Origin of the sequence: Bacillus sp. NPDC094064 (genome assembly GCF_050279585.1) — a bacterium.
Lineage (GTDB): Bacteria > Bacillota > Bacilli > Bacillales > Bacillaceae_G > Bacillus_A.
Genome location: NZ_JBNNUI010000007.1, coordinates 173,827 through 231,497 on the forward strand (window position 1 = coordinate 173,827; position 57,671 = coordinate 231,497).

Consider the following 57,671-nt stretch of genomic DNA (forward strand, 5'->3'; position numbering starts at 1 on the left):
TGCATGCCTAGAGCGAGTGATATTGATAGGGATATATATTTAATGAGATTTCTTTGATGCATTTGGAAAACTTATAGAAAGGGTTTGAAAGAATGGGACTATTTCAAAGTAATTTACAAACAGCAACGCAAATTGCTACGAAAATGGGATCAGCCTCTGATAGGATTCAAAGTGCAACCAGTCGTTCTATAACAAAGGCGACGCGTACAACATTATCTGTTAACTTCAAAGCACAAGAAGCGAATCAACAAATGTTAGACTTGACGAAACAATTTTCCGCTGCCTTTCAACAAGCGGTTGATAATATTCATTCGGTATCTAATGAATTTGAGAGAATGGATAACGAACTTCACAATACTTTTCGCTAATGTGACAACCTACGTAAAGTAAAATAGTAGGAGGAAAAAGATGAGTCAAGATATTGAAAAACAAATTAATCAAGTAAATCAAAAGTTACGAAGTGTATTTGAAGAACAAGACCGAAATCAATCTGCGATTCAAGCTCAAGAACAAGCGGAAGCAGATTTTTATGAATGTAGAAGTCGAAATCGTCGTTTGTTTGATCGAATTTTAGGAACTTGGCATGGTGATAGAGAAATGTCCCAGTTTTTTATGAATACGTATCAAGATGCACAACATATTGAACGAAAAGTCACATTTGAATTGGAAAACAAAAAAGAAACGTTGCTTAAAGAAAGACGAGACCTTAATGATTTAGAAAACGCCCTTTCCTATCAACAACAACAATTAGCAAGGGAGGTCAATGCATGAGTTTAAATATGTATTTGGGAGAGGTACGAAGCCAAACTCAAAGTATGAATGCTGTATGTACGGCCACCATTCAAGGTATGGAACAAGCAATTCAGTCGATTGATGCTTTTGCAACTGATACTGTGTTACAGGGGCAAACATATAGCAGTGCAAAAGCATTTTTTGTACAAACCTTTCGACCTTTGGCACAAGGAATCATTTATTTGTGTGAAGAATTAATCCGTCAGAATGATACTTTTCCAAGTCAATTTCAATCACAAGTCGCTTCCACAGATGTAATTGAACAAGAGATATTAGAACAAATTCGGGAAATTGACCGAATGAAAACAAGTATGGAAGCTGTCAATCAAGCTATGCCAATGCCGGGTATGGATGCCATGGTAAATCTTTTTATTGTTATGAGGCAAAAACTGCAAGAAAAGCTGGATCATTTGTATCAATTCAATCAGACCTCTAGTAATAATTATAGTACAGCACTTCAATTAGCAACTAGTATTGCTGCAGGTCTTGCGGAAGTTCAGAGTGGGAAAGGGTTTAGTCCCGTAAGTGGTACGTTTAGTACACAAGGTTTGAATATGAATTGGATAGCGCCTATTCAGAAAATTACGGAAAAGAAAATTACAGAAAAGAAAACTCTTGAAGCAGATAAGAAAAAGTCACGAGACGAAGATGCTAAGTTCATGGAGGGATCAGTAAAGGGTAAAGAAGGAAAGCGAATTGGATTTGAGGCTGAAGGGTCTATAATGGGAAAAAAGAGCAGCTTCTCTAATGGTGATAAGCTTACTAAGGAACGATATATTGATGAGCTTTCAACAAAGGCTATAGCTGGGCAATTGGATGTGAATATACCCTATGATTGGAAGAGTTTAAAAGAAGATGTATTTGCTAGTAAAGTTATTGGCTTAAAAGGGGAAGCAGGTATTTTAGATAACTCATATAAATTTAAATCCACAATTCCTTTCATGACACCTTTAGGTATTATACAATTAAAAGATAGAGAGGTTACAGTTACTCAAAAAATTTTTTCAGGAGAAGTTGTAGCAGGTATTGACGATTACTCCTTAAAAGCAGCATCGGAAGCTTCTACACTTAAGTATGAAGTAGAAGTAAGTATGCTACATTTTCCAGATTGGTTGCCAATTATTGGAGATACAGATCTAAAAATTAAAGGTGATTTGGGATTGGGCGCAATAGGTTTGAAAGGTAGCGTTGGAAAAGAAACTGGTATAACAGTTCCTGTTTTAGAGGGGTTTACTGTGGGGAGTAGTTTTAAATTTGAAAAATCTGAGGAGAAAAAATGATATGAAAACACCATCGTATAAACCATTATATATTTTAGTTTATGTCGTAATATCCGTATCTATTATAGGGTTAATGATTACTCCATCCAACAATTGGTGGGAAAAGTTGTTAGGAACTATCGTTCTCATTCTTTTGGGAGCAGGTTTAATATGTTTTTTAAAATTTGGACGGTGGGCGCAAGAGAAATTTTATGATAAATTTACAAAAAAACGGGATTAATATAAGACTGGAGTAATTAAGATATGCGTACAATAAATAGAATTCTGACTTTTACTGTATGTATTATGTTTATGTTGTTAATTGGGGCTTCTTCTACTATACGGTTAGAAGATAAAATTTTACTTATAGGTTTGCTGCTAATTTGCAATGTTATTGCATACTTTACAGTAGAGTACATCTATAAACGTATAGACAATAAGAAAAAATAGTAGATTTATAATTCTCGAAATTTATTCAATATTTAGGAGGCAAAAGTATCAATGAAACTATTACCAATTGGAACAGTAGTTAAGCTAGAAGATATGGAACAAAGCGTTATGATTATTGGAAGAATGGCTATTTCAGAAGATAAACGTGAATTTGATTATGTAGGTGTTCTTTACCCTATTGGATTTATAGGTAATGAGAATGTGTTGTGTTTTAACTACGATAAAATCACAGAAGAAATGCATAAAGGATACATGACAGATGAAGAATTAGTTTTACGTGAAAAGTTATTAGAAATGTAAATAAAGCTTTTGTTTATAAATATCCTTTTAGTAAGAATACTTTAAACGTCTTGGTAGAAATCTTTAAAAGATGACATGCTATAATTTAGCATGTCTTTTTTATGAAAAAAATTCTTTTCTATCTAAATATCTGCCTTTCTGCCAATTTTATATGCTGCTCTAGATGCTTCGAATAACTTTTGATTACGTTGGTGTTTAACTTGTTTTATGATAATTGTGGCATACTGATTTAAGGTGGTTTTGGTGCGAAGTTCTTGCAAGTAATCTACTAAACTTGGACATACCGGCAAAATCTCCGGCTTTTTGAAATTTTTGATAAGCCTAGATCTTATTAATGGGTTGATCTTCTTTTCGAGAAGGGAATAATATTTTACAGAAGGTGTGAAATGGGATGTTGATTTAGATGATAATGGAGAAGATGATATATATTAAGGATATGGTGAAAATGGGTTCAAAAAAGCTTGGTCAACAGTAGCGGGGTGGTTTAATTAACATGAAAAAAAATACAGATTTTAATAAAAAAGTTTTTGAATATTATATGGCTCTTTATGCTGTAAATGATATAAGATCGACTATAATTACTCTTGTGATTGGGATAGCAGATATATTTGTGCTTTTACCTGCTTTTGCGAATCCTGTTCAACCGATATATATGTACATAATAGTTCCACCAGTTGCTTTTTTAAATGTATGGGCAATATGGATTGTTATAAATCCTAGGAAGCGGCAATTACAATATACTCTATTTCGTGGGGTATTTGGCATCGTATGTTCAGTAGGATTATTAGTTATAACCCAAAAGTTTGCATATGGAATGTTAGGATTACAAACTCCCATCTATTTTGTTTTTTCAGTTGGTTTGTATATTTTTGCTTTGAATTATTATTATAAAAATCATATAAAAAAACTTCAGGAACCAATCAAAAAATCAAAATCATCGAAAAAAAACTCTGGTTTCGGAGTAGTGGCTTTTATAGGGTTGGGTCAACTCGTTGCTAATATCAGTCTTGGTTTTGCAACACAAAAGATGGTAGCAATTGTATTAATGTGTGTATACTCCATGCTTTCGTTTATTTTGTTTCATTTCATTATGGAACTCCATAGGTATTATTATTTAAGGAAGCATATAGAAGATGGGGGTAGAACACATGAAACCTTTTAAAGAGGTTTATTGAATGTTAAGTATTGTGATTTATGGAAGGAAACAAAAACTTATGGTTAAAGAACCTGTGATGTATGACTATATTGGCTGTTTTTATCCAGAAGGAGGAAAGCTGATATGCAAGCATTTAAAGTTGGAAAATTAGTCACATTCGTTGCAATTATAATACTTCTTGTAGTTGCTATTTTATCTCCTTACAACTTATTTAAAAAGATTTATTTTATTATTGGTGTTCTTATTATTGGCGCAGTTTCACTTGGTGCAAATAAATTCTTTGAACTGATACACAGTAAATTTAATAAGAAATGATATTACTTATGTGATAAGGAAATTCCCCTCTAAATCATTAAGGATTTAGAGGGGAATTTCTACAATATGATTTTACCGGATTACGTGGAACTAAATTAGTCCATCACCATATTGGTGGTGGTCAAGCTGTTGGTGTTCCGCTGCCACTACATCCTGGTTTTGGAGGGATTCATAACGCAGAAAAAGCGATTGGAGCATAGGGGAAAAGATGCAGGATATGTAGAAATGCTTCAGGAATTTATTGAACATCATACATTAGGTGGTAAATAAAAAATGAAAAATGAAATGAAAAATTGTTTTGATAAAATAATTAGAGAGTGGCAAGATTGTAATAATTCATTGCCAAAATCTTTATGGATAGAAGAAGCAGAGGCTTTTATCTATGAAGGAGAACCAGATACAGAGGGGTACGTATTCTGGAAACCTTTAGAGAAAAATATAATTCATGATTTTTCTGATATAGAAAAAGATTTGGGGATACAATTACATAATTCAATTAAAGAATATTATAACTCTTATTGGTTTTTAGACTTAGGAGGCAATTATTTAGGTTATGATTTTGAATTAAATCCTGTTATACCAGGAATTGAACTGCATGACTTTTATGTATCTTTACAAGGATACCAAGGCGCACATGATAATCAACTGAATAATATTCCTATTGGTATGGAATTTAATGGTCTCTTGGTAGTTGTAGATAATGAAAATGGACAAGTGAAATTAGAAGATTATGAAAGCAAAAGCTTCGAAGTTATTTTTGATAGTTTAGCAGAATTAATTTTAAATCTTTCATAAGATATATTAAAAAATAAAAAGTAAAAGTTGACTCTTATGAGTCCGCTTTTACTTTTTTAAATATATAGTGTGAATTTACTGTTATATTTTTCAATAAAGTTATTTTTAAAAATTAGATAAGGAATGTATCAAGGGTATTATCCTTTTCTTCTTTATTGATACCAATGTATTTAAGTGTAATGTGTGGTGTATGATGATTAAGGATTTCTTGCAACATCGCCATATCTTTGTTTATAGAACCAATATCCGAAGGTTTTTAAATTATATATTAAGGAATTATGCGTTCTTAGATAAAGTAAATCGAGTTCAGATAAACGAAGAACATAGAATACGTAATTTTAACTAGATTTATTATTAACTAAACTATCCCCACCACCAAGCTCCGCCTCAATCTGCGAAGTCTTCGATGACTCATCCATACGCCAATACGTAATAAAGCTGATCGCGATACATCCAGCTACGTAGAAGTAGAATAGTGATTCCATTCCGATACTCTTTAGCCATAATGCGATGAACTCAGCTGTTCCGCCGAATATCGCAACTGTTAGTGCATATGGTAAACCTACGCCAAGTGCGCGAATTTCAGTTGGGAAGAGTTCTGCTTTTACAATTGCGTTAATGGAAGTGTAGCCAGTAACGATAATGAGACCGACCATCATGAGTAAAAATGCTACGATTGGTGCTGTCGTTTTTTCCATGAAGAAGAAGATCGGCGCTGTTAGTAATGTTCCGAGAATACCGAATGCCATTAATAGTGGGCGGCGTCCAATTTTATCGGATAATAGCCCCGCAATCGGTTGAAGTACGACGAATATAAGTAGTGCGACAAAGTTAATCCAGCTTACAACTTCTTTCGGAAGACCGACTGTGTTTACCATGAATTTTTGTAAATATGTTGTGTACGTATAGAAAGCGACAGTGCCTCCTAAAGTTAGGCAGACTACTGTTAATACCGCTTTCGGATGTTTCATAAGAGCGCTAATGGTTCCTGCGCTTTCGCGTTTTTGTGATTTTATGTTTGAGAATTGCTCCGACTCGTCCATCGTGCGGCGAAGCCATAATACAGCTACTGCACCCATCGCTCCAATAATGAACGGAATACGCCATCCCCAAGCTTTCATATCTGGTTCGCTTAGTAATTGCTGAAGAACAATTTGAACGCCTAACGCAACCATTTGTCCAGCAACGAGCGTTACATATTGGAAACTTGAATAAAAGCCGCGGCGTCCACTACTAGCCATTTCAGATAAATACGTTGCGGAAGTCCCATACTCTCCGCCGAGTGATAATCCTTGTAGTAAACGGGCAAGAACTAAAATAATTGGTGCCATAATCCCAATGCTTTCGTAACTAGGTGTACAGGCGATAATTAAAGAACCACCCGCCATAACCGTAATCGAAAGCGTTAATGCTGCCCGGCGTCCGTGCCGATCCGCATAGCGTCCCATTAATAAACTGCCGATAGGGCGCATTAAAAACCCAACTGCGAAAATAGCTGCTGTGTTCAGTAACTGACTCGTTGGATCTCCTTTAGGAAAGAACTCTGCTGAAAAATAAACAGCGAAAGCAGAGTAAACGTACCAGTCGTACCATTCAATTAAATTGCCGACAGAACCTTTGAAAATATTGCCGGCGACTCGGTTAGATTTTGCTTGAGCCATAATCATTCCTCCTATTGCTTATAAATAAAAGTTATATATGAAAGCGTGTTCATTGTAGTTGAATTGTACTGTTCTTTAAATGAAATCTCAATATTATGACAATTTTATTCTTTTTGTACTTTATGTACATGGATATTTTTAATAGTTGCTTCATTTTCAGTTTTGTCATAATAATAGAAAAAAGGAGATTGATAGTTTTGAATATTTTATCAAAGGATATGAAGTATGAAGAAATCACGCAAAGTGTCATTGCAAACGAAAATAGTAAGCTTAATTATTACGTTAATTTTATTTGTAGTTCTCCTATTAGCAGGAATATTTGTTTACATTCAGTCCGTTGATACGAAGCGTCAAGTGGAGCAGCTAGCACTGCAAACAGCTAAATCTCTTTCTTTTATGCCGGCTATAAAAGATGCTTTTCAATATAACGAGCATAAAAGTACCATTCAATCCATTGCGGAACAAGTTCGTGAGCAAGCTGGTGCGGATTATGTAATTGTGGAAGATCGCTATGGGGTTATGTATTCGCATTCTAATTCGGAGTTAATTGGTACAAAGAGTAACAATCCATATAACTATGAAGCACTCACTTTTGGTGGTTATTATACGCTCGAAGGAAATGGTGCAAGTGGTCCGGCTTTAATGGCGAAAGCACCGATTATTGTTCAGAACGGAGAATACGATCAAGTTGTAGGCGTTGTGACGGTAGAGTTTTTAATAGAAGGTATTGAATCTAACATACTGAGCAGAACGAAAGAAATTATCCTCTTTTCCTTAGCGGTGTTATTAGCCGGAATTGTTGGCGGCATTCTTTTAGCGCGTAGTATTCGTAAAGATACACTCGGTTTAGAACCGAATGAAATTGCAGCGTTATACCGGGAGCGAAGCGCGATACTACTCTCTATAAAAGAAGGGATTATCGCCATTGATCAAAACGGTTTTATTACGATGATGAACACATCAGCAGAAGAAATGCTTCATGTAAATAATGATTATATGCAGCAGCACATTTCAAAAGTTTTACCGGAATTTCATATGGAGAGAGTGCTAGAGAACGATCAAGAAATCGCATTTCAAGATAAAGTGTTTATTTTAAACATGACACCGATACTCGAAAACAACAGTACGGTAGGAGTTGTATGTAGTTTTAGAGATAAAACAGAACTGCAAAACCTTGTGAACACAATATCTGAGGTAAGAAAGTATTCAGAGGACTTGCGCGCTCAAACGCATGAATTTACAAATAAGCTGTTCGTTTTATCAGGTTTATTGCAGTTAGGGCATTACAAAGAAGCGATTGAATTTATCCAGCAAGAATCTAATATTCATCAAAGCCAAAACCATATTTTATTCCATCAAATTCATGATGCGAAAGTACAAGCTATTTTATTAGGAAAGCTCGCAACAGCGTCTGAGAAGAAAATTGATTTTCATATTGAAGGAGATAGTGCGCTTCATCCGTTACCAGATCATATAAAAGTTTCGCATCTTATTACGATACTTGGAAACATAATCGATAATGCGTTTGATGCGGTGAGTACACAAGAGGAGAAGAGAGTTTCTTTCTTTGTTACGGATATTGGGCACGATATTGTGTTTGAAGTGATAGATAGTGGAGCAGGAATACCAGCAGAAAAAATCGCGACCATTTTTCAAAAAGGATTTTCAACGAAAGGGAATGATCGTGGTTACGGACTAGCAAACGTGAAAGAAATGGTAGATCTACTAAAAGGAACAATTGAAATTCAAAACGAGAAAAATGGGGGAGCTATTTTTACAATTTACCTTCCGAAAACATTGAGAGAAAGTACATAACAAACAGGGGGATGGGCATATGTTGAAGGTTGCAATTGCAGAAGATGATTTCCGCGTCGCGCAAATTCAAGAGGAGTTTTTATCGAAAATAAAAGATGTAAAAGTGATTGGAAAAGCATTGAACGCAAAAGAAACGATGGAACTACTACAAAGGGAAGAAATCGATTTGCTTCTATTAGATAATTATTTACCAGATGGAATTGGTACAGACTTATTGCCGAAAATCCATGCTGACTTTCCAAACGTTGATGTCATTATGGTTACTGCGGCGAATGAAAATCATATGTTAGAAAAAGCAATTCGAAACGGCGTAAGTAACTACCTTATAAAACCGGTCACATTAGAAAAATTTGTTCGCACAATTGAAGACTATAAAAGAAAGAAGCAATTATTACATAGTAACAATGAAGTAAATCAAACACTCATCGATAACTTCTTCGGTACGTCGCAAATACAAGATATGAAAAACTTACCGACAGGTGTGGATCCGTTAACACTGCAAAAAGTGAAAGGCATTATAAAAGGATTCGAAGAGGGCATTACAATAGAAGAAATGGGAGAACAAATGGGGGCCTCCAGAACAACCGCAAGAAGATACTTAGAATACTTAGTAGCGACAAACGAATGCACAGTAGAGTACACATACGGCATTATCGGACGACCAGAACGAAAATATCGAATAGGACGAGGACTATGAAAAAACGATTATTACTATGTATATGGATCATGACAGGAGTAATAGCTGGTTGTTCCTCGGAAAAACCTCAAACGAATACAGTAAACATAGACAAAGTAGAAATCATTGCGCCAAACGTTCCAGGAGCAGGATGGGACTTAACAGCAAGGGCAATACAAAAAACACTAACAGAAGAAAAAATCTTCACAAAACCAATCACAGTCACAAACAAAGTAGGTGGCAGCGGTGACGTCGGATGGAAATATACGAAACAAAAAGGCGGTCACGTACTGGCGATTAACTCAAGCTTACTCATAACGAACAACCTACTAGGCCATAGTAAACTAACATATAAAGACTTCACGCCGCTCGCAACACTCGCGTCGGACTGGGAAGTCGTTGTCGTATCAAAAGACTCAAACATAGACAACGCAAACGAACTAATGGAACAACTAAAACAAGACAAGAAAAACTTCAAAATCGGCGTTGCCCCAGGCCTAGGAAACGACGATCACCTATCCTTCGTACAAGTAAGCAAAGCATTCGGCATAAACCCTGCCGAACTACAATTCTTCGTCTACGAAAACAAAGAAAAAATCATAAACGCCCTAACGAACAAACAAATAGACGCCGCAACCATGACCCTATCAGAAGCCGAAAAACAATACAAAGCCGGCAAAATAAAAATACCAGCCGTATCCGCACCAAAACGACTAGACCGACTACCAGAAATCCCAACTTGGAAAGAAAAAGGCATCGACGTCATATTCCAACACTGGAAAGGGATCATGGGCCCAAAAGATATGACGGAGGAAGAGGTTGCTTATTGGGATGGTGTTATTAAGAAGATGGTGGAGAGTGAGAGTTGGAAGGGGATTTTGAGGGAGAGTGGTTGGGAGGATTTTTATAAGGATAGTGGGGAGAGTAGGGGGTTTTTGGAGGAGAGTAGTGGGTGGTATGGGGGAATGGTGAAATTTAGTGATTAATTAAAAGAAGATGGAGTACTAGGTGACAAGAATGAGTTATTTAGTGATGAAGAGCATCAAAATATTAACGGATATTGCTGAAAAGGGTTTATATTTTAAATAGATTGCCAGGTATGAAAGATGGTACTTGGCAATCTATTTATGGCAAAATGTTATAACTAAGATATGGAAGAAATCTTGCAATAATCCAAGCTCTATCAATCTATAATATTTTAAAGCTTTTTATGCAAATCCCTTAGATAACATTATGTAAAAAGGATGGTGAAATTAAAATCTTTATTAAATGATTTATAGCCGTTCAAATAAATACTAAATTTAAAAATCACTTAAATAAAATCGATATTTTTAAGCATAGAAACAATAACATCTCCACGAAGCCATAGTTGTTGTTGATACATGCTGATACCGTTAATGACAAGTGGTTTCTTTGATGCGTCACTGCCTGTTCCACGAATGAAAAATGAATTCTCTGTTGATTTAGGAAAATTAATCAATGTTTTTACAGTATTGGAACGTTTGTTGATAATAGGTTCATTGTTTTTATCTAAATCAATTATTTCTTCTAGTTTGTCATTATTAATTAAATAACGAACTTGTTCCCAGACAGGTTTGAGAGCATTTTCAATAATTGTATCATCTATAGAAAGTCGCTTAAATCCAAGGAACTTATTATCTAGTAATGGAGATTTTGCAGAAGGTTCCTCGAAAATAATAAATAAAAATTGTGTTTCATGAAAGTAGTTATAGACAAAGGATTCATCAAATTGTATTTTTTGATCAGTCCATTCTTCGAAATTTATTTGACAAAATTTAACATCTTCTGTATGGCAACCTTTAGTAGTTTGTACGATGGATTTTGGAACAATTCCAATCTTATTAAATAACTCAATTTTACTTAGTTTTTTCGCTGTACCACCGAACATTTTTACAATGATTTGTTCAGAGATAGAGTTTGGTGCGGAGCCTTTTTTAGTTGGTAGAATGTTGAATTGTTTCATGAGCTCTCTAACCGTTTTATTTTTATATTTTTGAGTAAGATTATGTAATTTATTATCAAGTTCTTTAAAGTTTAAATATGTATCATCCAGCTTTTCAAATTTATCTCCAAAATGTTTTTGTACTAGAGTTGATACGGTAGTCCGTTTTAGACGGAAACGAGGAGGATTAGGCCACTTAGGTGCTGTATCTATCAGCATTAAACTTTTTCGTAATTCAGAAGAAATTCGAGGATATTCAGCTTTTGGGTCCTCGTATGTATCTTTTAAATGCTGAATAAAATCACGCACAATGAGCCAATCGTTTTTTAGAATTTCTTTATCTTCATCTGAAAATGTGTGGAAATGGTAACCTTCAATGAAAAATTTAGCATATTCAGCAGCTGTTACAGTTTCTGGAGAGTCGTAGTGATAATATACTAATAATAGATGCTCTAATTTATGCCAGAAGCTAGAGGTTTCAAATTCTTCATCAGTGATTGATTCAGGTGAAACAGCTGTAATTGACATAGGCTCCTTTGCTTCATAAATAGTGTTAGACATTTTTTTGGTTCTACTATTCTTCTTAGGTCTACGAATACCAGTTGTTTTTAATTCTGTTTCAATGCCGTCCACAATTAAATCAGGTTTTTTATCTGTATCAGGTGGATAACCTAAAATAGATTGTTCTACAACGTCACCAGCTATGCCGGTAATTTTAGGTGAATTCATAGTCTTTGCAAAGACATTGTTAACATCACTGTCCCCGAGTGTATTACCTATAGCTTTTTGAAAAATTTTATCTAATTCTTTTCGTGTGAATTTATGTAAGGCCATGAGAGAATACTCCTTTTTTTATTCTATGTATATATAATACAGTATTTCATCTTATTGGTAATTGGATGTTATGAAGAACTTTAAATTTATTCCTTCTAAAGGAATAGGATAGTTTATTTACTATTCTTTTTAAAAGAGATATTATGTATTTAGATGAAAAAGAGGAAATAATATACAGAACAATGGTTGTGAAAAAGTTAATATAAAAAATTAGACACTAAATTGGCTGTTCAATATTATTTGATAGAATTTCATTGAATGATTTTGATATGATTTTATTCCGATATATGGTTTTGAGTGGGCTATAAAATATGAAAATAAATTTTATACGTCTAAAAATAGGAGGAATAAGGTGTACCCTAGGGAAAAAGTACATAGGGGAATTATTAATTTAATAGTGAGTTAGCTCTATATTGTAAAGACTAGTTATTATAGGAAAAGGAGATGGAAGGTTGAAAAAATTAGAGTTACTTAATCAGTATACCCGTGAAGATATATATAATGTTTTTGATGGTGTTACACCATTTACACCTGGTGCTGGTACATGGGGGATTCATGGTATTGTAAAAATTCCAGATCGTCCACGTGAGTATGTTTTCTTCGTAACTTTTGGCCAGGATAAATTAGGTCAAGAATTCAAAGAAAGTATTACAGAAAAGGGAGTCCTTACATGGCAATCGCAAAAGAAACAAGGGTTAAAACATCCCCAAATCTTAGATTTTATTAGCCATGATCATCAAAAACATAATATTTACTTGTTTTTACGAACTCGAAAAATCAATCCAAAAACAAATAAAACAGAACCATTTACTTATATGGGGAGACTTGCTTATCTAGCTCATGATTTAGAAAAAGAACATCCAGTTTTTTTTAAGTGGCAGCTGTTAGACTTTGAATTTGCCACTAATGAAGATTGCACTGCATTAGATTTAACTTTAGTAAAAGAATTATCTACGTCTTATGATGTAAAAGAAAATAGTTTACTTGAAACAAGTGAACCGGAAAAAAGGGGGCGCCAAGAACGGGGAAATAATTTTAGCGCCAAAAAGAATGATTTTGAAGTTAGTAATAAAAAAAATAAAAAAATTGGTTTGCTAGGAGAATTACTTGTTTTCGATTACATACATACACAATTTATCAATGCTGGACGTCATGATTTAGCAGAAAAGATTATACATACATCAGTTGTAGAAGGTGATGGTGCAGGGTATGATATCCGATCCTTTAAAGAAGATGGGTCACCGCTTTATCTTGAAGTTAAAACTACAAAGGGTGGTATCAATTCGGATTTTTTCATTTCTCCAAATGAACTTGCTTTTTCGGAAGAACATTCTAATTCTTATCAATTAATTAGGGTATATGAATACAATAGTGCAACTAACAGCGGTAAATTTTATAAAATAGAGGGTAATTTAAATACGAAGCTTAATTTGAAGCCAGTACAGTATTCAGCGAGGTTTTAAAAGGTTCAGTATCTTGAACTTTATATTGTTTGGTGTTATATACAAATGGTGAATTTGATTGAGAAGATGATTTATACCCCTTGTTTTTAATTATCTATCTTCTTTAGACATACTATTTATAAATTAGTAACAAATAGATAAAAGGCAGATATCTTTAGGGGAAAGTGATATGTGCCTTTTTAATATGGATGGTGGATCCTTTAACAAGAAAGTTGACGCCGTATTATTTTTTATCAGTAATAATATCAGCTATGTACGAATTATTTAACCAATAACATTGCTTTGTAATTTGCTGGCCATCAGGTAAAGTTACTTTATCGGCACCGTTGCGAGCCTTTGGTCTAATATGAGCAACACCGTTAAAATTTATTTTTGGTAGATTATTTGCTTCGACGACTTTATCACCACGTTTTTTATATTCAATTTGAATACCTTCATTTATAACTTTATTAACTTCTTCCCATAGTTCACGTATTTCTTTTTCTATTGTAGGGGCAGGTATGTTCCAAAGTTTAATACCTTTAAAATAGAGTTTACGTTTTGGGTTTTCTTTTTTTGTTTGATTAAATTCAAAAATTACGAATAAAAATTTGGTTTGATAGAAGCGTTCTCGAATTTCGCTTTCTTCCCATGATTCATTTGTCCATTGATGAAAATCAATTGTTTCAAATGACATGCTTTGTTCTGGCTTTCCGTTTGGTTCTAAACGGATTGTTTTGAACTCTATATTGGCTTTTGCAAATTCTTCAATTTTATCGAGTCGAGTTCCTTTAATACCAAGTAAAGAGCTTACTAGTAACGGAACAAAGTTCTTGGTTGTAGGTTTGTACTCGATAGATAATTCTTGAGCGATTTCTTGATCAGTTAAGCCTATGTAATTTTCAAATTTTGAATAAAGGATTTCTTCTAAAGATTTTCCTTTTAGTTCATTTGTTGTTGTAAAACTTACTAGTTCTTCGTTTAGGTGATACCTGCGAACTAGTGCTGTCATATAAGAAGGCTTTAACGAAAAAGCTCTTTGCATTGCTGGAATTTCAGAATGCGGTTGTGAGCGAAGTGAATTTTTATTGGAACCTTTTGTACAAGCTCCTAAATAGTTTGTATCACCTTCGGATAATTCATGTGCTTTGCCGGCACGAATTTTATTTACGATGGTTTCCCAGTCTTGTTTAATTATTTCTAAATCAGCTTCAGGATAGGTGAACAGAAGACTTTTTGTAATATGAAAATCTTTACGGTCTACGCCAGGTACCCATTCATAGAACATTAGTAGTAGCTTTTCGTTTTTTTTCCAAAAGCTTGATGTCTCAAAGTGTGTATGAACTTCTTCCATATAGTTGATAATATTTAAGACTAGCCGTTCTTTGGCTGATAATGAACCGTTTTTATTTTGTTTAAATGCAGTTACTTTGAGTTCAATACCAAGGTGTTTAAAGTCAGCTTCTGCGTTTGAATTTACTTCATATCCAAAGAAGCTTTCCTCAATTACTTGCCCTAGCCCACCTTTTGATTTGGCATTTGCGAGTCGGTCAGTTGTATCGATTTCACCAAATGTTTTTCCTTCAGCTTCATGTGCTTTTTTCATTAGTTCTTCTATTGTAGTGTAGTCCATAATAATCTCCTTTCTGTATCCAGTGCTGCGGTGTATGATTTTAAACAATACATATTAAAGTTATGCTATAATAAAAAGCTGTTTCAAATTTATATAAGTAAAATTTATAAGAGGGAAAAGACAGTTTATATTATTAGATAACAGTTATATTGAATTTATTCAAGATGAGTTATGTCCTTTATAATATTGATAAAGTGCGAACAGTTTTCTTAATTGGTACAAGCCAAACAAGGAAATACAAAAAAGTACGGTTCTTGAAATGTTATAGTTGATCTTTTCCTCACTTTTTATTATAATGAAGCATAGATAAATAAAATACCGAAAGGATGTTCGTGTATTTATGGTAAAAGTAGTAGAACTTTTCGCGGGAGTAGGAGGTTTTAGATTAGGACTAGAAGCAAACGAAAACTTTGAAGTTCTTTGGGGAAACCAGTGGGAACCCTCAACTAAAGCACAACATGCATTTAATTGTTATGCAACTCGCTTTGAAAATAAAGGAATACATGTAAATAGAGATATAGCTGAAGCTTGGCCGGAAATACCTGAGCATGATTTATTAGTAGGAGGCTTTCCTTGCCAAGACTATTCTGTAGCACGTACTTTATCAAATGAAAAAGGAATACAAGGGAAAAAAGGTGTTCTTTTTTGGGAGATAATGAACATAGTTAATTCTCGCAAGCCAAGATTTGTTTTGTTAGAGAATGTAGATAGATTATTGAAGTCACCAGCAAAACAAAGAGGTCGTGATTTTTCAATTATGCTGGCTAGCTTTAGAGATGCAGGTTATGTAGTGGAATGGAGAGTCATTAACGCTGCGGATTATGGGAATTCACAAAGAAGACGAAGAGTATTTATTTTTGCGTACTTAAAAGAATCTCATTTCACATCTGTTCAAAGTAAAATGAAGCCGTTAGAGATATTGTGTGAAAATGGATTTTTCGCTCCGATTTTTAAAGTGCATGAAGCGCCTGAGGAAAACAAAAAAAGAGGGCAATTTGAGTTGCCGGTCGATATTATTGAGGTTTCTGATACATTTAAAGCTGAATACTATAATTCTGGCGTGATGATGGATGGACAAGTTTATACTGAAGAAGTAGTTCCGGTAACTGAAAATCCAGAGACTTTAGGTGAAGTTGTTCAAAAAGTATATGATAAATTTGGTCCTGCAGATGAATCATATTATTTGAAAATGGATAAGGTTAACAAAAAGGGCAGAACGGAATTTGAGGAACTTAAGTATCTTAAAGGTCCTAAAAAAGAAGAAAGAGTATCAAAGGCGACAGGTCATAAATATTTCTACTCTGAGGGAGGAATGGCTTTTCCTGATGATTTAGATAAGCCTGGACGCACAATGTTAACAAGTGAAGGAACATGTAATAGAAGTTCCCATGTAATAGAGGATCCTCATACAAAAAGGCTAAGATATTTAACACCAGCTGAATGTGAGTTATTAAATGGTTTCCCGATGGATTGGACAAATACAGGAATGCCACAAAGAAACAGATACTTTTGTATGGGAAATGCTTTAGTGGTTGATTTGGTTAAGCAAATGGGTCAAAGGATTTTAGAGATTAACGAAGAAGAAGAGAAGATGGATAGTATTGTACAGTTGAGTTTGTTTTAGGAAATAAACTCAACTGCACATGTTTGTGAGAAAATAAAAATGTGTTGGTGTAACCTGGGTTCTATAGTTATAGACTCAGGTTATTTTGTATGTGATTTTTGAAATTGAGAATAGAGTAGTTGATTAAGTATGATTAGTTTTATTAAAATTGTACAAGAAAGTCTGTTGAATTGTATTGCATTAAGTAATGTATAATAATAGTATACATTACTTAATGCGATAGTTATGCTGATACTCAAGGGATTGGGTGCATGCAGGCTATATTTTTTGCTTATTTACTATCGTTCGCACCATCTTCTCTTTGGTGATTAGTAATAATAAATATATTATAGAACAGTAGAAATATTGTTTTATTTGTATTTTATAATATACCCTTAAATTTATATATAATAACAAGAGGGATACGTACCTGATAGTAGGTTTTCTTTTATCACTTTAACAAGAAAAAATAATATTCTTCCACTATGCTTATAGGAAGTTTGGATCCGCTTACAATTTACCATTTTTTTGATATAATAATAGATGTTGAATAATAGGGAAAATGATTAAAGTAGGTGAAGTATTGGCTGGATTATTTATTTCTACCTTTGTAAGAAAAAAGAAAGGTAGCAAAGCGGAAGGGATTGTTTGGGAGTCAATTAAGGAAAACTTTAAGGAGAGAGAATGTTTAGGTTATTGGAACTATCCTATTTTCTCAGCTGATTATTCCGGAAGAAAAGAACCGGACATCTTGCTTCTAGATAAAGAATTAGGGCTTACTATTATTGAAGTAAAAGGAATTACGATTGACCAAATCGTTGCGATACAAGGACATAAATGGGTTTATCAAAATTTTTATACGGAAGAAGGAAATCCATATCAACAGGCTGAGAATCAAATGCATAGTTTGATGGATTGGATTAAAGAGAAAGAAGATTTAGCAAATAGGCTTTCAAGACGAGTTTTGGTAGCCCTTCCATATATAACAAAAGCAGAGTGGGAAGAGAGCGGATTTGATCGCTTGCCAAGTAATCCGCCCATTTTATTCAAGGAGGATCTTTCTAATAAGGAAGCGTTTCTTGGACGCGTAACATCTGTCTCCTTAAGTAGAATTGATATTCCATTAAAGGAAGATGAGTGGGAAAGTTTAACGGAATTAATCCATGGCGGGAGGTTACCTGAGACCTCTGGAGTAGAAGAAGGTCCGAAATATTCGCTGCTTTACATAGCTTCAACGGAAACAAAGCTGCTTCAAGATAAGCGATTATTTGAACCACTATTGGAAAAAGGAGTTAAAGTCATCGTTCTTTCTCATTTTAAAAAGAAACCAGGATGGTTCCCAATCGATTTTTATCAAAAGTTTGAAGAAGCCTATTTGTTTCAATATGTCTCTTCTAAACAGCCATATGAATTGGAAGAGCCAATTTCAGTTATCGATGGAGCTGGAGTGGATAAGACATTCGAGAAGTATTGGCTGGACAAATTTCCGAGCTTTAACAAAGGTCAGTACAAGGTTGAGCACTCTCCAGTAGGAGGAAACTTGACGATTACGGCAGGGGCTGGCACCGGGAAAACTACGGTCATGATACAGCGGATTATGTTTTTGCTCGCGATGGTTCCAGAGCTTTCTCTAAAGGATATTGTGATGATTACCTTTACGAGAGAATCAGCTCAAGAGATGAAGCATCGTTTGAAGAAGGAATTGGTGCTTAGGCAACAGGTAACGAGACAGCCAAGGTACTTAAAGTATGCAGAGGAACTTAGGGAAATGAACATCAGCACTATACATTCCTTTGCGAAATCTTTAATTAAGGATCTTGGTTTCATCCTTGGTTTTGGCCGCAATGTACAGCTTAAAGGGTACAAGGTCAAACGTAAAGAAATCATCAGTACGATTTTAAATGAGTATGTGGCTGGCAGATCTAGTAATGAGCTGGGGCTTGATGGGTTCCGACACTATGAACTTGTAAAGATTGTGGAGTCTTTCTGGGATGAAATGGAAAGTAAAGGGTTAAGCAAGAAACAAATCGCTGACTTAGAGTGGAGAGAAGATTACTCCTCAGAAGAAGCATTCGAGAAGTTAAATGACCTATTCACATATGTATTCCCGCGATGTGAAGAAGAGTTTAATCAAGTGAAACGGTGGGAGAATGCTATCACAATAGGAGATCTTGTACGGAAAATTAGTGAAATTAGTTCGGAAAAACCCGAAATATTAAAAGAACTACCGTATCAGTTTGCATACTTGTTCGTCGATGAATTTCAGGACAGTGACGATGTCCAAATCAAGCTTGTCGCCCAAATTAATAAAATGATTCGAGCAAGATTATTTGTCGTAGGTGACATCAAGCAATCAATCTACCGTTTCAGAGGGGCGGATTATACGTCCTTTACTCAATTGATGGAAAACGTTGACGAAGCATTCATTGAAGAACCGCTTCAAATTAATTACCGTACTTCCAAGACACTGTTGGAAAAGTTGGATTGTTATTTTATGACTTGGGGTAAGCGCGGCGAGTTAACGTATGAACAACAAGATCGATTGATTGGAAATGAAGGTTCGACTTTTGGGATGAATGAATTCCGAGTGAAAAAGTACAATAAATGGACTGATGAACTAAAAGGGAAAGTACTAAATGAAGTGGAGAACGCGCAAGAGCTCGTAAAAAACCAGACGCATGAATCAAAGAAAAAGAAGATTGCCTTGCTTGTTCGGACGAATAATCAAGCGAAGCGTGCTTATGAATGGCTCGATGAGCATGGAATTACTGTGGAGATGAATGTTGGTGGAACTTTCTATAATAGCGAGGCGGTAAAGGATTTTTATCGTTTATTAGGAGCCCTGCTCTATTCAAATGATGCGAAAAGCGTGCTAAATGCATTGGCGACTCCATTTTTCAAAACGGAAGTGTTGTTAGAGAACTTAGTGAAATTCAAGGGTGATAATAATCGGATTTTTGCATATTTACGGCAGAACCATGGGCTAAATAAAGATTTTGACATTGCTGTGCAGGAATTAAGAATTAAGCCTGTATTTGCGGTGATTAGGAAGTTCATGACCCAGGACGTTTTTCAAACCCTCTATTCTAAAAAACTCACTTTAATCGATGGTGAGCCATCAGATAAGGAAAAAGTAAAGGCTAAATTTGAGGTTCACAAATATCAAACTAATCTAAATCATTTGATGAACTTACTTCATCAGCAATTTGACAGTACGAATGCGACACTATATGCCCTTCACTCGTGGCTTGGAATCAACATCAAAACCAATCGTGAAGAAGATGAACCAAGAGTGGCAGCAGTTGATACAGAGGATGTAGTTGAAATCGTGACCGTTCACAAATCAAAAGGCTTGGAATACCATACTGTTATTATGCCTTTCACAGATCAACCCTTCCATTTTGAATGGGATGAGATTTTATTTGATAATAAAAAGAAAAATGTCGGCTGGTTTATAAAGAAACTGAAACTTAAAAACAGTTATTATGATGCTTTGAGTGATTCAGAAACAAAGGAAATTGTTAAAGAAGAAACAAGATTGCTGTATGTTGCGATGACAAGATCTCGAGAGAGACTCATTATTTTTCAACCAATTAAACGAATGGATGATACCTGGTCTATGCAATTGGACATGGGTAATTAGGAGGAGAGTGCAGCTCGTATGAAGTGTAAAGTGGTAACCTATACCAATCCTAAGACTCTTGACCGATTAGACGGCCTCAAGCCTTATACAGATGTTCTTCATGTATGTGCGACCAAAAACATGAGGGAAGGGGTCTATGAACGATATCAAAAACAGCAGAATCACCCATTTATCAGCGCTCCGATTGTAAGTTCGATTCAATTGATAGAAAGCTTGCTGGGGAATTGGTCCAGCTCAGAAACGAAATTAAAACAATATTTGCACCTATCAGAGATTATCCAAAACGAGATGATGTTAGAAGAGAACTTCCTTTCGTCGTTTCGCCGTAATCAGATAGATGTGCTTGAAACCATTCGAATGATGGAATTAGCAGGAGTAACCCCTGCTGATTTAGATGATGACGAACTCGTTCTTTCCACGAAGGAGAAAATATTTGTTAATATTTGGGAGAAATTCGAAGTGAATCCATCCATCAAGGAAGTAAGAAATCTTCTTACTTTTGGTTTCAAGAAAATATTGGTTAATCGTTGGAATAATATAATCGAAGATATGATTGAACATTCTTATGATAAGAAAGAGATCGACTTTCATAAGATTAACCATTCGGTCGGTTTTGATACGATTGTTCTTCACGGTTTCTACTTTATGACGCCTGAACAGCAGCGAGTATTTTTATTGTTAAAAGAAGCTGGAGTGAACATCGTCTTTTTGAATCTTTACGACGAGCGGTATCCAGAGACGTTTTTGTTTATTGAGAAATTCATAAATGAAAGACATGGTTGGTTAGATAGGAATCAGTGGGAGATTGAGAAGCACTTGAGACAAGAGCGGACCTTAGCCGATAAGTTTCTGGCTGATTTTGAAGGAGAACGAATCGAAGGTTATAAGAAACCAGCGTATTTAAGGGTCAAGGATTTTCAGGATTTTTATACCTTTCTTCAAGATTATGAAACTAATCTTGAAAAAGATAGAAACGAAAAGACAGTATATAAGACGTATCTTGCCCCAAATGCTACTTCCTTGAACAATCGATTACAGGAATATTACCCAGAACTATTCAAGGCTAAAAGGCATTTTCTTGGGTTTCCGATTGGGCAATTTCTTTACCAGCTTCATCAAATGTGGAGTGAGGAAGAGGAGACCCTGATTTTGACGGAGAATGGTCTATTTGAATGCTTTGCCTCGGGGTGGCTGTATGATAAGGGAACGAAGAAAAATGCGAGAGAGTGTACAAAGATTCTTCAAGACGTGCTTCCCTTTTTTCAGGGGTGCGTGACAAAAGAATCATGGGATGAAAGGATAAAGGATTTGTTCCCTATCCTCGAAAATGTTCTCCCGGTATTTAAACAAGAAGAGGATGATCCTTTTCAAAGAATGGTTTCGAGTCCATTTGCGATGTTTTCGCATTTTGCGACAGCAAAAGAGGACGTTCTTCAATTGGTACATTTTATGAATATGATTTTTAAAATTGCTGTTGACTTGTTCGGTGATGGAAAAGAACGGATTTCACTTGCTAACCATTTTTCTAAGCTTCGTCAACTGGTCGATGCATCTAATCCGTACCTTGAGCAGGAAATTTTAAAGGAAGAAAGGGACTTGATTGACCAGCTTAAGAAAACCTTACAGACAACTCCTGATATTGGTGCCTTTCATGTGGGGGATATTAGTACTGCTATTAGTCTATACTTATCGGGGCATTTACAAAAGGATTATCATGAGGAAGAGCTAATTCGGCCGTTTATTGAAATTGATGGGGAAGCTTTCAAGGAAAACGGTATCACTCATGTGACAGGACTTGATGAAAATAGTCTTCCTTATTCTGAGTTTAAGCTTCCATGGCCACTGAGTGATTATGTCTTCCATGATCTGGCCAAAAGGAATATCCCATTGTCTTTTCAAGTTTTACGAAATGACTATGTGAAGGAGATTACGAGATACTTGGTCTATAATCTACTTCAATTTTCTGAGAGGCTTGAATTATCGTGGATGGTTCAATTTGAGGATAAAAAGAACCTTGATAAAGCTGTTTATTTAAGTCAACTAAACTTGAATCCAAATAGCGAAGGTCAGGATAAGCAGGAAGAATGGATGGATGTAAAGCTTAAGAGAGAAATCACGAAGCAGGAACTTGATTCCTTCTTAGCCTATCCGATTGATGCTTTAGCGGAATTCAAATTCTGTCCACGAAGATTTTATTATAGTTATCTATCAGGAAATTCGGAGACATTCCATAGCGAATTTGTTCATGAATTTCTATTTGGTAACCTTTTAAAGGCAGTTGGTGCTTTATTGCCGAATTTAGGTGATGAGAAGATTAAGGAGGAAGTGTTTAAACTTTTCCCTTATTGGAACGAATTTAAATTGAACTTGATTACGGATGAAAACCTAAAGTATCGAAATTGGGCGAAAAAGCACTATGGGGGATATACGCCATATGGACAAGAAGAGGAGTTTAGTGATTTGCGCAAGTTGTTTCTCTTTCCCGCTCTTCAAAACAGCAAGGCGGATGAGGAAAGCAAGGCTGTTGCGGCTGCGATAAGACAGCTCTATAAACAGCCTGATACCATTCTTCCAACTTTGAGAGAGGAATTTGAAAAACAGATGCAAGAACACCCAGTCCAGATGGAAGCGACTCCAAGTGACAAATGCCGTTATTGTCCACATAATCTAATTTGCCCTGAAGCATTTCATCCCGTTGATGACGCAGAAAGGAAGCGGATGAAATGACAACCATATGGGAGAGAATGGCCAAAGAGTGGCGTATCAGTAAGCCGAAAATCGATAAAGCACAGCTTGAAGGGGACATCCGTGGAAATCTGGATGATGTGATGAAAATAATAGAGAAAAGCAATTCTGTCCCATCGTTATTGGATGCAATTAATGCCGATGATGATGATTGGTAAAAATGGAGGGAAATCATGACTTTAACTGCAATTGAACATCAGTTGACGGATAAACAGAAGGAAGTCGTTAATTATGATGGGGAAGAATTATTAATAAAAGGTATTGCTGGCAGTGGTAAAACGACGGTGCTGCTTAATAAAGCAAAAAAAATGATTCGAAAAGATCCTTCCATTCGAATTGGACTTTTTACCTATAATAAAACGCTTAGTCAATACGCCAAGATAATTGCTGAACAAATTGGCCCGCATAATCTATTTGTTTATACTTTTCATGGTTGGGCAGCCGGCGCCTTGCGAGATGTGACGAAAAAAAGAAGACTGTTTGTAACAAATATGAAAGACCAAAAGGATTTTCTGCAAAATGCCATTGCAATTGTTAGACAGGATTCCACACATCGTTTTGTCACAGAAGAAAAATTTAGGGAATTTTTAGCTGAGGAAATCTCATGGATTAAAGGAAAAGGAATTAAGAATCTCACTGAATATCGAGATGTGTCGCGGACTGGAAGAGGAAGTTCGGTTAGGGTGACGAAGCCAGATCGTAAGATTATTTATCGTGTTTTTGAAGAGTATGAGAATGTGAAGCGAAATTCTATGAAAATAGATTATGATGATTTTGCATTGACGCTTCTCGAAAATAAAGAAAAGATAAGGGATGCCTATAAATTTGATCAAGTCATGATTGATGAAGGACAGGACTTGCAGCAGATTCAGCTGATGCTACTACGGTTTATTGCCAAAAAAGGATTTGCAGTCGCAGCGGATAAAGGACAAAAAATTTATAAGACGTCATTTACCTGGAAAGAAATAGGTATTAATATTCTAGGGGGAAGAACAAAAATTTTACAAAATTCTTTCCGGTCAACGAAACAGATTATTCAAATGGCATATAGTCTGCAACTACATGATTCTATTATTAAAGACGAGGAATATGTAATGCCTATCCTACCAGAGTACACTGGTCCTGTACCAGATGTATATGAATGTCATACAAGAGAAAAACAAGATACGGCAATCGTTAGCACGATAAAGATGTTACTACAGGAGAATCCAGATAAAACGGTAGGGGTTCTCTCAAGGGAATGGAAAAGTGTTAACCGGATTTACTATGCGTTACAAGCCGAATCAATTCCTCATGAGTACATTAAAAAGGATCAAGGTAATGCTCATACCGCTGGGGTCAAACTCACAACCTTTCATTCTGCAAAAGGATTAGAATTTGATTATGTTATTATTTTAGATTTAGTGGATGATACCGGTGATCAAGAACTTCAAGATGAGGAATACATGGAAATTGAACGTCGTCTTCTTTACGTATCCATCACTCGTGCCAAGACGTATTTACAGCTCTATTATTATAATCAGCCTTCTTCATTGCTGAAGGAGATTGATTCCAAGTTTTATAATAAGAATGTAATGTAATTTTATATTCCTAAGTAATGAGAAAGCAACCAACAAACTGGTTGCTTTCTTTGTGATAATATTTATTTTTTAGTGACATGAAAGCATCGTTTTTATTAGTTTAATATAGATTGTGGTAATATAAAGAATTTAGTTTTGGTGCGAAAATGTTGAAAAAATGAAAATGGAGAATTTATTTAAGAGGAAATACTATTAAACAGGTATCATATTGTTAGTTGTACGTTGGTACCTACTTTACAACTGAAGCTTTCGTGATTTAGTGGAAAATATGGATAAATTAGGGTTATTCTTGGCTCATGCAACTATTATGCCATGGGGGCATTTGTTCTATTCTTTGTAGTTCGATGTAAAATATATTTAGTATTTTGGTTGTTTTAAAATAGAAATGTTACAGGGGGAACCTAGATTTGAAAACCACTAGTCATTTTAGTAGTCTTGCACCAAACCTTCAAGCGCTCTTAAAAAACTCGATGGATTTTGTATAGTTAGAAACAAACCCAGTTTTTAAAAAGCTAGCTTCACAGGGGAATAGAGGAATTGTATATGAAATCGTTGGATTTGATTTAGTCGTGAAATGGATTCAAGGCGAGAAAGCAGCAAGAGATTCGGATATACAAGCTCTTTTAGACTTAAATGGAATTGATTTTTTTCCTGCGCTTTATGCTTATGAAGAAGGTGCCTTTTTAATTATGGAAAAGGTAGGCGGGAAGGATATTTCTCAATTGATTTAGCAAGGTTTAATAACTAATGGTGAATTGATAATGGTAAAAGATCAATACAGAGATGCAGTGTCTATGGGCATTCAAAAGAAGAGATATGATTGGGATTTTAAATTGGAGCACCTATTCTGGAATCAAGAAGCAAAAAATTAAGAATTATTGATTTAGGGATGTGGGATGTATTTAATTTATCTTCAGAGTCAAAACGTTATATTGCTGATAGCCTTAGCAATTTTGATAGACAAATCATCTGGCTAAAATAAAGGCCACAATTCGAAAGGGAATACGTATCACATTACATCTAGTAAAGCGTATGTAAATGTGCGTTAGTATATCGTAAGTTAAGTCATCTCTGTAGTTGGAGGCGGCCTTTTTTATTTAACCATATCCGTAACAAACGTACATTTGAATTTAAGGATATGGTTGACGTAGAGTAAATGTATACTAAAATCTTTAATGCCAGCTTAACGGTTACTTAATGGTACTTTGATAAACTTAGTCTTGTAATTATTACATAACGATAAAGGAGCAAAAATATGACACGTGCCCTATACGAAATATCTATGCCAGGTTACGGAGAATTGAAGTGGTACCCTATCGAGGTGAAGCGAGGGAAGCAGACATTTCAATTTGAGGTGTATCGCTCAGATAACGAAATATTCATATTCTATATCGATGAACTAGGACGGAAACGCACCATAACAAGTACGGAGGAGTTAGCTACGATGTTGTTGGTTGACGAGGATAAGAAACGCTTTAGAAAATTCGTAGGAGATTCCGAATGGGTATTGTTAGACGGAGTGTGTGCCGACAGAGGAATGACAAAAGAGGAGATAGCTGCGTATTTATATCTGAAGGCGCACGTGTTGGGTGAGGAATGAATACGAAAAAAACCGCCTGTGAAAGGCGGGTGATTTTTTCCAAAGGATTTTTTAGGGAATATTTTTTCTCCATTTTTCCATATCTATATATTTATATGGATAATCATCATATAATAATAAAGAAAATTTGAAGGTTATGTAATGAGTAATGTAATTGTATTACTGTGGTATAGATAGTAATGTAATGCGTAGAAATTTGGATACTCTACGTAAGAACACCTGATTTTGTAGAAAATTGTGCAATTAGTGAAAGAGTGTTTCTATGATATGCAACAAATGTCCAGGTTTCTTTTCTAACTGGACGTAAGTAAAATAAACAGAAAGAACTGCTACTAATAATGATAAAACTGTAAGCCATGCGGATTTTTTTGTATTGAAAAGTTAGCTGTAATATCAAGTGTTTCAAATGATATAATTTATGCATTTATATTTCACAGGAGATGAGTGAGGAAGAAAAAATGAACTTACAACAAGCGAAAGAGCAGGTTGAAAAATTAAATGATTTTATTGAATTGGTTTCAAACTATAAAGTAATTTCTTTGGAAACAGCGGCAATATATGAGTATGCTTTAGATAATAATGTTTCGAAAGTAGCTGTTAAATTAAATGAAAAAGGTTATATGGTGGAAGGGGCTAGAGGTCCGAGAAAAATAAGCAGCAATGATGTATCAGACATATTACAAGGAGATGAATTAGACGATTTGCATGTGATTATAAAAATCATGTTTAAGAAAAATAAGCGAAAGGTGAAAAATTTCACGTGAAAATTGCTAAGGGACTAAATTAAAGACATAATCAATGGTTATACATAATGAGGAATCAAGTGATGGTCTCTATCTTATTTAAAGATTATAAAGATGAAAAAGAGAGTAAGTAAATGTACTTACTCTCTTTTTTATTAATGAGTTTTTGACTTATCGATAACTACTCGTTTTACGTAACCGTTACCTAAATTGATTACCTTTGAGTTATTCCCAAGATTAACCGCTTGTTTAGCTTTTAATCGACTTTTTACTGTATCATTAAGGAACGGATTGGCTAAATTTTCTCGCGACATAGTTTTTATTCCTACACTAATCTTTTTCATTTAACCAATCCTCCTTTTTATATAAATCATGTGTGGTTAGAAATCAATTTTGCTATTATATTATATGCATCAGCTTGTGAAGTGATGCTTGTGTGTTTAAAAGCGTGAATTTGCTGAGTATTTCCAGATGTCTTTAATAATTTCTCGCCTTTAGTAGACCATTCCTGCCCATTAAAGGATAAAATTATACTATCTTTAGTTTTTTCTTTCTCTAATGACCAAACTTCTGTTCGTGATTCGTTATCAATAGTGTATTCCCAATCTAAATTTTTGTCAATTTTTGATAAAGCATTTATTGTTATGAGAAGGTTTTGTGGTCGCTTGTCTGGATCCGGCTCCATCATATCATTAATAACTTTGATAAGCGACTTTGGTATATGTGGTAAGTAAAATTTTCGATTTGGAAAAGTTCCTTTTTTTACAGCGTCATCAAATGCATCCATAGAGTGATATTGAGTTAGTTGTTGACGGAACACATAATTACCATTGCACATTCTATATAAAGTAATGCCTGATTGATATATATCAGCGTGAAGAGTCAGATCCTGCTGAGTTATGGATTCAGGTGTTTGCTGTGGCATATATGTCATTTCAGGGCTAGCAGTAGCATCAATATCAATATATTTGGCTAATCCGAAGTCAGTTATTAAAGCTCGATTGGAGTGATTAATTAATATGTTAGTAGGTTTGACATCAAAATGGATAAGCCCTTGTGTATGAATGAAATGTAGACCTAATAAAAAGTCTAAAGAATATTGAATAATCTCACGAACGGTTAAAGATTTTTGTTCCATAAGAGAATTGATAGATCCGTTCTTATAATGTGGCATAGCAATATACACATACCCTTCTTCTGATGAAGCATAATTGATTTCAACAATGTTAGGGTGTGGATAGTTATATAAAATGTGAGCTTCTTTAAAGTATTCTTCTACTTTCATACTATCCTTCTTAATACGTTTTACAACCAATTCAGCGTTTAATTGTGGGTCATGTACGAGATGAACATTGGAATTTTTTCCTTCTTGTCCAATTTCTTTTATCTGTTCAAATTTAAGTTCTGTTGTTACTAATAATGACAATCAATTCACCTGCTTTTAAAACAAAGTGGCAAGGCCTGTTAAAATGGCTTCTCTTTGTTCTTTTTTATATTGAGACCAATTGGGTACTTCCAAAGGATTTTGTTCACCATCAAGTACAGCTTTTATTTCTTGAGGTTTTGATTCTAATCTTTTGGCAATCGAGCTGATATACCCTTCAAAATAATTTTCAACTGAAGAATTAGCTAAAAGCTCCAGTATTACACCTTCTATATTTAAGCGGAAAGGGTTTGTTTTTTGTGCATTCCCCTCGTATACTTTCATACCAGCTTTTGTAATTCCATACTCTTGTATAATAGAGATGATTGTAGTACGAATAAAAGAAAGGGACCTTGGCACATCTAAAGCTTTGGGTACATGTATGATATCAACGGTTAAGATATTTATTGCACCATTTGATTCAATAACGGAAAAATATATGCATTTTGGGGCCACCCTTATACCTAATGTCCTCATTTAGAACCTCCAAAAACTAATCATTTTTTCATATAAATAGGTTAAAATTGTTAAAATTCAACATTACAAAATTTTAACATTGTTATTTAATAAATGTAAATACTTTCTTTTTTATGTGGTGTTATATCGATTAAATTAGGGAGTAGAGCATCTTGATTTTTAATCATTAAGGAACCGCTTTAAAGAAATGAAAAACAATAGAAACCTTGCAATAACAAAGGATAAGAGGAGGTGAACCTGTTATAACAGGTTTAAAGTATCGTATAACTTGGATGAAATAATTCAATTTAGGACTGACGAACAATAGAGTAGTGAAGAAATAAATGGATGGTTACCTAAAGGACCAATTGTAAATTGGCAGGATAATGGATTAGTATAGTTTTTAAATGATTGAGAAAAGAGAGGGGGATTGATGAAGCAGGAGATCAATAGAATTTGTCGAAATATTATCTTTGTTTATACGAAAAGCTGAATAGTATCTGTGGAAAGGATAGAAAATTAAATGTGGTATGAAGATGAAGCAAATTTTATGAAGCAAATGGTTAAATATACGGTGCCTGATGCACATATTAAAGCAAAGAGGGATGCAGTAAAACACTTGTATAGTTTCCAGCCTGCTCCTCAAATTATCCCAGGACTTGTGTTATATTATCCAGGTTACAAAAAGGCAGTCGGTGATTATAAGTTAACTTTTTTGGGTAAAGAACTGAAGCATTCACATATCTGTAATGATATTTTCAATTATTGTTCTTTTCAAACGAATTTTCCGGAATGTATGGCTCTTATTTTAAAAGCAATATATGAAAATGGTATTAATGCCAAGTCTCCAGTACCAGGATTTAATATCATTCTTCAAAATAAAATTTATGATTTTGAAGAATTTAAAACATTAATATACTGGATAACTTTACAGGAAGAAATTAATTATCCAATTACAAATAATGCTATGAGTGTTAAATTACCATTTAGTAGATATTACGAATCAATCTATGTAGCATATACAAACCCAAACAATATTACTATAAATACAATTATGCAAAGAGCAGATGGAACGACTCCTTATAAAATTTTGGAAGAACTGAATGTTCCTAAAAATCTTGCTTTACCAAAAGAATTAACTGATTTATACATAAGTATTAACTCATGATTTATATATAATTTTTGTTATTCCGAATTGTAAATGTATCAAAAGGTGCAATATTAGAAGAAATCAACAACATCCGAAAAAAGAAAGCAGAAGAACGAGGAGGCGGCTTCTCAGATCGAGTTTTCCTAATCGAAGTAACCGATAATCAGCCCTTCGTAAGCCCTTTCCAAGTAATAAATCACTAAGAAAAAACAAAACAAAAACAACTACAAGAACAAACATCGTAAAAGAAGCAATGAAGCAGTTTAACAACTAGTTAAACTGCTTTTCCGTTATAATAGAAGAAAAAGAAAACGGAGGGAAAATCCTATGCCAACCTACAACAAACTAATCAGAAACAAAATCCCCCAAATAATAAAAACCAACAGAAAAACACCCACAACAAGAATCCTACCCAAAGACGAATACATAAAAGAAATCTGCAACAAAACACAAGAAGAACTAACTGAATATCTAGAAGCAACAACAAAAGAACATAAACTCGAAGAACTATCCGACCTACTAGAACTAATCAACGCTCTAGCCGAACACGAAGGCACAACACTAGAAGAAATCAACAACATCCGAAAAAAGAAAGCAGAAGAAAGAGGTGGCTTCTCAGATCGGGTCTTCCTAATCGAAGTAACCGATAACTAACCCCTCCTAAGCCCCTTACAAGCCCCTACCAAGTAATAAATCACTAAGAAAAAACACAACAAAAACAAAAACAACTACAAACACCGTAGTAGTAGTCAAAAAAATTTTGAAATAACACGCCAAAAACCCGGCCCTCCTTCCTATATATAGTACAAAGAGGAATTTTCATTTTTGAATGAGGATGGGAGGAATTTGGATGGCGGTGTATCGTAATGTGCAGGTGAATTTTTGGCAGGATGATTTTGTTTTGGATTTGACGCCGGAGGAGCGGTATTTTTATGTTTACTTGTTAACTTGTTCGAAGACGACGCAGTGTGGGATTTTTCCTTTTCCGAAGCGGTTAGCTGAGATGGAGACTGGCTATAACAGGGAGACTGTTGATAAGCTTTTGCAGCGTTTTGTTGATTATGGGAAGATTCTTTATGATGCGGATACGAGGGAGTTGTTTGTTTTAAATTGGCTTCGTTATAATCCTGTGACGAATACGAATGTGGAGAAGTGTGTGCTTCGTGAGCTTAAGGGTGTGAAGAATAAGGAGTTTGTACATATGTTTCTTCAGAAGTGCGTGGAGGAGGAGCTGAATGTTCCGATGCTTTTAGCACATTTCGGTATGCCTGGTGATTTGGCTGTGGATGATGTTGAGCCGGTTTGTGAGGAGGCCGAGGAAGAAGAGGAAGAAGAGGTTGTAGAGGAGGAAACGGGAGGTCGCGTGTTTTCTTTTTATGAGCAACATTTCGGTAGTTTGTCTCCTCATACTGTAGAGGAATTGAGTGCATGGATGGTTGATTTGTCTGAGGATCTTGTGCTGAAGGCTCTTCAAATTGCGTTTGAGAATAATAAGCGGGCGGTTGCTTATGTGAAGGGGATTTTGAAGGGGTGGCACGGGAAAGGGTTTACGAAAGTGTGTGAGGTTGAGGCGGATATGGCTCAGTTTAGGAAGAAGGGGTCGTCTGTTAGTACGGGGGAGACGGAGCATTTTTTGGCGAAGTGTGAGGAGTGGGAGAAGAGTGTGCCGTCAGAGGAAGAGTTGCAGCGCTTTTTAGCGGAGCGCGGGTGGCGGCCATGAGTATTCAAAATGTGGAGGCGGAGAAGACGGTGTTAGGTTCTCTATTACTTGATGGAGAGCTTATTAAGGAGTGCCGTTTGACGGAGCAGTATTTTTCTATGCCGGTGCATAAGTCTATATTTCAGTTAATGCGAAAAATGGAAGATGAGGGGCAACCGATTGATCTTGTGACGTTCATTTCTAGGGTGGATCCGAATTTTTTGAAGGGGATCGGGGGAATGGAGTATTTTATAGGGTTAATGGATGTTGTGCCTACGACTGCCAACTTCTCTTATTATGAAGGGCTTGTTCGAGGTGCTTGGAAAATGTATCAGGCGGGTGTTCTCGGGCACAAGATGGGAGAGCGTCTTATTGCGGAGAAGGATGAGAAAGTTATTGGTGAGACGATTACGGCACTTTGTGAGTTAGAGGAAAAGGACTGTGTATGTGAGTTTGATTTGAAGGATGCGTTAGTTGGTTTGTATGAGGAGCTTCATCAAGATGCGAAAGAGATTACGGGTATTGAGACTGGTTATACATCGTTAAATAAAATGACGTGCGGATTGCAGGAAGGTGATTTTGTCGTTCTTGGTGCGCGTCCTTCTATGGGGAAGACTGCGTTTGCGCTAAATGTTGGCATGCATGCGGCGAAGTCTGGAGCGGCGGTTGGGTTGTTTTCGTTAGAGATGAGTAGTAAACAATTGTTAAAACGGATGGCGTCTTGCGTCGGGGAAGTGTCAGGAGGTAGGTTGAAAAATCCAAAGCATCGTTTTGCGATGGAAGATTGGGAAAAGGTGAGTATGGCGTTTGCGGAGATTGGTGAACTGCCGCTTGAGATTTACGACAATGCAGGGGTTACGGTGCAAGATATTTGGATGCAAGCGCGTAAGTTAAAGAGGAAGCACGGTGATAAGAAGCTTTTAGTTATTGTAGATTATTTGCAGCTTATTACGGGTGATCAGAAGCATAAGGGCAATCGATTTCAGGAGATTAGTGAGATTTCTCGTAAGCTGAAGTTGTTAGCGCGTGATTTAAATGTTTGTGTAGTAGCGTTGTCGCAATTGTCTCGTTCGGTAGAGTCGCGTCAAGATAAGCGCCCTCTTTTATCTGATTTAAGAGAGACGGGACAAATTGAGCAAGATGCGGATGTGATTATGCTTATGTATCGCGAAGATTATTACGATAAGGAAACGATGCAGAAAGAGATGACGGAGATTCATGTGGCGAAGCATCGGAATGGACCTGTGGGCAGTTTTAAGCTACGGTTTTTGAAGGAGTTTGGGCGGTTTGTGGAGAGGGTGAAGTAGTTGTTTTGAAAATAGTATTTGCATGTGAACCAAAGTTGTAACGCTAATTTCATAAGTTATATAATAAAGAAAATGGTAACTAATAGTTAAGGGGGATTAGCTATTGGCAGGGAATGATATTTCTTATCATAATAAAGATATTCTTATGAAGTTTTTAAGTGAATGTCATAGGGATAAAGGGCTTGAAGCATATGGATTATGCGAATCAAATTATGTATCGTTATTATAATAAGAATAAAGAGTTACCGGATATTTGAATCGTGGTTATTTATACAAGTGAGGTAATGAATCCGATAGAAGTAGCAAAGTGTATCTCCGATGAGCAAGAACAAATTCAAGTTATTGCTGGAATTCTTGTAGCTACAGATAAATTTATTGATGAAGAATACGCGAAAAAAGTAAAGGAGTGGTTACGGATGACAAAAGTGGGGCGTTTATATGAACAGGAGAAGCAAGAAGAGATTGATAAAGCACTTTCGGCAGCTGGAATGCTCTTTAAGGGAATGAGTATAGAAGAAGTGGCTAAGAAATTAGATGTAACAATTGAAAAGGTGAAAGAGTGGGAGAAGCGTTTATCCCATTAACAGAGGAGCAATGTCAGTCATTGCCCTTTTTTTATGCGCTCTGACATTAATGTGGACATAAGTGCTGCAGGCCTGTACCGTGTTGGACTAATGTATGACCAAGAGGAAATACGACAAAGCTTGGAATAAATGCAAGGGATCCGGTTGTTACAAGGCAAAGGGAGTCCATTCTACTGGATTCCCTTTATTCTTTCTTTTTTTATATCAACATTAATGTTTAACAAATCTATTACTTAAAAATCTTTCGCAAAATTTTAATTTTGTTCCTATACGGTGGAAATACAAGCCCTAAATCTATCCTTGAGCTTCTCTTTAAAATGCTTTTACGATGTGAAAAAGCATCAAAACCATGTTTGCCATGATAGGCACCGAATCCTGCATTTCCTACCCCGCCAAAAGGTAAGTGGAGATTAGCCATATGTGACATCGTATCGTTGACGCATCCTCCTCCAAAAGAAATTCGTCCTAATATCTGCTTTTCAACATTTTTATTTTCAGTAAATACATACAAAGCTAACGGTTTGGGATGGGTGTTAACCATATGAATGACTTCATCTAAATCATTGTAATCCATAATTGGTAAAATCGGTCCGAAAATTTCTTCTTTCATAGCTGCATTATCCCATGATTTTACTGCAAGAAGTGTTGGTTCAATATATAAATGGCTTCTAGATGAATTCCCACCAAATACTATATGATTTTTGTCTTTCTCTAATATAGAAATAAGTCTATCGAATTGTCTCTCATTAATAATTCGCCCGTAATCATCGCTTTTTAATACATCTGATCCATAAAAGTTTGTAATGATTTCTTTCATTTTCGAAATTAGTTTTACTTTGACAGATTTATGTACAATAACATAATCAGGGGCAATACAGGATTGGCCAGCATTTATGAATTTTCCCCAGATAATGCGCTTAGCTGCTATATCGAGGTTGGCAGTTTCATCGACAATGGCTGGTCCTTTTCCGCCAAGTTCTAATGTTACTGGTACAAGGTTTTTTGCTGCAGCTTCCATGACAATCTTTCCAACTTGAATGCTACCAGTAAAAAAGATATGGTCAAATGGTTCATGAATCAATAAAGAAGTGATTTCCCGGCCTCCTTCAATTACACGAATGTATTGTTTATCAAATGTTTCACTTATCATTTTGTTAATAACAGCTGAAACATTAGGTGCATTTTCTGAAGGCTTGAGAACTACACAATTTCCTGCCGCAATTGCCCCAATGAGAGGTTCAATTATTGATTGGAATGGATAATTAAAAGGTCCAATAATTAGCACGGTACCATATGGCTCTTTTATTATATAACTTTTGGATGGTGCAAAATGAATAGGTGTTTTTACTTTTTGAGGTTTCATCCACTGTTTTAGGTATTTTATTATAAAATTGATACTGTTAAATGCGAAGCCAACTTCTGCAGCGTATGCTTCAAACTCGCTTTTGTGTAAATCTTGATATAATGCGCTCAGCACTTGACTTTCATATTTTTGAATGGAGTATTTTAGCTTTTCTAATTGTTTAATCCGAAATTGAAGACTTCTAGTATGATCATGATGGAAAAATTGTCTATGTTCTTGAAGAAGTTGTTGTATATCATTAACCATTAGGAAATCCCTCCAATAGCAAGCAAATATTCACATACCATGTCAATCAATGAGAGTTTTGATTAAACTTTTTTCAAAATGGCTTCTTAAATAAGGGGTTGTAAAACATTTCTGATTGAGCTTTATTTTAAACGAACATCAGCAACAGGAAATAAAGTTCCTGTCGCTGAATAAAGGGTATAGTACGATATGTTCCAGTCACCTGAATATTCTTATGTGTGATTATTTATTTTGGAGTAATATTTATTCCATATTCTTTTTATAATTAAGCTTCAACAACCCCTTAAAATCCACCTCAGCAATCAACACACTTACTAATATAAGCGTTGCCCCTAAGTATCCTTTTCCTGTAAGTGTTTCACCTGTGAAAACGAAGGCAAACCCTGCGGAAAAGACGGGTTCTAATGAAAAAATAAGTCCTGTATGCGTAGGCGTCGTGTATTGCTGGGCGATTACTTGCACGATGAATGCGACTGCGGTGCAAAATATGCTTAAGGCTAAGATGATAAGCCATGAGTCGATCGTGCTAGGAAGTTTTGGTGTTTCTATTATGAATGAAAAAATAAGACTAAATAGGCCGACAAAACCGAGCTGCACTACTCCTAGTGCAATGGAATTTACATGTTTTGTTACGCTTCCGGTAATGATGACGTGAATCGCATAAAATAAGGCAGATAGTATGCAAAATATATCGCCATTACCGATCTTGAATTCATTCGTTAATGTTAATAAGCCGATTCCGATTATCGTTAAAATAATTCCTACTATAACTTTCTTTTCAGGGATGTGTTTTAAAAAGATGGCTGATAGTATCGGAATGAAAATGACTGTGAGACATAGTAAAAACCCTGCATTAGATACGCTCGTATACTTTGTACCAAATGTTGCGAAAATGTACACGATAAATAAGACAGAAGCGAGTATAAATGCATATTTTACAGTTTTAAAATCGATCTTGAATACATGTTTGTAAAATAGTAAACCTGATAAAAGAAAGGCAATAATAAATCGTAATGCGATTAAATTATATTCTTCTATGTCATCAAGTCCAAGCTTTGTAAGTAGGATGGATGCACCCCAAAAAAATGTAACTAGTAGTAGCATTAGGTCTGCTTTTAATTGAGTTCTCATTTTAATTCCCTCGTTATGTATAATTTATAGTCCATTTATATCTTAATATTAATTCAGAATATTTTAAATAGAAATTTATCGACGGTTTTTTCTCTATAAGAAAGAGGCTATTGTATAATCCGGTCCAATAGGTTTATACAATAGCCTCTTTCCTATGGGCGTTTTTTGATGTTGAAGTTATTCCTCTTCAAACTGAAAAATATTTTGATTAATGAGTTGGTGGAAGTGTCTATCCATTTCTGCTGCAGGAACTTTTCTTTCGTTTTGAAACCACCACGCACTTAATGAGGTGATTACTCCTGAATAAAATTCCGTTATTAAATCATTTGGCATCGTATGATTTTTACAAAGGCGATTTAGCGCTTCTGTTTCTTGTTTTCTTGTTTCGTGGCTTAAATAATACATGCGGCTATTGAATTGTTCATCGGACATTTGTGCCTCAAATATTTTACAGATTTCTTCATGATGCAGGAATTGTTCCATCACTTGAAATGGTTTACTTATTCGATCTAAAAGCGGTATTTCAGCAACCATTTCGCCATAGCGTTTAAATCCAAATGCTAATAAAGCATCTTTGTCTTCAAAATGTTTATAAAAGGTTGTTCGGTGTACCATTGCGCGATCGCAAATTTGGTTAATCGTGATGGTACTATATTTCTGTTTTGATTGTGTCATTAATTCAAATAAGGAATTCCATAGTAATTTATGTGTACGTCTAATACGTAAATCAAGTTGTTTTTCATTATCGTTCATCTACACTTCTCCTTTTTTGTAGATTAAATATACAAAGGATGAAAATTGATTCTCCCTTTTTAATCTACATATGTATATTATATTACATGTGTTCCGGTTTATATAAAGCTTTTGGAGTAAAAAAAATAGGAGGAGAATCAATACATGAATATGACAACTAAGAGCCCTGCGAGTGGCAAAGTTGATACTTCTAATATGAAACATACCCCCATTTTAATCGCATTACTTTTAGGGACAATGGTTGCGTTATTAAACGAAACGTTACTTGGTAATGCGTTAACTGTATTAATGAAAGAATTTGACGTAACAGCTTCAACAATCCAATGGCTTTCTACAGCATACATGTTAGTGGTTGGTGTTTTAGTACCGATTACAGCGTTACTTCAGCAATGGCTCACAACGAGACAAATGTTTTTGATTGCGATGGTAACATTTTTAGTTGGTACATTAATTGCTGGATTCGCACCGACATTTGCCGTTTTATTAGTCGGGCGTATTGTCCAAGCAGTAGCGACTGGATTAATTTCACCGTTGTTAATGAATACGATTTTAATCATTTGTCCACCTGAAAAACGTGGTGCTACGATGGGGTTAATTGCACTAGTTATGATGTCAGCTCCGGCAATTGGTCCTACATTATCTGGAGTAATCGTTGATTCATTGAATTGGCGCTGGTTATTTTACTTTGTCATTCCAATCGTAATCATTGCCATTGTAATTGGAATGAAGTACATTCAAAATGTTTCAGAGTTAACAAGGCCGAAAGTAGATTATCCATCTATTCTTTTATCAACATTAGGTTTCGGCGGGATTGTGTATAGCTTTAGTGCATCAGGTGACTTAGGGTGGTCTGATCCGAAAGTGTATGGCGCTTTAATTGTTGGGCTTGTATCACTATGTATTTTTATCGTGCGACAATTAAAAATCGATAATCCAATTTTAGAACTACGTGCGTTTAAAGTTCCGATGTTTACATTATCAGTTGGATTAATCGTCATTGTGATGATGTCGTTATTTTCAACGATGACTTTATTACCGATGTTTCTGCAAACAGTGTTACTCGTTACAGCCTTTAAATCAGGATTAATCATGCTTCCGGGAAGTATTATTAGTGCCGTAATGGGACCAATCGCGGGCAAATTATTTGATAAATTTAGTCCGAAAGTTATTATCGTTCCCGGCATTGTGTTAGTAGGTATTGCAATGTTCTTATTTAAAGGCATTACGCCTGACACATCAATGGTACAAATTATTGTCATGCACAGCGTATTAATGGTTGGACTCATGTTTGTCATGACAGCACAAACATACGGTTTAAATCAATTAACACCAGATTTATATCCGCACGGAACAGCACTGTTTAATACACTGCAGCAAGTAGCTGGCGCAATTGGTACGGCTATCTTTATTTCGAAAATGTCTTCAGGAACAACTCAGTATATGGAAAGCTCCGCAAATCCGATGGATCCAGTAGAGAAGTTAAATGGTTTAACATCAGGATTCCAAGGTGCATTTACACTTGGATTAATCTTTATTGTGGTTGCTTTTATCGTATCGCTATTCTTGAAAGAAGAGAAAAAGGGAGTAGAAGTGGCGGGGGTTTTACAGAACGAAAATTAAGGTTTATATAAAAAGACATCTTTACGATTAAAGATGTCTTTTTACATTTCCTCCGTAACATCATACCGCAGCAACTGCCCCTGATCATAAAACCTCTCAAAAATAAGCCCCATAACATAGAAGAATACTAAACCGAAGCCAATATGAATAAGTGTAAAAGTAGCCCCAAATGAAGAAAACTCATATACGATAATCGGCAATTTCGCAGTTGTCCAAACGCCTAAGAAAAATACGATGTACCGAATGCTCGCGCCTTTTTTTAAGAGTAGTGCTGCGATTGGAAAGGCGACGTAAAGGGGCCCAGCTGCAATTCCGCCTAATAATAAGGAGAATAAGATACCATAGATGCCCGATTTTTCGCCCATATATTTCATTAACGTTTCTTTCTTCACCCACTGATCAAGTAATCCTACAAATACGAGGACAGGAGGGAGGAGAAACAGCATATCTAAAATACTATTACCTGTTAATTGTAATGCGCTCCATCCTAAAGATTGGTTTATAAAAGTTAGTACGATAAGTCCGATTAGTAAAATGAAAAAGAAACGATATCTTTTTAGTTCATTCATACCATCACCACCCAAATGATATAGGAAAATAGGAGAGACATGAGTAAGGCAGATGCATTACGTGCGTAAGCAAAGCTTCGCCCAAATATCTTTTGTTCCATCGGTAATGTTGTAATTCCTACTGCCATGAGTGTAGACATAAGTGCCGCAACTTGAGGGAGACCTGCGCCGTGTTGGACTAATGTATTCCCAAGAGGAAACACGACAAAGCTTGGGATGAGTGCAACGGATCCGAGTATTGCTGAATACATGATACCGAGAAATCCCGACTGTTCTCCAATGATAGAAGAGATGAAAGATGGCGTTAAGATTGAAAGCGATAAGCCAACGAAAAGCATGATGGAAAGCATGGCAGGGAGAAGGTTTCGAAACACTTTCCATGATTTCATTAAGGCGTCTTTCGTTTTAGTACGATCTTTCATAAAAGAAATCCCCGTAAGAAGAATGGCTAACGTGTAAAGGATCACGCCGTTAATCATGATCGGATTCCTTTAAATCTTTATATTTGCCCAGGAAAAAGGATAAGTTCTTCATTTTTTCTTCAATATCCATTTGAAAATCTGCTAATTGTTCTTTTCCAGCAGACGTAATTTTGTACATCTTTCGCGGTTTGTCTTGATGATCTGTACTTACGTAAGATTCAATTGCACCTTCGTTTTCTAATTTCTTTAGTGTGCGATATAAAATGGCACTATCGATTGGATTGACGGGAAGTTCTTCTTCACATTTCTGAAGTAGCTGACCGCCGTAGTTATCACCTTCTGCTAAAAATAACAAAAGAAATGCGCCTGTATGTCTTCCGGTGTGTTTCATGGATATACCTCCTAGAATGAATTGAGATTTATACTGTTAATGACAGTATACTGTTGTTAACAGTATACGGTGCATGAAGTGCTATGTCAATTTAAAAAATTGTGATTTTCGAGAGAGAAACTCACAATAACGCTTTTTCAAATATTCGAGTGAAATCCTGTATTTTGGTATATTCAAATAGAACTTCCCTTGGTTTATATTTTATGAAGCCACTGGAAGTTGCTCCGTTGATATCTCTATTAAGCCTAAGCTTTCAAACAGAGTTGTTTTTTCCATTCTTGCTAACTTTTCTTTCATTTTTAAATCATCACGGGCTTAATGCGGTGATTACTTCTAAACAAAATTCCATTATTCAATCGTTTGGCATCGCATGATTTTTCCAAAGTTGCTGTAATGTTTATTGCAGCACTTTATGTTTGATAAATAAAAAATCACATATCCATAAAAAGGAGAATTACATATGATATTCTGTATGTAAGATATTTGAATGAAGATAGGGGGAAGTGAGTATGGACAAGAAGCTAACGTATTGGCTAGGATCTATTATAGGGATGATAGTACTTGCAGCTGGTATGACTTATGGGATGTTACAGTTTGCAGAAGTACCAATAGGTGGTGAGGAGCATGCTTTTGCAGAGTCTAATAAAGAAGAAACACCATCGAATGAAGCAGAAATTAAAGGTTCAAATGCACAACTTCACATCACTAAAAGTTCTACTGAAGAAGAAGTTATTTCAGCTATGCATAGCATGACTCATCAAAAGGTAAAAGCGAGTGACGGACGGGGCGCAACTCCTATGTCTAAAAAGAATGCAGAGAAAGTAAGAAGTATTTTAAATGAAAATGATTTTAAGAATAAAGAAAAACTATTAGCAATTACTGAAAGATGGGTAAATAGGGATTTTAGTAAAATCGTAGAAGAACATAACTATTTCTGGGAACTTCAAGACGGCAAGATAGGGGAAGCTACAAAAATGGATTCGTTAGACGAGCAAACATTCTCTCTAAATACTTTCGGTGATGAAGTAACAGCCGCATTAATTAAATCCGGAGATCTTCAGCATGTTGGAGAATAATAAACATCTATCAATTATAGTTAGAAGCTTACCTTTTTGTATTTACCTTTTCTAAATTTCTTCAATACAATAGATGTGATTCTCAAGCAAGAGAAAGGCGCCTTATGGTGTCTGGGGTACTGACGGCAAAACGCAGATTTTATACGCTAAGAATATGCAGGATCTCATGCAGACTACAAGAACGGTTTGAGCTCCCGAATACTGTTGTGACAGGAATGTATGAAATCTTGCATACAAAGAAGGGAACGGAAAGCCAGGAAACAATTGATATGAAGGACTTTCTGAGATTTGGTTACTACTGATAATGAGACGTTATGTTAACCTCATATGTATAGAATATATAATTAACTAAAAATGAACAATAAAAAACAATAGTGTATAAAATCACTACCGTTTTTTATTGTTTCTTACAAGTAAATTATTTAAATTCTTGTCTATATAATTTAAACGAATAAATAGCTCCAACGAAGAATACAAAGGCTTCAAATAATATAAAGATTTGACGGAAATTCTCGATATCTTTACCAACTAAAGAAATAAATATGCAATTCATTAGAATTTGAGTAGTAAACATACAAGAAATAATTTTAAAATAAATAGCATTTGTTCTTTCATCTGGTTTACCAATTTTTTTGTAAATAATAATAAGTGCAATTACTGAACCCAAAAATAGAAGTGCTGTAAGTCCTACAACGATATTAAAATTGCCTGTACTTTCTAACATCCATTTATTTAATAGATCAATCATTATTATCTTCCTTTCCTACATAAGAGAATATTTCGTTCTTCTTTTTCACTATAATAAAAAAAGAAAAAGGAAAACATCGAACTTTCTTACAAACATTCGTGTATTCTTACAATTTTGTCATTTTGTAAATATATTCATCGCCTTGCCTTTCACTATTTTCTTTGGAAAACATAGTGAATTACGAGAAAGGGCGCTACAAGATCAACTTCCGGGAACGATAATTATGTAAATGAGCTATCCAAATGGATGGCTTATTTTTTTGTTTAGCTTGCTTTTCCCCCTTGCATAGAGAAAAGCTCTTTTGATTATAGAAGAGATTAAATCAAACAAAAAAAGTAGGACAAACCTAGCTATATCAATGGTTTTAGTTATTTTAAGTACTTAACTTTTTTTTAGTCTTTACTTAACTCTTGTTTCGTGAATACTTAATTTAGTTTTAAGTATTCACTTTATTTTGTTTTTATTATCTTTCTAAACCACTATCTCTATTTTTATTTTTCGCTTTTTTCTTTTGCTCTATATCTTTTGAAGCAAGATCATACCCTTTTCTTTCATGTTCAGTTAAATTCTTTTCACTAAATCAAGCATTTTAATTATATAAAATACATATTTATAAAAAATATTTTATTTTACCATTTTTAAGGAGGATAATTATGGATAACACAACTGAAGAAGAATTTAATTATATCGATTACTGGGAAAACAATTATGCCGATGGAGGAAATTCAGGAAGTGGATCATATGGAATGTTAGCAGAATTCAAGAAAGATGTAATTAATAAATTAATAATTGAAAACCAAATTCAAACTGTAATTGAATTTGGTTGTGGCGATGGTAACCAATTAAAATATATGAAATATCCTAACTACTTAGGTATGGATATTTCACATACATCTATAGATATATGTTCAAAAATGTTTACAAAAGATAATACAAAAAATTTTTTATTATACAATCCTAAATATTTTATTAATAAAGGATATTTCAAAAGTGATTTAGTAGTATGTTTAGATGTTTTATATCACATCACAGATGAGACTGATTTTCAAAAAACTTTAGACGATATTTTTTCTTGTAATTCTTCTTTTATTATTTTATATACAAGAATTGTTAAACCAGAAGAGTTTGTGTATAATATTCCAACAATTAAAGATCGAGATATCTTTAGCTATATATCAAGATATAAAGATTATAACGTATTAAAAATTATAGAACAAAAATATAAAAAATTATCATCAGCTGATTTTATTATTTTAGAAAAAAATAAAATATAAAATAAACAAAAAGATTAACCATTATTGGTTAATCTTTTTGTTTGTTTTATTAAACTCCTTGTTTTTGGGTGTGATTGCTGGCTGGGAGTTTGGGGGCTAGCTCTCAGGAACTTAACGTAACTGAATATAGAATAAGCTTCTTGCTTAGAACGATAGAACTGGCGGTTCGGCTGGTACAATTGCTAGTCCAAGTCGAGCAACCTAAGTCCTCGTTTTTGGTTGGCGATATACCAACCCCCGCCGAATTTCGGAATGCAAGGAGAAAAGCCCTTATATAGAGAGTGAGAAGAGAGAGAGAGTTTTAAAAGTGGTATAAAGCATTGATAATACTGGTTTTTTTAGACTTTTTATGTGTGGCGTTTTTGCCACATATAAAAAGAGTCAAAAAAAAGAATCGACTAATGTCAATTCTTAAATAATAGGACGTTATGTAAACTTGATGTGTATACGATATACAAATAATTTTGATAGATAGATGTCCAAAAAATCTGTTGAATCTTGTATATATTAAATATGTACAAGCATTATAAAACTTTTAATTTAGGAGTGGAAAAATGGAAGAAAAAGAAGGTTTACCACCCAATGAAATAATTGTGGTAAGCTCATTGTATTTTTTGCCTAGCGTGGGTGGGTTCCAAAATGCTGGCGGTACTCCGATCTAGTTGGAAGAAGGCACCTTAGGGTGTCTTTTCTTTATTGCCGTTCGACAAAATATGACGATATGAAAATAAATCATTTGCTACTATGAGATGATAAATCTTACATTTTAAAAAGAACTGATACAGATCGGAGGGGAAAAAATGAAACAAAAAAAAGACACTCTTAAGAGTGCCTCTACTTAGCAGCCGAATCCGCCGCCCCAACAGCTAGCTCCTACGATGATTAATAAAATAAAGAGTACAACAAGTAAAGCGAATCCGCCGCCGAAACCGCAGCCTCCACCACAACTACCGCCATAGCCCATATTAACTCCTCCTTCCATAAAGACCATTTAATAATGGATTTAATTCAATTTATGTTTTTACGGATGAATGGAGCAGGTCCTTTTGAAAAATAAAGATGTCACGGATTTTAAAAGAATTGACGACCTTATTTTTGTCACCGGTGTTTCGTCGTTTACATATTGTATTTTATTCTGTGTATTGGGGGAAGGAGGATTTTTATGGCTAATTCTGAAATGATTTTACGTTTACTTACGGATTTAAAGATTGAGCAGCAAGCTTTAAAAGAGCAGGTTGAGAAGATGCAAACAGCTTTGGCTATTCTTGAAGAAAAACAAAATACTCCTGAAGAGAAAGCAACTATTCCAGAAGAACAACCAGCTGCTACAAAGAAAAGAGCGCATTCTGGACGCCCAACATCTTTTCGTGATTGGAGAGCATCTGCTCAAAGGAATTTATAAAAGATATAAGAAAAGAAGGCATCCATTCAGATGTCTTCTTTTGCGTATGTTATTCAAATGAGTGAAGAAGAATCGCGCAGTTGCTTCGTTTTAGAAAGAGACAGATTGTTATAATGATGAACTTTCAGGATCCCCATAAATGACAAACCATACCGATAACAAAAAATGCGAGGCCTACAAACAAAACGATTAAAGCGAGCATTCCATTTTTATTATGTTCCATAAAGTTAGCTCCTTTTTCATTTACTTACATACAAAAAAGCCTTTAGTCGTAATTATGGCTAAAGGTTTTGATCATTATACTTTTATGGTACAGATTCCTTTATCTATCTGTACTCGAGTCATATTCATCAGCATTAAATTCTTTAACGAGTGAAATGTCGTTTGTATCCGGGTTAAACTTAAATATTTTAATTTGCCCAAAGTCATCTTTGTCTGCAAATGTATTTTCACTAATTTGGGTCATATTGCTTATGTTTGGGGTAGAATCGCTGCCATGATCATTGATTTCCACAACTCTTTCACGGTCCCAAAATGCAATGACAATAATTAAGATGATAAGGCATACACGTATGAAACGCAGTTCTCTTGCAACAGGATGTTCCATTTGCTAGTCTCCTTTGTCATGTAATAGATTTCGCGTGTAAAAGAGAGAGTTCCTACGAATAGCATATAAATAAAAAAGACACTGTAAAAAGTGTCTTTTTTATTGAATTTATGCGCATTACTTAATAAGACGCTAGTTCCTCAGTCCGGATATGAGGAACTATGTAGGGTAATTAAATTATAACATTTTAACCAGTAATGGGTCTATATGGAATTTTTATCATTTACATTTAAATATTCAGAATGATAAATGTGGCGAAGTATATGCATTTCCTATAGCAATTGTAAAATATAATTATATGCATAACTAGTCTTGTAATGAATTTCTACTGTATTTAACATTGAAGTAGAAAAGTATAAAGAAGGAGCTGTGGAATATGGGTGCTTGGGGAACTGGATTATTTGATGATGACACAACTTGCGATGTGAAAGATCAATTTATTGAATATATAGATGAAGGTAACAGTGTAGAAGAAGCAACAAATCTTGTTTTAGAAGAGTATGTAGATGAGTTTGATATAGGTGAAGATTTAGAGGTTATGTCTTTAGTATACATCGGTCTTGCGGCAATACAACTTGAGAAGGGTTGTCTTCAAGAAGAAGTTCGCAGCAATGCGATTGCATTAATTGAACGTGGCGCTGATCTTGAACTTTGGGAAGAAGCCGGTGAAGAAGAGTATGAAGAGAGAAAGAAAGTTTTAGATGAATTTAAGCAAAGGCTGAGCAACTGTTAGTAGGCTGAAAAAGAAGCTGATGAAATTGTAAGTATGAAAAGAAGACATCAATAAAGGTGTCTTCTTTTTTGTGCGATGGTAAAAACGTGGGGGAGGTTTCCCTTTACACAAACAAAACAGTATACTATAGTTAAGTTAAGTGAACTTAACTATTAAAACGAAATAACAGCATGGAGGAAGAGTGCTATGACTAGAACGTATAAAGAAATAATTAATGAAATGAACCGAGCCTATAATGAATTTTATATTTTACTATTTCAGGAGTTGAAAGATGAGTACGGTCTTACAGGACAGCAAGAGAGTATGTTATTTCATATTAATTTAAATGAAAACACGACAGCAAATCACATTGCGACTACTTTTAATATATCGAAAAGTGCTGTCAGCCAAGTTTTATCGAAATTGGAAAAGCAGAAGATGATTTCAAAACAAGTAAATCCTAATAATAAAAGGGAGTATTTCCTTACACTTGGTCCAAATGGTAGTAAGTATATGGAGCAGTTGTCTGAGTTAGATGATGTATTAATTGAGAAGTATTTTTCAAAAATCGATATCGGTGCTTTAGAACAAATGACGGATACGTTAACGAAAATAAATAAAGTGATATTGGAAGAAAAACAGAAGGATCTTGATTGTAATGAGTAAGAACTTAGATGAGGCAATGAATAGAAAGGAGGAGAAGCGTGTGATGAGTTACATACCAAATATGATGACGATAGCGAATTTTATTTGTGGGATATTGGCTATTTACTCTGTTCTCGCACACGATATGCATGGTGCAGTTATGTTCATTATTACAGGTATGATATTTGATCTGTTTGATGGCATGGTCGCTCGGAAACTCGGTTCTGTTTCAGAAATTGGCGGAGAGTTAGACTCATTTGCGGATTTAGTTACCTTTGGTGTAGCGCCGTCTATTCTTGCATATACGGTCGTGTTAAAAGATTTACAGTCAATCGGGATGTTATGTGCGCTTGCTTACAGTGTTTGCGGAATGCTTCGGCTTGCGAGATTTAACACGCAGCAAAGTAAACTTCCGACATTTATCGGCATGCCAATTCCATTCGCGGCAATGTGTCTCCTCATTTTATGTTTTTTAAAGAATCCAGTTTCCGTGGCGTTTGGTACATGCATACTCGCGTATTTAATGGTGAGTAAAATCAAATTCCCTCATTTTAAAAAAGATATATCGGAAAGTTTGAAGTCCGAAAGATGGGATTGATGATACGGAAATACAAGGAGAAAGATAAGGAGCATAACATGATTCGTATGGCACTAAGATCATTCAACATACAAATGTATTGTTTGCTAGGCGTAATGTTATTGGGAGGGTTGATGACACCTTTTTCAGCCCAGTTTGTAGGGGTAGGCATCGGCCTTTTAGTAAGTATGTACTGCGCCTGGATTTTAGGAAGGCGCATTGAAAAGTTCGGAGACAGCATTGTAAAAAAAGAAAAGGCACCGATGCTCGGAATGATGAACCGGTTTGCGGCCGCAATACTCGGTGCGATTATTATGTATGAAATTGAACACCATGATTTCATGTGGACATTTGCTGCTGGAATTATGGGTGGGTATTTCTTGATTATTATTAATTTGGGGTATTACAGTATGAGAGATGAGAAGGGATAGATTAATAGGTTTTGCATTAGGAATTAAAAGCCCTTCAAGGGTAGAACGTCACATGGTATGGAAATTATGATGTTCATTGATTCAAGGAATAGTATTATTTCGGCCTTTCCATTACGCGTTAGCTATTGAGAGGATGATTTTTAATATATGAAATACACATATGAATTTTTTAAAGGACCTTTTAACCTTTTGATGATTAAACTTCCTGAGAATATATCGTTAGTAGGGGAGTTTTTAGAAAATGATATTCAAAATAGTGATGGTGTTTTTTGGTTATCTCGTATAAATAAAGTATTGAACGGCGAAATTAATTCTCTAAAATTAGGTGGAAATAGTTGTGATTTAGAAATATGTAATGACTTCACAAAAATTACTCATCGCTATATAGAAGATGAAAACCATTCTTGCAGTATCGAAACAGACGAACTAAAAAATTTAATTTTAGTATGGGTTAAAGAAAAACATAAAAGATAATTTAGTTCAATATTTGAAATGGAATTACGATTTCTTAAAAAACAAGATACTTATAAAAAGTTATGCTATGTAATCCCCTTTGGATATTTCTGTCTGATAGCGGACTATTAAAAAGGGTAAACATAAGATTTAAGAAAAATTTTATATTTACCCTACTTTTTATTTTAAAAGTTTTTCCTATCCTATAAATGAGTTACATCAAGAAGGAGATTAAAAACGACAAAGCCATAGAGGAAAATGTAAAGTTAGGGGATTCTACATGCATACAGAAGTTTTGATTAGTTATTTGTATACGTATTTTTTTACTATTATTTTTTGTATTATGTTTCAAATTGGAGTTTATTTTAAAGCGAAAAGAACTATATCTATTGGGCATTTTTTGTGGGTGTATGTTTTTCTATTCTACCTTTCGTTAGTGTATAGGTTGACGCAGATCGCGACTGTATGGGATATAAGTAACTACGAAACGTGGATTCGTGTAAGTCAAATTAACTTGATTCTATTTGATACGGCAGGTAGTACTACGTATCTTTTGAACGTTGTACTGTTTATGCCGTTAGGTTTTTTATTACCGATGATTTGGCCGCATTTTAGAAAAATGAAAAACACCGTATGTGCAGGATCCCTTTTTTCATTGGCAATTGAGTTAAATCAATTACTAAATAATAGAATTACAGATATTGATGATTTATTTACGAATACCCTCGGAGCAATGGTTGGGTATGTATTATATAGAACTTTTGAAATGATATGTAAAAGAGAGGGGAAAAAGCTTGATACAAACTCTTCTCTAGTTATAAAATACGAGGCTATTTTTTGTTTAGTGTGTTCATTTGTAGGTGCGATGTTAATTTATCATCCAGCTTTATTTGGAAGACCTGTCATCATTCAGTGAGGTGATTACGAATTTCGTTTTAACGCTCGTGCAATATTTCAATTTGCAAAAAGCCTTTAACTCGTTATAGCTAAAGGCTTTTATCATCATAATTTTACTTACCAATTACCCACTCGAGCATCAGCCTTCAACCACTTCACCCAGTCCAAGTCCTCTACCTTAAGTAAACTAAGCGAAACACCCTTCATATCTAAAGAAGTTAACAGCGTACCGACCTTTACGAATGTAACTTGCAATCCTTCCAGTTCACACAAACGGCGAATGTCGTTTGCGAAAATGTATTGTTCCATTAATGGTGTTGCGCCGAGTCCATTAATGAGGATGGCGAAGTTGTCACCTTTTCTCCAGCGGTAAATGCTTTTTAGTTTGTTTATTAGTTCAATCGCTAATATTTCAGAAGAGGATAGCGCTTCTTTACGGTACCCTTTTTCGCCGTGGATACCGACGCCATAAAAGACTTCATCGTCGTTTAATGAAAATGAAGCTTTTCCTTTCACTGGATCATTGGCAGGTGAAAGGGCGACTCCTAATGTGTGTAAGTTTTCAGTGATAGAACGGCCGAGTGCTGTTAGTTCTTCTAAAGAATGGCCTTCAAGAGCGGCCGCACCAACTATTTTTTGAACGAAAACAGTACCAGCGACGCCGCGTCTTCTTTTATTAAAAGAAGCATCATCTTCAATTGAAACATCGTCATTTACGATGATGTGGTCAATTTTTCTTCCTTCTTCTTTTGCGATTTGTTCTGCCGCTAGAAAGTTAGCTACGTCATCTTTAAAGTTTTTGATGATGAATAGTATACTTTTATCTTTTGGTATGAGGCGAGTTGCTCTTGCGATTTGTTCCACTGTAGGTGGAGTGAAGATGCTTCCGTTTACTGCCGCTGTAAGCATTCCTTTTCCTACATAGCCAATATCAGCAGGTTCATGTCCGCTACCACCGCCGCTTATAATAGCGACGTCTTGCTTCAGTTTTTCGATATTTTTTACATAAATGATGTTATGTGTTTCGTCGTAATTTACTTTGTCGTTATGTTCAAAATAAAAGCCATGCAGCATATCTTGAACGATATTTTGTACATCATTCATAATCTTTTTCATTGCTTTTGCCACCCTTTAATTACTTTGCTGATTGCTCCAGTAATAGTAGTAATTGATTGTTTATCATATTTTTCATGAGAGAAGACATGATAGATGGATTTACTTCGCATTTACTTTCAATCCAATCTTTTATCGTTCCGACGAAGCCGTGACTATAAAAGGAGGCAATCGTGTTTTTCGTTTCAATAGAAAGAGTTAATTTACAGCTCACGGATAGTTCATCAATAATTTTCATATATAAGTTTTTCGTATGCTCAAATAAATAGTGATTGAACGAGTTTTGCTCGATGACTTTAAAAGCATTTCGATAAAATTTTTGATTTTCATAAAAGTAATCAAATAATAAATCGAAAATGTTTTCCCATGTTTCATAGTCGAGAAAGTCAATAATGTTTTCTTTCGTTTCTTCTCTATAAATCCAGCTTAATAGTTCAAATTTATCTTTAAAATGATAATAAAAAGTTTGCCTACGCATTTGACAGTGTAACATAATATCGCTTACTGATATTTTATGAAACGACTCTGTTTCCATTAAATATTTCAATGAGTTCGCGATTATCTTTTTAGAAATTATAGAAGAGGTCATCTCAATCATCCCTAGAATGTTAGTAATATGAAAATCCTACCCATAAATGAGAGCGGTGTCTTTAGACAGATTGTCCATTTTGTCCGTTTACTATAAAACGCTTTCATTTTACCATGAGTAGTAAGAAGAAGATTTCAAATATATCACAATATATTAAAGGAATTGAGGGAGAAGCACAATGAAAAAGATTATAAACAAACCTGAAACATTAGTAATGGAAATGTGTAACGGAATGGTTATGGCTCACCCAGAGCTTGAGCTTTTGAAAAAATATAAAGTGATTAAGAAGAAAGAAATGAACGAAAATAAAGTAACGTTAATTAGTGGCGGCGGTAGTGGTCATGAGCCAGCACATGCAGGATTAGTCGGAAAAGGCATGTTAGATGCGGCAGTGTGCGGAGATGTGTTTGCTTCTCCTTCACAAATTCAGGTATATCAAGCAATTAAAGAGACAGCTAGTAAAAAAGGTACGTTATTAATTATTAAAAATTACAGCGGCGATATTATGAATTTCAAGAACGGTGCGCATTTAGCGACGGAAGATGGAATTGAAGTTGACTACGTAAAAGTGGACGATGATATTGCGGTAGAAGATAGCCTGTATACAGTAGGACGCCGCGGCGTTGCGGGCGTTATTTTAGTTCATAAAATTGCCGGTGCAGCAGCGGAAGCAGGTATGGATTTAGGAGCGGTAAAAGCTATCGCAGAAAAAGCAGCGGCTAACGTACGCACAATCGGTTTAGCACTAACTTCTTGTACAGTTCCAGCGAGTGGATCACCTACTTTCACACTTGCGGAAGATGAAATGGAATACGGCGTTGGTATTCACGGTGAACCAGGAATTAAGCGTGAAAAAACGATGTCAGCAGATGAATTAGCTAACCGTATGACAAACGATTTAATAAAAGATTTAGGCGTAAAAGATGGAGAAGAAATTGCACTTTTAGTTAACGGTTTTGGCGGAACACCACTGCAAGAACTTTACTTATTTAACAATGCCGTTACGAGAGAATTAGCTGCTAGAAACATTAAAATCAATAGAGTATTCGTTGGTAACTATATGACGAGTATCGATATGGCTGGTATGTCTTTAACAGTAATGAAATTAGATGATGAGTTAAAAACATTACTATCGAAAGAGTGTAATACACCAGCATTTAAAGTAGATGGACCAGTTGAAAGTGTAGAGTATGTAAATGTGCTTGAAGAGGTAGAAGAGAAGGAAGTTTCCTTTGAACTAGAAACGGCGGAAGAGCACGCTGTTATTAAAAATAATGTTATTACATTAAATAATATGATGTATCTCGTTGATAAAATGAGCGACATTATTATTAAAAATGAAGTACCGTTCTGTGAGTTAGACACACATGCAGGTGACGGCGACTTCGGAATGAGCGTGGCAAAAGGATTTAAGCAATTAAAACGTGAGTGGCATTCGATTGTAGAGCAAGAAAACGTAACGATCGGATCATTCCTTGACGGTTGTTCCATGATTATTATGGAACATTGCGGCGGCGCATCTGGTCCAATTTGGGGCGGTGCATTCCGCGCAGCTAGTAAAGCAGCAGGCGAAAAACGTGAGCTAACAGTGAAAGAATTCGCTGAAATGTTGCAAGGAGCACTGCAAGGTATACAATCTATCGGTGAAAGATCATTCGGAAGAGGAGCGGTAGTTGGTGATAAAACACTTGTTGACGCACTTGCTCCATGTGTAGATTCTTGGTTAGCTAGCGCTTCAAACGAAGAAGACATGAAAACTGCCTTTGAAAAAGGAGCAGAAGCAGCCGTTAAAGGCGCAGAGTACACGAAAGAAATTGTAGCTCGCATGGGCCGCGCTGGTACAGTAGGTGAAAGAAGTTTAGGATATCCAGATGCAGGTGCGCATGCGCTTGGGGTTATCTTTACGGAGATTGCGGGTAGTTTGAAATAGGAATTAGAAAGTCCCCTCTGCCTTATGGTGGAGGGGATTTTCTTAATATTGTTTTTTGATATGTATATTGCGAAATATGTTCCAATAATTGATCCTATTGTATTGAGAATAATGTCATCTACATTAAAAGAACTGATAAGCCTCTATAAAAAGTATTTAAAGTAGTAACAAATAGGCACAATAATTCCAACTATAGAAAATACAATGCTTCCTAGATTAAATGCAGAAAGTTTTGCACGATGAACTTGGACTTCACCTAAATTTACTCCTCCACTAAAATGCTTATCCATAACTTTAGCAACGTTTTGTTGCTGAGTAACAAAATAAGGTATTAACCATATGCAGCAGAACAAAATAATACTGCCGAAAAAGAGGGTATCAATAATAGAAGATCCCCAATTGAATGAAGTAATGACTATGATAGCAAATTCGACTACCATGACAATTATCATAGTTAATGTATATCTAGATTTCTCAGAAACGTTTTTAAATACAGTATCATCCAGGAATTTTTCTATTTTAGCCCATATTATACTGATTAACACGATTAGGCTAATGAAGAAAATAGTAAATAAGACTTTAATTAAAAGAAACTCAAACATCACCGACACCACCTGATAATTTCTAAATTAGAATGTAAAGTTGATTGTATTTAACTCTAGCAAAAGATTAAATTTAATAATCTATTAATCAGCCTATCGGCAAATTTATAAATGTAAAGTTACAACACTACGTGTATTAGTAGTTATATAGGATGAGCATTGTTAGACTTGGAACAGAATTTTTCTATTTCTGGTAAGTAAGCAGAAGCTTCTATAAAAAGAATATCTTGTCCCTTAGCAATTCATATTGTAATACAATATGATAGAAAATAGAATATTCAAATTTTATTAATTTTTAATAATACAAACTTTAACGCATTATCCGAAAGAAGTCTCCTTCCTGGGGCGTGTGAAAGACGATAGTCTAGCGGTAGGTGGGAGATGAATTTCGGTTTGGCGTAGCCAAACATTTGATTTTTCTATTTATTTCCCCTCTGATATACTCAGTCTTAATGGAAGAAAAACATCTGTGGTATTTAAGAATTGGAGAACAATTTGCCTATTTGTCAGCTGTGTTAGATCTATATAGCAATGAAATTGTTGCCTGGAAGCTATCTCCAAGAAATAATTTAGATTTAGTTTTAACTACATTAGATCAATTAGAAAGAAGGTCGTTAACTACTAAAGCTAAGCCCCTTTTCCATTCAGACCAAGGGTTTCAATATACATCAAGGGCCTACGCAAAGCGGTTAGACAAGTTGGGTTTTATTGGGAGTCATTCTAGATGTGGAAACTGTTTTGATAATGCATGTATTAAATCATTCTTCTCACATTTAAAAACAGAGAAGTTGTATTTAGTGCGCTCAAAAACATATGAAATGGCCTATGAAGCAATTCCGGAATATATCCAATTCTATAATACAGAAAGATTCCAAGAAAAACTTCACGGCCTTTCCCCGATAGAATATCGGGAAAAGGCCGTGGCATAATACTCTTTTTATGACTGTCTACTTGACAGGGAGATGACCAATAATAGGACTCTTTTGTTTAATATCGATAAACATCTACTTAATGTTAATGTTTAGCTTTTTACTTTAGAGACAATAGCCGTGAACTTTTAAGAAAGTAAAAGCCCTCCTGAATAATAAAACAAATAGCCTTGCGCTGAAGGAGGTGTTGTAATTCTAAATGCGCAACAAATAGCGATTCTTGTTCCCGCTGAAATAAGAACATTGATATCCGTTGTTGAACCGGATAACACTACATTAGCGGGATAAGGGGTCCCTCCTACAAATGGAGTAGCAGCTTCTGTCTCGGTAGCAGCAAGTAAAGTAAAAGTATTACTGTTTGATGGTGCTGTAGCAATTACAATATACGGAAAAACATCTCCTGCGGGTGTAAAAGCGCCAAGGTTTACAAAGTTTGCGTAAATATTTTTTAAGGTTGCATCATAAGGTACGGTAAAACTATACTGATTATCCCCAGGCGGCAAGGTAAAAGTATTTCCTGTAAGTGCATACGCAGGACTACGTGTGCCAAAATTAGCAATTAAAATATTGGTTGAATCGCCGGATGCGTTTGTATTAAGTGTCGTTGTATTCACTGTGGTAAATGGAATTACTGCCCCTGATCCTGGACCTGTGGGACCAGTTGCGCCTGTTAGACCAGTTGGTCCCTCTATCCCTTGAGGGCCTTGAATTCCTTGAGGACCTTGCACGCCTTGGATGCCCTGTGGGCCGGTTGCTCCGGTTACTCCTGTGGGGCCTTCTATCCCTTGAGGACCCTGAACTCCTTGAGGCCCTTGAATCCCTTGTGAGCCGGTGGCCCCAGTTACTCCTATGGGCCCTTGAATCCCTTGTGAACCGGTGGCCCCAGTTACCCCTGTGGGACCTTGAATCCCTTGAGGCCCCTGAATTCCTTGAGGCCCTTGAATCCCTTGTGAGCCGGTGGCCCCAGTTACTCCTGTGGGACCTTGGATCCCTTGAGGACCCTGAATTCCTTGAGGCCCTTGAATCCCTTGAATCCCTTGTGAGCCGGTGGCCCCAGTTACTCCAGTTGTGCCTTCCGGACCTTGAGGGCCTTCTATCCCTTGGGGTCCCGTTATTCCTTGTAGGCCTTGAGGCCCTTGTGAACCTGGTAATCCTTGCGAACCAGTTGGACCGATTGGACCGTCTATTCCTTGAATTCCTTGCACGCCTTGCGGACCAGTGGCTCCTTCTAAGCCTTGAGGCCCTTGAATCCCTTGTACGCCTTGCGGACCCGTTGTACCTTCCGGACCCTGAGGACCTATCGGCCCTTGTATGCCTTGGATTCCTTGTGGTCCTGTCGCTCCAGTTGGACCTGTCGGACCGCCAGCAGGCCCAGTTGGCCCAGTTGGCCCCGTTGGTCCTATTCCGCCACCTGTTCCGCCACCCGCAGGCCCAGTTGGACCGATTGGACCAGTAATACCTATTCCAGTTGGGCCAATTGGTCCAGCTACGCCTTGAATTCCTTGTAAACCTTGCGGGCCTTGAATTCCTTGCACGCCTTGAGGACCGGTTGGACCTAATAAACCTTGTGCCCCCTGTAAACCTTGCACGCCTTGCGGCCCAGTTGGACCGATTGGACCGGGAATTCCTTGAATCCCCTGTACGCCTTGAGGACCGGTTGGGCCTTCTGGACCTTGCGGGCCGGGGGGTCCTTGTGGCCCTGTTGTAACTCCAGCTGTTGAAGCATTTAGTGCTGCTAACAACGAAGTAATAAGGATTTGCAATGTATTCGGATCCAAAATAAGTGTTGGGAAGAATGAAGAAAGTGCATTGAAAAACTGTTGGAATAACTGAGAAATTTGTGAGATAGAGGTATTTGGATTTTCTAACGATGTATTAATATTTTGTAATAACTCAATTATAAATGTTGTTTGTGGATTAGATGGAAATGTAGAAAGTAGAGACAAAAAACCATTAATAATTTGTTGTAAGTTAGCTATTGTTTCTGGATTTGGGTTTTGTATATAGTTTTGTAGTGCAGACGTTATTTGAGCCAACAATTGTTCCAACTGTGAAGATTGTGTTGGGGAAACTGGGATACTTGGAGGAATCCCAGGAGGGATGCTAATCGTGTTCCCATTAACGAGTATTTGAAAGATAATAGATAAGGAGCTTGCGGGGAAATTAGAATTGGATACAATAGAAGCGATTGCTTGCAAAAAGAGTTGAGATAATTGAGCGATTGTTTCTATAGGTAAATTAGGTTGTTGTAGTGTATCAATTAATTTCTGTAAAATTTGTAGCGCATACTGTGTTTCAGGTGTGTTGTTAACACCTTGTAGTAATGTGAAAAAAGATTGTAAAATACTTGTTAGTGCACTTGCAGTGGTTGTATTTGGATTTTTGAAAAAATTAGCAAGCGCAGTATTTAATGAAGACAATAAAGTGATGAATGACTGTATTTGGTCGTTGGTAAAAATAACAGGGTTACAGCATGAATCGCCCGAACCGTTTGATACGGGAAGTGCAGGCCAAAATCTATTACAATCATCTTTGTTAAACCTCATAAAATAAACCTCCATCTTTTAAGTCAGTTTATCTTATGAGCACATACACAATTTGCGCACAAAAATGGGTGGTCAATCAGTTTTTTGCTGTCCTATAGACGAGTTGGAAAATGGTCGGGTATAGGTTAGCTAAGTATCCAGAAGATGTTTCTTTTTTGGATGTAATAGAAGCTGTCGAAGGTCCAAAACCTATTTTTCAATGTAAAAATATTGTACAGAATGGTCTACTATATCGAGACGAGGCCGAGGCTTGCAATTCTTGTGAACCTAGCAATTCTTCTTGTACAATTAACTTAGTAATGCTTGAAGCAGAAGAACACATGCGTGAGTTTCTTCGTAAAAAGACTCTTGCATGGTTAGATAAAGAACTTGATATTGTTTTACCTGAAAAGATAAGGGTAGATACTCGTGAATACTTCAAACAAAAAAACTCTAACTAAATCGCCATGACGAATTAGTTAGAGTTTTTTTGTTTTTTAACAATATCAATCAACTATTATTTGTCTAGTTTAAAGTCTATTTCTATTGCCAATTTGATTTCTTCACATATTGGTAATTTGTCCCTATCAAACTGATCGTTTTTTGCATTTAATATATTGTAAATATATTTTATTTTGAAAGGATGTGATTATATGGCTCATAAATCTACTGGAGTGTTTCGAGTTCCAGTTTCTGAAAATGGGATTATTCCAACTGCTCTCAACATTATGTTAAACAATGATTCACGCTGCCATACTAGTAATGTAACGGTAACTGTTAAGAGAAGCCGAAACACTTTTTTCCCAACTCAAAATGAATTAGTTGAAATCTCTCGTACGTTTGTTTCTTTAGAACCAAACAGAACAACTAAGATTGTGTTGTTTACTCCAGAATTCCAAATAGAAGATTTCCTTGATGTCATCATTAGTGGAAATAAAGATGATGTTAAGGATGTTCTTGTATATTCTTTCTTAGCAGATTCAGCAGGTCACAATCTGCCATCTACTGTTTTCAGAAATGCAGAATATACTTTTGTTTGTTG

General features: G+C 35.5%; 57 protein-coding genes and 8 pseudogenes (2 of these 65 only partly in view). 45 read left to right on the top strand and 20 right to left on the bottom strand.

What is annotated here, in order from left to right; translation table 11 throughout:
- The first annotated feature begins 92 nt into the window (after positions 1-92).
- From ACQKNI_RS17400 to ACQKNI_RS17445, 10 genes and pseudogenes are all read left to right on the top strand, one after another.
- Complete coding sequence (locus tag ACQKNI_RS17400; RefSeq protein ID WP_088233374.1) at positions 93-368, top strand: TIGR04197 family type VII secretion effector; 276 nt, start codon at positions 93-95, stop codon at positions 366-368.
- A gap of 40 nt (positions 369-408) precedes the next feature.
- A complete protein-coding gene (locus ACQKNI_RS17405) occupies positions 409-771 on the top strand; it encodes a DUF3958 family protein (protein WP_000076126.1) in 363 nt (120 codons plus the stop codon).
- Positions 768-2,072, top strand: coding sequence for a T7SS effector LXG polymorphic toxin (locus ACQKNI_RS17410; RefSeq protein WP_427282528.1), 1,305 nt, complete (start codon positions 768-770; stop codon positions 2,070-2,072). The genes ACQKNI_RS17405 and ACQKNI_RS17410 overlap by 4 nt, the downstream gene beginning before the upstream one ends.
- Before the next feature lies 1 nt (position 2,073).
- Positions 2,074-2,292, top strand: a complete 219-nt coding sequence (locus tag ACQKNI_RS17415) for a hypothetical protein (RefSeq protein WP_000856866.1) — start codon at positions 2,074-2,076, stop codon at positions 2,290-2,292.
- 260 nt (positions 2,293-2,552) lie between these two features.
- The gene (locus ACQKNI_RS17420) at positions 2,553-2,801 is read left to right on the top strand and encodes a DUF4176 domain-containing protein (RefSeq protein ID WP_000771621.1); all 249 of its coding nucleotides are present in this window, start codon (positions 2,553-2,555) and stop codon (positions 2,799-2,801) included.
- A gap of 493 nt (positions 2,802-3,294) precedes the next feature.
- On the top strand, positions 3,295-3,963 hold the full coding sequence (locus ACQKNI_RS17425; RefSeq protein WP_427282529.1) for a hypothetical protein: 669 nt from the start codon (positions 3,295-3,297) through the stop codon (positions 3,961-3,963).
- Between the two features lie 22 nt (positions 3,964-3,985).
- Positions 3,986-4,069: pseudogene (locus ACQKNI_RS17430) on the top strand (DUF4176 domain-containing protein); the annotation flags it as partial.
- A gap of 11 nt (positions 4,070-4,080) precedes the next feature.
- Positions 4,081-4,272, top strand: a complete 192-nt coding sequence (locus ACQKNI_RS17435; RefSeq protein WP_427282530.1) for a hypothetical protein — start codon at positions 4,081-4,083, stop codon at positions 4,270-4,272.
- A 104-nt stretch (positions 4,273-4,376) separates the two neighbouring features.
- A pseudogene (locus ACQKNI_RS17440) lies at positions 4,377-4,472 on the top strand (hypothetical protein); the annotation flags it as partial.
- A 73-nt stretch (positions 4,473-4,545) separates the two neighbouring features.
- Complete coding sequence (locus tag ACQKNI_RS17445) at positions 4,546-5,067, top strand: SecY-interacting protein Syd (protein ID WP_427282531.1); 522 nt, start codon at positions 4,546-4,548, stop codon at positions 5,065-5,067.
- A gap of 112 nt (positions 5,068-5,179) precedes the next feature.
- Here ACQKNI_RS17445 and ACQKNI_RS17450 read toward each other — a convergent pair.
- Together ACQKNI_RS17450 and ACQKNI_RS17455 are read right to left on the bottom strand one after the other, a co-directional pair.
- Positions 5,180-5,321 (bottom strand): annotated as a pseudogene (locus tag ACQKNI_RS17450) (tyrosine-type recombinase/integrase); the annotation flags it as partial.
- Positions 5,322-5,405: 84 nt separating this feature from the next.
- Positions 5,406-6,728 (bottom strand): MFS transporter, encoded by a 1,323-nt coding sequence (locus ACQKNI_RS17455; RefSeq protein WP_427282532.1) that lies wholly within the window; start codon positions 6,726-6,728, stop codon positions 5,406-5,408.
- A gap of 225 nt (positions 6,729-6,953) precedes the next feature.
- Here ACQKNI_RS17455 and ACQKNI_RS17460 point away from each other — a divergent pair, with 225 nt between their 5' ends.
- Genes ACQKNI_RS17460 through ACQKNI_RS17470 form a run of 3 tightly spaced genes read left to right on the top strand, consistent with a single transcriptional unit; the run spans position 6,954 to position 10,205 of the window.
- Entirely contained in the window at positions 6,954-8,543 is a 1,590-nt protein-coding gene (locus ACQKNI_RS17460; protein ID WP_427282533.1) for an ATP-binding protein, read from the top strand.
- A 19-nt stretch (positions 8,544-8,562) separates the two neighbouring features.
- Complete coding sequence (locus ACQKNI_RS17465; RefSeq protein WP_071710743.1) at positions 8,563-9,240, top strand: response regulator; 678 nt, start codon at positions 8,563-8,565, stop codon at positions 9,238-9,240.
- Positions 9,237-10,205, top strand: a complete 969-nt coding sequence (locus ACQKNI_RS17470) for a tripartite tricarboxylate transporter substrate binding protein (protein ID WP_427282534.1) — start codon at positions 9,237-9,239, stop codon at positions 10,203-10,205. Before ACQKNI_RS17465 ends, ACQKNI_RS17470 begins: the two co-directional genes overlap by 4 nt.
- A gap of 326 nt (positions 10,206-10,531) precedes the next feature.
- Here the strand turns inward: ACQKNI_RS17470 and ACQKNI_RS17475 are convergent, their stop codons facing one another.
- Positions 10,532-12,016: a MutH/Sau3AI family endonuclease gene (locus ACQKNI_RS17475; RefSeq protein WP_427282535.1), complete on the bottom strand. Its 1,485-nt coding sequence runs from the start codon at positions 12,014-12,016 to the stop codon at positions 10,532-10,534.
- Positions 12,017-12,468: 452 nt separating this feature from the next.
- Between ACQKNI_RS17475 and ACQKNI_RS17480 the strand changes: the two genes are divergently transcribed.
- Complete coding sequence (locus ACQKNI_RS17480) at positions 12,469-13,479, top strand: DUF3427 domain-containing protein (protein ID WP_427282536.1); 1,011 nt, start codon at positions 12,469-12,471, stop codon at positions 13,477-13,479.
- Positions 13,480-13,702: 223 nt separating this feature from the next.
- Here the strand turns inward: ACQKNI_RS17480 and ACQKNI_RS17485 are convergent, their stop codons facing one another.
- Positions 13,703-15,091: a Sau3AI family type II restriction endonuclease gene (locus tag ACQKNI_RS17485; RefSeq protein ID WP_427282537.1), complete on the bottom strand. Its 1,389-nt coding sequence runs from the start codon at positions 15,089-15,091 to the stop codon at positions 13,703-13,705.
- A gap of 340 nt (positions 15,092-15,431) precedes the next feature.
- Between ACQKNI_RS17485 and dcm the strand changes: the two genes are divergently transcribed.
- The 9 genes and pseudogenes from dcm (at position 15,432) to ACQKNI_RS17530 (ending at position 27,026) form a co-directional block, all read left to right on the top strand.
- Positions 15,432-16,715 carry a DNA (cytosine-5-)-methyltransferase gene (gene dcm / locus ACQKNI_RS17490; protein ID WP_174767168.1) on the top strand — a complete coding sequence of 428 codons (1,284 nt, stop codon included), beginning with the start codon at positions 15,432-15,434 and terminating at the stop codon, positions 16,713-16,715.
- Between the two features lie 541 nt (positions 16,716-17,256).
- Positions 17,257-20,337 carry a UvrD-helicase domain-containing protein gene (locus tag ACQKNI_RS17495; protein WP_427282538.1) on the top strand — a complete coding sequence of 1,027 codons (3,081 nt, stop codon included), beginning with the start codon at positions 17,257-17,259 and terminating at the stop codon, positions 20,335-20,337.
- An 18-nt stretch (positions 20,338-20,355) separates the two neighbouring features.
- A complete protein-coding gene (locus ACQKNI_RS17500; RefSeq protein ID WP_427282539.1) occupies positions 20,356-23,064 on the top strand; it encodes a hypothetical protein in 2,709 nt (902 codons plus the stop codon).
- Complete coding sequence (locus tag ACQKNI_RS17505; RefSeq protein WP_427282540.1) at positions 23,061-23,240, top strand: hypothetical protein; 180 nt, start codon at positions 23,061-23,063, stop codon at positions 23,238-23,240. The genes ACQKNI_RS17500 and ACQKNI_RS17505 overlap by 4 nt, the downstream gene beginning before the upstream one ends.
- Before the next feature lie 15 nt (positions 23,241-23,255).
- Positions 23,256-24,662 (top strand): UvrD-helicase domain-containing protein, encoded by a 1,407-nt coding sequence (locus ACQKNI_RS17510; RefSeq protein WP_427282541.1) that lies wholly within the window; start codon positions 23,256-23,258, stop codon positions 24,660-24,662.
- A gap of 202 nt (positions 24,663-24,864) precedes the next feature.
- Positions 24,865-24,990 (top strand): annotated as a pseudogene (locus tag ACQKNI_RS17515) (IS6 family transposase); the annotation flags it as partial.
- Positions 24,991-25,231: 241 nt separating this feature from the next.
- Positions 25,232-25,393: a hypothetical protein gene (locus tag ACQKNI_RS17520; RefSeq protein WP_427282542.1), complete on the top strand. Its 162-nt coding sequence runs from the start codon at positions 25,232-25,234 to the stop codon at positions 25,391-25,393.
- A gap of 524 nt (positions 25,394-25,917) precedes the next feature.
- Positions 25,918-26,262: a hypothetical protein gene (locus ACQKNI_RS17525; protein ID WP_427282543.1), complete on the top strand. Its 345-nt coding sequence runs from the start codon at positions 25,918-25,920 to the stop codon at positions 26,260-26,262.
- 458 nt (positions 26,263-26,720) lie between these two features.
- The gene (locus ACQKNI_RS17530; RefSeq protein ID WP_427282544.1) at positions 26,721-27,026 is read left to right on the top strand and encodes a hypothetical protein; all 306 of its coding nucleotides are present in this window, start codon (positions 26,721-26,723) and stop codon (positions 27,024-27,026) included.
- 134 nt (positions 27,027-27,160) lie between these two features.
- On the opposite strand, the gene ACQKNI_RS17535 is transcribed toward ACQKNI_RS17530, so the two are convergent.
- From ACQKNI_RS17535 to ACQKNI_RS17545, 3 genes are read right to left on the bottom strand one after another with little or no spacing between them, the layout of a single operon-like run.
- Positions 27,161-27,319, bottom strand: a complete 159-nt coding sequence (locus tag ACQKNI_RS17535) for a hypothetical protein (protein WP_427282545.1) — start codon at positions 27,317-27,319, stop codon at positions 27,161-27,163.
- Positions 27,320-27,375: 56 nt separating this feature from the next.
- Complete coding sequence (locus ACQKNI_RS17540; RefSeq protein WP_427282546.1) at positions 27,376-28,431, bottom strand: serine/threonine-protein kinase; 1,056 nt, start codon at positions 28,429-28,431, stop codon at positions 27,376-27,378.
- 15 nt (positions 28,432-28,446) lie between these two features.
- On the bottom strand, positions 28,447-28,905 hold the full coding sequence (locus tag ACQKNI_RS17545) for a hypothetical protein (protein WP_427282547.1): 459 nt from the start codon (positions 28,903-28,905) through the stop codon (positions 28,447-28,449).
- Between the two features lie 502 nt (positions 28,906-29,407).
- Here ACQKNI_RS17545 and ACQKNI_RS17550 point away from each other — a divergent pair.
- The 7 genes and pseudogenes from ACQKNI_RS17550 to ACQKNI_RS17580 all read left to right on the top strand — a co-directional run bounded on the left by ACQKNI_RS17550 (position 29,408) and on the right by ACQKNI_RS17580 (position 33,624).
- Positions 29,408-30,052 (top strand): hypothetical protein, encoded by a 645-nt coding sequence (locus tag ACQKNI_RS17550; protein WP_427282548.1) that lies wholly within the window; start codon positions 29,408-29,410, stop codon positions 30,050-30,052.
- 41 nt (positions 30,053-30,093) lie between these two features.
- Positions 30,094-30,237 (top strand): annotated as a pseudogene (locus ACQKNI_RS17555) (nucleoside triphosphate pyrophosphohydrolase); the annotation flags it as partial.
- Positions 30,238-30,361: 124 nt separating this feature from the next.
- The gene (locus tag ACQKNI_RS17560) at positions 30,362-30,688 is read left to right on the top strand and encodes a nucleoside triphosphate pyrophosphohydrolase (protein WP_427282549.1); all 327 of its coding nucleotides are present in this window, start codon (positions 30,362-30,364) and stop codon (positions 30,686-30,688) included.
- Between the two features lie 196 nt (positions 30,689-30,884).
- Positions 30,885-31,754 carry a DnaD domain-containing protein gene (locus ACQKNI_RS17565; protein ID WP_427282550.1) on the top strand — a complete coding sequence of 290 codons (870 nt, stop codon included), beginning with the start codon at positions 30,885-30,887 and terminating at the stop codon, positions 31,752-31,754.
- Positions 31,751-33,040 carry a replicative DNA helicase gene (gene dnaB, locus ACQKNI_RS17570; protein ID WP_427282551.1) on the top strand — a complete coding sequence of 430 codons (1,290 nt, stop codon included), beginning with the start codon at positions 31,751-31,753 and terminating at the stop codon, positions 33,038-33,040. Before ACQKNI_RS17565 ends, dnaB begins: the two co-directional genes overlap by 4 nt.
- A gap of 103 nt (positions 33,041-33,143) precedes the next feature.
- Positions 33,144-33,269: a hypothetical protein gene (locus ACQKNI_RS17575; protein WP_427282552.1), complete on the top strand. Its 126-nt coding sequence runs from the start codon at positions 33,144-33,146 to the stop codon at positions 33,267-33,269.
- A 31-nt stretch (positions 33,270-33,300) separates the two neighbouring features.
- Positions 33,301-33,624, top strand: a complete 324-nt coding sequence (locus ACQKNI_RS17580; RefSeq protein ID WP_427282580.1) for a hypothetical protein — start codon at positions 33,301-33,303, stop codon at positions 33,622-33,624.
- 229 nt (positions 33,625-33,853) lie between these two features.
- On the opposite strand, the gene ACQKNI_RS17585 is transcribed toward ACQKNI_RS17580, so the two are convergent.
- From ACQKNI_RS17585 to ACQKNI_RS17595, 3 genes are all read right to left on the bottom strand, one after another.
- Positions 33,854-35,233, bottom strand: a complete 1,380-nt coding sequence (locus ACQKNI_RS17585) for an aldehyde dehydrogenase (RefSeq protein ID WP_427282553.1) — start codon at positions 35,231-35,233, stop codon at positions 33,854-33,856.
- Between the two features lie 243 nt (positions 35,234-35,476).
- Positions 35,477-36,364: a DMT family transporter gene (locus tag ACQKNI_RS17590; protein WP_427282554.1), complete on the bottom strand. Its 888-nt coding sequence runs from the start codon at positions 36,362-36,364 to the stop codon at positions 35,477-35,479.
- 177 nt (positions 36,365-36,541) lie between these two features.
- Complete coding sequence (locus ACQKNI_RS17595) at positions 36,542-37,117, bottom strand: TetR/AcrR family transcriptional regulator (protein WP_427282555.1); 576 nt, start codon at positions 37,115-37,117, stop codon at positions 36,542-36,544.
- 144 nt (positions 37,118-37,261) lie between these two features.
- On the opposite strand from ACQKNI_RS17595, the gene ACQKNI_RS17600 reads away from it, so the two are divergent.
- Positions 37,262-38,737 carry an MDR family MFS transporter gene (locus tag ACQKNI_RS17600; protein ID WP_427282556.1) on the top strand — a complete coding sequence of 492 codons (1,476 nt, stop codon included), beginning with the start codon at positions 37,262-37,264 and terminating at the stop codon, positions 38,735-38,737.
- A gap of 41 nt (positions 38,738-38,778) precedes the next feature.
- Here ACQKNI_RS17600 and ACQKNI_RS17605 read toward each other — a convergent pair whose 3' ends face one another.
- The 3 genes from ACQKNI_RS17605 to ACQKNI_RS17615 are packed head-to-tail and all read right to left on the bottom strand — an operon-like array spanning position 38,779 to position 40,119.
- Positions 38,779-39,306, bottom strand: a complete 528-nt coding sequence (locus ACQKNI_RS17605; RefSeq protein ID WP_427282557.1) for a permease — start codon at positions 39,304-39,306, stop codon at positions 38,779-38,781.
- Complete coding sequence (locus ACQKNI_RS17610) at positions 39,303-39,785, bottom strand: hypothetical protein (RefSeq protein ID WP_427282558.1); 483 nt, start codon at positions 39,783-39,785, stop codon at positions 39,303-39,305. The genes ACQKNI_RS17605 and ACQKNI_RS17610 overlap by 4 nt, the downstream gene beginning before the upstream one ends.
- Complete coding sequence (locus ACQKNI_RS17615; RefSeq protein ID WP_071710717.1) at positions 39,778-40,119, bottom strand: PadR family transcriptional regulator; 342 nt, start codon at positions 40,117-40,119, stop codon at positions 39,778-39,780. Before ACQKNI_RS17615 ends, ACQKNI_RS17610 begins: the two co-directional genes overlap by 8 nt.
- A gap of 509 nt (positions 40,120-40,628) precedes the next feature.
- Here ACQKNI_RS17615 and ACQKNI_RS17620 point away from each other — a divergent pair.
- Positions 40,629-41,195: a PRK06770 family protein gene (locus ACQKNI_RS17620; protein WP_098252893.1), complete on the top strand. Its 567-nt coding sequence runs from the start codon at positions 40,629-40,631 to the stop codon at positions 41,193-41,195.
- A gap of 418 nt (positions 41,196-41,613) precedes the next feature.
- Here ACQKNI_RS17620 and ACQKNI_RS17625 read toward each other — a convergent pair whose 3' ends face one another.
- Positions 41,614-41,943, bottom strand: coding sequence for a 6-aminohexanoate hydrolase (locus ACQKNI_RS17625; RefSeq protein ID WP_088232694.1), 330 nt, complete (start codon positions 41,941-41,943; stop codon positions 41,614-41,616).
- A 653-nt stretch (positions 41,944-42,596) separates the two neighbouring features.
- Here ACQKNI_RS17625 and ACQKNI_RS17630 point away from each other — a divergent pair.
- Entirely contained in the window at positions 42,597-43,217 is a 621-nt protein-coding gene (locus ACQKNI_RS17630) for a class I SAM-dependent methyltransferase (protein WP_088232692.1), read from the top strand.
- 838 nt (positions 43,218-44,055) lie between these two features.
- On the opposite strand, the gene ACQKNI_RS17635 is transcribed toward ACQKNI_RS17630, so the two are convergent.
- On the bottom strand, positions 44,056-44,181 hold the full coding sequence (locus ACQKNI_RS17635; protein WP_000540377.1) for a YjcZ family sporulation protein: 126 nt from the start codon (positions 44,179-44,181) through the stop codon (positions 44,056-44,058).
- Positions 44,182-44,379: 198 nt separating this feature from the next.
- Here ACQKNI_RS17635 and ACQKNI_RS17640 point away from each other — a divergent pair, with 198 nt between their 5' ends.
- The gene (locus ACQKNI_RS17640; protein WP_140417498.1) at positions 44,380-44,619 is read left to right on the top strand and encodes a preprotein translocase; all 240 of its coding nucleotides are present in this window, start codon (positions 44,380-44,382) and stop codon (positions 44,617-44,619) included.
- A gap of 322 nt (positions 44,620-44,941) precedes the next feature.
- On the opposite strand, the gene ACQKNI_RS17645 is transcribed toward ACQKNI_RS17640, so the two are convergent.
- A complete protein-coding gene (locus ACQKNI_RS17645; RefSeq protein WP_098357214.1) occupies positions 44,942-45,226 on the bottom strand; it encodes a YmzC family protein in 285 nt (94 codons plus the stop codon).
- 376 nt (positions 45,227-45,602) lie between these two features.
- Between ACQKNI_RS17645 and ACQKNI_RS17650 the strand changes: the two genes are divergently transcribed.
- The 6 genes from ACQKNI_RS17650 to ACQKNI_RS17675 all read left to right on the top strand — a co-directional run bounded on the left by ACQKNI_RS17650 (position 45,603) and on the right by ACQKNI_RS17675 (position 48,960).
- Entirely contained in the window at positions 45,603-45,959 is a 357-nt protein-coding gene (locus ACQKNI_RS17650; protein WP_098357213.1) for a DUF4259 domain-containing protein, read from the top strand.
- Positions 45,960-46,145: 186 nt separating this feature from the next.
- Positions 46,146-46,604 carry a MarR family winged helix-turn-helix transcriptional regulator gene (locus ACQKNI_RS17655; protein WP_088232686.1) on the top strand — a complete coding sequence of 153 codons (459 nt, stop codon included), beginning with the start codon at positions 46,146-46,148 and terminating at the stop codon, positions 46,602-46,604.
- Positions 46,597-47,181 carry a CDP-diacylglycerol--serine O-phosphatidyltransferase gene (pssA, locus tag ACQKNI_RS17660; RefSeq protein ID WP_427282559.1) on the top strand — a complete coding sequence of 195 codons (585 nt, stop codon included), beginning with the start codon at positions 46,597-46,599 and terminating at the stop codon, positions 47,179-47,181. The genes ACQKNI_RS17655 and pssA overlap by 8 nt, the downstream gene beginning before the upstream one ends.
- 38 nt (positions 47,182-47,219) lie before the next feature.
- Complete coding sequence (locus ACQKNI_RS17665; protein WP_098357224.1) at positions 47,220-47,591, top strand: ATP synthase subunit I; 372 nt, start codon at positions 47,220-47,222, stop codon at positions 47,589-47,591.
- A gap of 147 nt (positions 47,592-47,738) precedes the next feature.
- A complete protein-coding gene (locus ACQKNI_RS17670) occupies positions 47,739-48,065 on the top strand; it encodes a hypothetical protein (RefSeq protein ID WP_088232685.1) in 327 nt (108 codons plus the stop codon).
- 259 nt (positions 48,066-48,324) lie between these two features.
- Positions 48,325-48,960, top strand: a complete 636-nt coding sequence (locus ACQKNI_RS17675; RefSeq protein ID WP_088232684.1) for a VanZ family protein — start codon at positions 48,325-48,327, stop codon at positions 48,958-48,960.
- Between the two features lie 98 nt (positions 48,961-49,058).
- Here ACQKNI_RS17675 and dhaQ read toward each other — a convergent pair whose 3' ends face one another.
- Positions 49,059-50,057, bottom strand: coding sequence for a DhaKLM operon coactivator DhaQ (dhaQ, locus tag ACQKNI_RS17680; RefSeq protein WP_427282560.1), 999 nt, complete (start codon positions 50,055-50,057; stop codon positions 49,059-49,061).
- 19 nt (positions 50,058-50,076) lie between these two features.
- Positions 50,077-50,643, bottom strand: coding sequence for a dihydroxyacetone kinase transcriptional activator DhaS (gene dhaS / locus ACQKNI_RS17685; RefSeq protein WP_088232682.1), 567 nt, complete (start codon positions 50,641-50,643; stop codon positions 50,077-50,079).
- Between the two features lie 178 nt (positions 50,644-50,821).
- Between dhaS and dhaK the strand changes: the two genes are divergently transcribed.
- Complete coding sequence (gene dhaK, locus ACQKNI_RS17690; RefSeq protein WP_427282561.1) at positions 50,822-52,573, top strand: dihydroxyacetone kinase subunit DhaK; 1,752 nt, start codon at positions 50,822-50,824, stop codon at positions 52,571-52,573.
- A 143-nt stretch (positions 52,574-52,716) separates the two neighbouring features.
- Here the strand turns inward: dhaK and ACQKNI_RS17695 are convergent, their stop codons facing one another.
- Entirely contained in the window at positions 52,717-53,175 is a 459-nt protein-coding gene (locus ACQKNI_RS17695; protein WP_098252901.1) for a hypothetical protein, read from the bottom strand.
- A 473-nt stretch (positions 53,176-53,648) separates the two neighbouring features.
- On the opposite strand from ACQKNI_RS17695, the pseudogene ACQKNI_RS17700 reads away from it, so the two are divergent.
- Positions 53,649-54,104: pseudogene (locus ACQKNI_RS17700) on the top strand (IS3 family transposase); the annotation flags it as partial.
- A 128-nt stretch (positions 54,105-54,232) separates the two neighbouring features.
- On the opposite strand, the gene ACQKNI_RS17705 reads toward ACQKNI_RS17700, so the two are convergent.
- The gene (locus ACQKNI_RS17705; RefSeq protein WP_427282562.1) at positions 54,233-56,650 is read right to left on the bottom strand and encodes a collagen-like repeat preface domain-containing protein; all 2,418 of its coding nucleotides are present in this window, start codon (positions 56,648-56,650) and stop codon (positions 54,233-54,235) included.
- A gap of 116 nt (positions 56,651-56,766) precedes the next feature.
- Between ACQKNI_RS17705 and ACQKNI_RS17710 the strand changes: the two are divergent.
- Positions 56,767-57,090, top strand: a pseudogene (locus ACQKNI_RS17710) (Rrf2 family transcriptional regulator); the annotation flags it as partial.
- Between the two features lie 192 nt (positions 57,091-57,282).
- Positions 57,283-57,671, top strand: the 5' portion of a protein-coding gene (locus tag ACQKNI_RS17715; protein WP_088232679.1) for a hypothetical protein. Its footprint extends 1 nt past the window's final position; the window shows 389 of its 390 coding nt (coding positions 1-389); its start codon is at positions 57,283-57,285; only part of the stop codon is in view: it crosses the right edge, with 2 bases visible at positions 57,670-57,671.
- Positions 57,668-57,671, top strand: a pseudogene (locus ACQKNI_RS17720) (DAK2 domain-containing protein); its annotated part runs 215 nt beyond the window's last position; the annotation flags it as partial. The gene ACQKNI_RS17715 and the pseudogene ACQKNI_RS17720, both read left to right, overlap by 5 nt.

Coding starts and splice junctions, on each gene's coding strand:
- ACQKNI_RS17400 (WP_088233374.1), top strand. CDS start 93: ATGGGACTATTTCAAAGTAATTTACAAACAGCAACGCAAATTGCTACG.
- ACQKNI_RS17405 (WP_000076126.1), top strand. CDS start 409: ATGAGTCAAGATATTGAAAAACAAATTAATCAAGTAAATCAAAAGTTA.
- ACQKNI_RS17410 (WP_427282528.1), top strand. CDS start 768: ATGAGTTTAAATATGTATTTGGGAGAGGTACGAAGCCAAACTCAAAGT.
- ACQKNI_RS17415 (WP_000856866.1), top strand. CDS start 2,074: ATGAAAACACCATCGTATAAACCATTATATATTTTAGTTTATGTCGTA.
- ACQKNI_RS17420 (WP_000771621.1), top strand. CDS start 2,553: ATGAAACTATTACCAATTGGAACAGTAGTTAAGCTAGAAGATATGGAA.
- ACQKNI_RS17425 (WP_427282529.1), top strand. CDS start 3,295: ATGAAAAAAAATACAGATTTTAATAAAAAAGTTTTTGAATATTATATG.
- ACQKNI_RS17435 (WP_427282530.1), top strand. CDS start 4,081: ATGCAAGCATTTAAAGTTGGAAAATTAGTCACATTCGTTGCAATTATA.
- ACQKNI_RS17445 (WP_427282531.1), top strand. CDS start 4,546: ATGAAAAATGAAATGAAAAATTGTTTTGATAAAATAATTAGAGAGTGG.
- ACQKNI_RS17455 (WP_427282532.1), bottom strand. CDS start 6,728: ATGGCTCAAGCAAAATCTAACCGAGTCGCCGGCAATATTTTCAAAGGT.
- ACQKNI_RS17460 (WP_427282533.1), top strand. CDS start 6,954: ATGAAGAAATCACGCAAAGTGTCATTGCAAACGAAAATAGTAAGCTTA.
- ACQKNI_RS17465 (WP_071710743.1), top strand. CDS start 8,563: ATGTTGAAGGTTGCAATTGCAGAAGATGATTTCCGCGTCGCGCAAATT.
- ACQKNI_RS17470 (WP_427282534.1), top strand. CDS start 9,237: ATGAAAAAACGATTATTACTATGTATATGGATCATGACAGGAGTAATA.
- ACQKNI_RS17475 (WP_427282535.1), bottom strand. CDS start 12,016: ATGGCCTTACATAAATTCACACGAAAAGAATTAGATAAAATTTTTCAA.
- ACQKNI_RS17485 (WP_427282537.1), bottom strand. CDS start 15,091: ATGGACTACACTACAATAGAAGAACTAATGAAAAAAGCACATGAAGCT.
- dcm (WP_174767168.1), top strand. CDS start 15,432: ATGGTAAAAGTAGTAGAACTTTTCGCGGGAGTAGGAGGTTTTAGATTA.
- ACQKNI_RS17495 (WP_427282538.1), top strand. CDS start 17,257: ATGATTAAAGTAGGTGAAGTATTGGCTGGATTATTTATTTCTACCTTT.
- ACQKNI_RS17500 (WP_427282539.1), top strand. CDS start 20,356: ATGAAGTGTAAAGTGGTAACCTATACCAATCCTAAGACTCTTGACCGA.
- ACQKNI_RS17505 (WP_427282540.1), top strand. CDS start 23,061: ATGACAACCATATGGGAGAGAATGGCCAAAGAGTGGCGTATCAGTAAG.
- ACQKNI_RS17510 (WP_427282541.1), top strand. CDS start 23,256: ATGACTTTAACTGCAATTGAACATCAGTTGACGGATAAACAGAAGGAA.
- ACQKNI_RS17525 (WP_427282543.1), top strand. CDS start 25,918: ATGACACGTGCCCTATACGAAATATCTATGCCAGGTTACGGAGAATTG.
- ACQKNI_RS17530 (WP_427282544.1), top strand. CDS start 26,721: ATGAACTTACAACAAGCGAAAGAGCAGGTTGAAAAATTAAATGATTTT.
- ACQKNI_RS17535 (WP_427282545.1), bottom strand. CDS start 27,319: ATGTCGCGAGAAAATTTAGCCAATCCGTTCCTTAATGATACAGTAAAA.
- ACQKNI_RS17545 (WP_427282547.1), bottom strand. CDS start 28,905: ATGAGGACATTAGGTATAAGGGTGGCCCCAAAATGCATATATTTTTCC.
- ACQKNI_RS17550 (WP_427282548.1), top strand. CDS start 29,408: ATGTGGTATGAAGATGAAGCAAATTTTATGAAGCAAATGGTTAAATAT.
- ACQKNI_RS17560 (WP_427282549.1), top strand. CDS start 30,362: ATGCCAACCTACAACAAACTAATCAGAAACAAAATCCCCCAAATAATA.
- ACQKNI_RS17565 (WP_427282550.1), top strand. CDS start 30,885: ATGGCGGTGTATCGTAATGTGCAGGTGAATTTTTGGCAGGATGATTTT.
- dnaB (WP_427282551.1), top strand. CDS start 31,751: ATGAGTATTCAAAATGTGGAGGCGGAGAAGACGGTGTTAGGTTCTCTA.
- ACQKNI_RS17585 (WP_427282553.1), bottom strand. CDS start 35,233: ATGGTTAATGATATACAACAACTTCTTCAAGAACATAGACAATTTTTC.
- ACQKNI_RS17590 (WP_427282554.1), bottom strand. CDS start 36,364: ATGAGAACTCAATTAAAAGCAGACCTAATGCTACTACTAGTTACATTT.
- ACQKNI_RS17595 (WP_427282555.1), bottom strand. CDS start 37,117: ATGAACGATAATGAAAAACAACTTGATTTACGTATTAGACGTACACAT.
- ACQKNI_RS17600 (WP_427282556.1), top strand. CDS start 37,262: ATGAATATGACAACTAAGAGCCCTGCGAGTGGCAAAGTTGATACTTCT.
- ACQKNI_RS17605 (WP_427282557.1), bottom strand. CDS start 39,306: ATGAATGAACTAAAAAGATATCGTTTCTTTTTCATTTTACTAATCGGA.
- ACQKNI_RS17610 (WP_427282558.1), bottom strand. CDS start 39,785: ATGATTAACGGCGTGATCCTTTACACGTTAGCCATTCTTCTTACGGGG.
- ACQKNI_RS17615 (WP_071710717.1), bottom strand. CDS start 40,119: ATGAAACACACCGGAAGACATACAGGCGCATTTCTTTTGTTATTTTTA.
- ACQKNI_RS17620 (WP_098252893.1), top strand. CDS start 40,629: ATGGACAAGAAGCTAACGTATTGGCTAGGATCTATTATAGGGATGATA.
- ACQKNI_RS17625 (WP_088232694.1), bottom strand. CDS start 41,943: ATGATTGATCTATTAAATAAATGGATGTTAGAAAGTACAGGCAATTTT.
- ACQKNI_RS17630 (WP_088232692.1), top strand. CDS start 42,597: ATGGATAACACAACTGAAGAAGAATTTAATTATATCGATTACTGGGAA.
- ACQKNI_RS17635 (WP_000540377.1), bottom strand. CDS start 44,181: ATGGGCTATGGCGGTAGTTGTGGTGGAGGCTGCGGTTTCGGCGGCGGA.
- ACQKNI_RS17640 (WP_140417498.1), top strand. CDS start 44,380: ATGGCTAATTCTGAAATGATTTTACGTTTACTTACGGATTTAAAGATT.
- ACQKNI_RS17645 (WP_098357214.1), bottom strand. CDS start 45,226: ATGGAACATCCTGTTGCAAGAGAACTGCGTTTCATACGTGTATGCCTT.
- ACQKNI_RS17650 (WP_098357213.1), top strand. CDS start 45,603: ATGGGTGCTTGGGGAACTGGATTATTTGATGATGACACAACTTGCGAT.
- ACQKNI_RS17655 (WP_088232686.1), top strand. CDS start 46,146: ATGACTAGAACGTATAAAGAAATAATTAATGAAATGAACCGAGCCTAT.
- pssA (WP_427282559.1), top strand. CDS start 46,597: ATGAGTAAGAACTTAGATGAGGCAATGAATAGAAAGGAGGAGAAGCGT.
- ACQKNI_RS17665 (WP_098357224.1), top strand. CDS start 47,220: ATGATTCGTATGGCACTAAGATCATTCAACATACAAATGTATTGTTTG.
- ACQKNI_RS17670 (WP_088232685.1), top strand. CDS start 47,739: ATGAAATACACATATGAATTTTTTAAAGGACCTTTTAACCTTTTGATG.
- ACQKNI_RS17675 (WP_088232684.1), top strand. CDS start 48,325: ATGCATACAGAAGTTTTGATTAGTTATTTGTATACGTATTTTTTTACT.
- dhaQ (WP_427282560.1), bottom strand. CDS start 50,057: ATGAAAAAGATTATGAATGATGTACAAAATATCGTTCAAGATATGCTG.
- dhaS (WP_088232682.1), bottom strand. CDS start 50,643: ATGACCTCTTCTATAATTTCTAAAAAGATAATCGCGAACTCATTGAAA.
- dhaK (WP_427282561.1), top strand. CDS start 50,822: ATGAAAAAGATTATAAACAAACCTGAAACATTAGTAATGGAAATGTGT.
- ACQKNI_RS17695 (WP_098252901.1), bottom strand. CDS start 53,175: ATGTTTGAGTTTCTTTTAATTAAAGTCTTATTTACTATTTTCTTCATT.
- ACQKNI_RS17705 (WP_427282562.1), bottom strand. CDS start 56,650: ATGAGGTTTAACAAAGATGATTGTAATAGATTTTGGCCTGCACTTCCC.